Genomic DNA, 55,586 nt, shown 5'->3' on the forward strand with positions numbered 1-55,586 from the left:
TCCCGCCAGGACCGGGACGCCTCGGCCGCCCGCTGGAAGGCCGAACTCGACGGGTTCGACGAGCCGACCCTGGTGGCCGCGGACCTGGTGTCCACGGGGGAGGCGTCCTCCCTGGGCCGCGTCGAGGTACCGCTGTCCATCGACAAGGGACGCGAACTCGCCCGCCGCGCCGCCGAACTCGGCGTCACCCTGAACACGCTCCTGCAAGGAGCGTGGGCGATCCTGCTCACCAAGCTGACCGGCCGCCACGACGTGGTCTTCGGCGCCGCCGTCAACGGCCGCCCCGCGGATGTGAGCGGCTCGGACGAAATGGTCGGCCTGTTCATCAACACCCTGCCGACCAGGGCCCTGTGCCCGCCCGGCCACAGCCTGGGCGAGGTCATCACCGACCTGCAGAACCGGCAGATCACCCTCCTGGACCACCACTACTACGGCCTGGCCGACATCCAGCGCGGCGTCGGACTGCCCTCCCTCTTCGACACGATCGTCGTGTTCGAGAACTACCCCGTCGACCGTGAGGGCATCGTCGAGGCGAACACCTCGGCGGGCTTCACCATCGACGCCATCCGCCCCTTCGCCGGCTCGCACTACCCCCTCACCCTCAACTCCTCCGACCCCTACCTGCGGCTCTCCCTCGACTACCAGACCGACCTCTTCGACCGCGCCGCCGCCGAGACCGTCGCCGCCCGCCTGGTGCGGGTACTGGACCAGGTGCTCGCCGACCCGTCGGTGCCCGTCGGCGCCGTGGACGTGCTGGGAGAGGACGAACGGGACCAGCTGGTGCGCCGCGTCAACGACACCGCACACCCCCTCACCCCGGACACCCTGCCCGGCGCCTTCGAGGCACAGGTTCAGCGGGACCCGGAGCGGGTCGCGCTGATCGCCGAGAACGAGACGCTCACCTACGGGGAGTTCAACCGGCGGGCGAACCGGCTGGCGCACTGGCTGATCGAGCAGGGCGCAGGACCCGAACAGCTGATCGCGGTGAAGATCCCCCGCTCGGTGGACCTGATGGTGGCGATCTACGCCGTCGTCAAGGCCGGCGCCGCCTACGTGCCGGTCGACACCGAACTGCCCGAGGACCGGGTGCGGCACGTACTGGAGCGGGCGAACCCGCTGCTGGTCCTGGACGCCGCCCTGCCCGACGTGTCCGGCCACCCGCACACCGACCCCGAGCGGGACCTGTCCCCGGACAACGCCGCCTACGTCATCTTCACCTCCGGCTCCACCGGCGGCCCCAAGGGCGTACCGGTGGCCCACCGGTCGATCATGAACCGGCTGAAGTGGGGCCTGGCCCACTTCGACGTCACGGGCGAGGACCGGATGCTGCTGAGCACGACGGCGAGCTTCGACGTGTCGGTACCGGAACTGTTCGCACCACTGCAGGTCGGCGCGGCCGTGGTCATCGCCCGCCCCGACGGACGCCGGGACCCCGCCTACCTGACGGAACTGATCCGGCGGGAGAAGGTGACCGGCGCGGACTTCGTGCCCTCCCTGCTGGAGGCGTTCGTCGCCGAACCCTCCGCCCGCCAGTGCACCAGCCTGCGCTGGATCGAGGTCGCCGGCGAGGCGTTCCCCGCCGCGCTGGCCAACAAGTTCACCGACCTGCTGCCCGGCTGCACCGCCAACAACGTCTACGGGCCCACCGAGGCATCGGTGGAGGTCACCGCCTGGCAGCACCTCCCCGGCGCCGGCCGGGTACCGATCGGCACCCCCATCTGGAACACCCAGGTCTACGTCCTGGACGCCGCCCTGCGCCCCGTCGCCCCCGGCGTCACCGGCGAGCTGTACCTGGCCGGCGTCCAGCTGGCCCGCGGCTACCTCGGACAGACGGCGCTGACCGCGAACCGGTTCGTCGCCTGCCCCTTCGGCGAGCCGGGAAGCCGGATGTACCGCACCGGCGACGTCGTGCGCTGGACCAAGGACGGCCAGGTCGAGTACATCGGCCGCTCCGACTTCCAAGTCAAGATCCGCGGATTCCGCATCGAACTCGGCGAGATCGAGAACGTCCTGAGCAGCCACCCCGACGTCGAGAGCGCGGTCGCCGTGGTGCGCGAGGACCACGCCGACGACCAGCGGCTGGTCGCCTACGTGGTGCCCCGAGGCGCCGCGGACCCCGCCTCGCTGGACCTCACCGCCCTGACCGGCCTGGCCCGCGAGCACCTGCCCGAGTACATGGTCCCCTCGGCCGTCGTGCCGCTCGACCGGTTCCCCCAGACACCCAGCGGGAAGCTCGACCGGGGCGCACTGCCCGCCCCCGACCGCGCCCGGGCCGCGTCCGGACGCGGTCCGCGCAACCACAACGAAGAAGTCCTGTGCCGGCTGTTCGCCGAACTGCTCGGGGTGGAGGAGATCGGCATCGACGCCGACTTCTTCGACAACGGCGGGCATTCGCTGCTGGCCACCCGGCTGATCGGCCGTATCCGCAACGAGCTCAAGGTCGACGTGAAGGTCACCACCGTGTTCCGCAGTCCGACCGTCGCCGAACTGGCGGGCCGGCTCGAGAAGTCCGCCAGGTCGAACCGCCTCCAGCTGCGCCAGATGAACGTTTAGGAGTTGCACGATGATCCCGTTGTCCTTCGCTCAGCGCCGGCTGTGGTTCCTGCACCGTCTGGAAGGGCCGTCCGCGACCTACAACATTCCCTTCGTGCTGCGTCTGGACGGCCCGCTGGACACCGCGGCCCTGGCCGCGGCGGTGACCGACGTCGTCACCCGGCACGAGAGCCTGCGCACCCTGCTCGTCGAGAACGCGGACGGCACCCCCGAGCAGCGGGTGCTGTCCCCGCAGGACGCCGACCTGCCGTTCCGCGTCGTCGACGTCACCGCGGACGCGGTCGAGGACACACTGCGCGAGGTGACGTGCGCCGGGTTCGAGCTGGACAGCGACCTGCCCCTGCGCACCACCGTCCTGCGCATCTCGCCGCAGGAGCACGTACTGGTGTTCGTCTTCCACCACGTCGCCGCGGACGGGGCGTCGATGGCACCGTTCATGCGGGACCTGCTGTCGGCGTACACCGCACGCCGGCAGGGCCGGGCACCCGACTGGACCCCGCTGCCGGTGCAGTACAAGGACTACACGGTGTGGCAGCGGCGGATGCTCGGCGAGGACGACGACCCGGACAGCGTCGCCGCCGAGCAACTGGAGTACTGGCGCAAGGAACTGGCCGGAGTACCGCAGCCGGTGCAGCTGCCGCTGGACAGGCCGCGGCCGACCTCGGCCGGCCACCGCGGCGGCCACGTCGACTTCGACCTGGACGCCGACCTCGTCGCCGGCATCGGGAAACTGGCCGCCGGCCACGGCGCCACGCCGCCCATGGTCGCCCAGGCCGTCCTCGCGGTGCTCCTGCACCACCTCGGCGCCGGCAACGACCTGACCATCGGCAGCCCCATCGAGGGCCGCCCCGACGAACAGCTCGAAGACCTCATCGGGTTCTTCGCCAACACCTGGGTGCTGCGCGTCGACCTGTCCCACAACCCCTCCTTCGGCGACCTGCTGGAACAGGTACGAGACCGCGCGCTTGCCGCCTACGACAACCAGGACGTGCCCTTCGAGCACCTGGTGGAGCTGCTCAACCCGGACCGCACCACCGCCTACCAGCCGCTGTTCCAGGTGATGCTGGCCTGGCAGTTCGCCTGGTCGCAGATCGAGGTCCCGGGGCTGCAGGTCACCCCCGTCCCGGCGGGCACCGACACCGCGAAGTTCGACCTGTTCTTCAACATCGTCCCCAGCCCCTCGGGACGCGGCTACGGACGCCTGGAATACGCGACGGAACTCTTCGACCACACCACCGCCCAGAGCCTGGTCGAGCGCTACGTGCGGGTGCTGCGCCAGGTCGTCGCCGACCCCGCGAGGCGGCTGGGCGCCGTGGACGTGCTCACCGGCGCCGAACACACCTGGCTGACCGCACTGAACGAGACGGCCGCACCGGTGCCGGCCGCGACCGTACCGGAGCTGGTCACCGCCCAGGCGGCACAGACACCCGGCGCGACCGCCGTGGTGTGCGGGCAGACCTCACTGCTGTACGGGGAGCTGGAGGTCCGCGCGGGCCGGCTGGCCGCCGCCCTGCGCGAACGCGGAGTCGGCCCGGACACCCTGGTCGCCGTGGCCCTGCCACGCTCCACCGACCTGGTGGTCGCCCTCCTCGCCGTGCTCAAGGCCGGCGGCGCCTACCTGCCCATCGACCCCGACTACCCCTCCGCCCGCGTCAGCCTCCTCCTCGACGCGGCCGGCCCCGCCCTGGTCCTGACCGACCGGGCCACGGCGCAGACACTGGGGGAGTGCGCCCCGCCGGTACTGCACCTCGACGGCCCGGACCTGGACCTGGACCTGGACGGCCCCGTCGTCGAACCCGGCGAACCGGGGACCGGGCCGCAGAACCTGGCCTACGTGATGTTCACCTCCGGCTCCACCGGCACCCCCAAGGGCGTCGCCCTCACCCACGCCGGCGTCGTCAACGGCATACAGGACCTGCGCCGGCGCACCCACGTCGAGGCGGGATCCCGGATGCTCGCTGCGACCTCGGTGAACTTCGACGTCTCCGTCTTCGAGATCTTCACCGCGCTGACCACGAGAGCGAGCGTCGAGATCGTCCGGGACGTCCTGGAACTCGGCGAACGCGACAGCTGGTCGGGCACCACCATAAGCGCCGTGCCCGCGGTGTTCTCCGCCCTGCTGGAACAGCTCGCCACCGACGCCGCCCCCGGCCTGCGACTGGACGTGGACACCGTCGTCCTGGCCGGCGAAGCGCTCTCCTTCGACCTCGTCCGCAAGATCCACGACGCGCTGCCCGGCACCCGCGTCATCAACGCCTACGGACAGACCGAAAGCTTCTACACCTCCACATTCACCGTCGCACAGCAGCCGGACGCAACCGGCGCCGTACCGATCGGCGAACCACTGGCCAACATGCGCGCCCACGTCCTTGGACCCGAACTGACCCCGCTCCCGCAGGGCGTGGTCGGAGAGCTGTACGTCGCCGGCCCCGTCGCCCGCGGCTACCACCGCAACAGCGCCGCCACCGCGGAGCGGTTCGTACCCTGCCCGTTCGGCCCGGCCGGTGCGCGGATGTACCGCACCGGCGACCTGGCCCGCTGGGACGAGGACGGCCGACTGCGCTACGCGGGACGCGCCGACAGCCAGGTCAAGGTCAACGGCATCCGCGTCGAACCCACCGAGATCGAGACGGTCCTGGCCCAGCACCCCGCCGTCAGCCGGGCCGTGGTCACCGTCCGCGAGGACCACACCGGCACCCCACGCCTCGTCGGCTACGTGGCGCAGGCCGGCCCCGCCACCCCGCACGGCGACGTCGACATGAACGCCGCCGTATCCGTGGCGGACCTGCGCAGATTCGCCTCCCGGCGGCTGCCGGACTACATGGTGCCCGCCCACCTGGTGGTGCTGGACCGGCTGCCGCTGACCGCGAACGGGAAACTGGACCGGGCCGCACTGCCCGCACCGCAGTTCACCGGCACCCGCTACCGGGCGCCGGGCAGCGCCGCGGAACGCGTGCTGGCCGAGGTGTACGCCGATGTCCTCGGCAGCGGACAGGTCGGCATCGACGACGACTTCTTCACCAGCGGCGGGGACAGCATCCGCTCCATCCAGGTGGTGGCCCGCGCCAAGGCACGCGGCGTGCAGGTCAGCACACGGGAAGTGTTCGAACACCGCACGGTGGCCCGGCTCGCGGAACTGGTGAAGGGCCGGGCCGGTCAGGAGCGGGTCACGCTGGCCGAACTGCCGGGCGGCGGCACCGGCTGGGCTCCGCTGCCCCCCACGGCCGCGCACGTCCTGGAACTGGGCGGAGGGATCGGCCGGTTCTGCATGTCGGCGCTGCTCACCCTGCCCGCCGGCATCGACCGGACGACACTGGTGGCCACCCTGCAAGAGGTGCTGGACCGCCACGACGTACTGCGCTCGCGCCTGGACCGGACCGGACCGGGCCTGCGGATTCAACCGGCCGGCAGCGTGCGGGCCGGTGCGCTGCTGCGCGAAACGGCATACGCGGACGCGGCCGTGCAGGGGGAACTCGACGCGGCCGCGGACCGGCTGGACCCGGACGCGGGAGTGATGGCGCAGTTCGTGTGGCTGACCTCCGGCACGAAGGCGGACCGGCTGCTGGTCGTGCTGCACCACCTGGTCGTCGACGGGGTGTCCTGGCGGATCCTGCTCCCCGACCTGGTGGCCGCCTGGCGGCGGGCACGCGGCACCGACACCGCCCCGCCACCCGCCACCGGCACCTCGCTGCGCCGCTGGACACACGCCCTGGCCGAGGACGCCGCCCGTCCCGAGCGGGTGGCGGAGCTCTCCGTGTGGCAGGACATCCTGCACGCGGACGAACCGGTCCTGGGCGCACGCGAGCTGGATCCGGCCCGCGACATCACCGCCACCGCGGACACCGTCCGCGTCCAGGTCCCCGCCGACGTCACCCGCGCCCTGCTGGACACGGTGCCCGCACTCTTCCGCGGCGGCGTCGACGACGGCCTGCTGGCCGCGCTGGCCCTCGCACTGACCCGCTGGCGCCACACCCGCGGCCAGGCCGCCACCTCCACCCTGGTGCGCCTGGAAGGCCACGGCCGGCAGGAGCACCTGGTGCCCGGCGCGGACCTGTCCAGCACCCTCGGCTGGTTCACCGCCATGTACCCGGTACGCCTGGACACCGCCGGCATCGACCTCGCGGACGCCTTCGCCGGCGGCCCGGCCGCCGGACAGGCACTCAAGGCCGTCAAGGAACAACTGCGCGCGGTACCCGACAACGGGATGGGCTACGGCCCGCTGCGCCACCTCAACCCCGCGACCGCGCCCGTGCTGGCGGGGCTGCGCCGGCCGCAGATCGGCTTCAACTACCTCGGCAAGGCATCCGGCGCCGACCTGCCCGAGGACCTGCGCGGCCTGGGCTGGGCGCCGGACACCACCCACACCGACCTGATCGCGGCGCCGGACGCGGACATGCCGGTGCTGTCCGCACTGGAGATCAACGCGGTGGCCACCGACACCGGCAACGGTGACGAACTGAGCGCCTACTTCGGCTTTCCCACCGGTGTCCTCTCCCGCCAGGACGTCCAGGAACTGGCCGAGCTGTGGATCCGGGCGCTGACCGCCCTGGCCCACCACGCCACCACCCCGGACGCCGGCGGCCTCACCCCCAGCGACGCACCCCTGGTCACCGTCGGCCAGCGGGAGATCGACACCTGGGAGCAGCGCTTCGGCAAGCTCGCCACCATCTGGCCCGCCACCCCGGCACAGTCCGGGATCCTCTTCCAGGCCAAGCTGGCCGGCGCCCACTTCGACCCCTACCACATCCAGCTCGTGTTCCACCTCTCCGGCCGCGTCGACCCCGAGCGCATGCACCGGGCAGGACAGGCACTCCTGGACCGCTACCCCGCCCTGCGCGCCGCGTTCGTCGACCGCGCCGACGGCGAACTCGTCCAGGTGATCCCGGAGTCGGTGACCCTGCCCTGGCAGCACCTCGACCTGAGCACGGCCGGCCAGGAGGAGGCCACCGAGACCTTCGAACGGTTCCTCCAGGAGGACCGGACCGCCTACTTCGACGCGGACCACCCGCCCCTGATCCGGCTGGCCCTGGCCGTCCTTGACCCCGACCGGCCCGAACTCGTCCTCACCGCCCACCACGCCCTGTACGACGGCTGGTCCACCCCCCTGCTCATGCAGGACCTGCTGCTGCTCTACGCCTGCGACGGCGACCCCACCCAGCTGCCCGCCCCCCGCGACTACGGCGACTTCCTGTCCTGGCTCACCCGCCAGGACCAGGACGAGGCCGCCCGCGCGTGGGCGGCCGAACTCGAAGGATTCGAGGAGCCGACGCTGCTCGTTCCCGACTCCGCGAGCGCGGAGGACGGCGACCGCGGCCAGCTCGACGTCGACCTGGAGCCGGAGGAGGCACGCGAACTCGTCCAGCGGGCCGCCGCACTGGGCATCACCGTCAACACCCTGGTCCAGGGCGCCTGGGCGCTGCTGCTCGGCCAGCTCACCGGCCGCCAGGACGTGGTCTTCGGCGCGACCGTCTCCGGGCGCCCGCCCGCGGTCGCGGACGTCGAGTCCATGGTCGGGATGTTCATCAACACCGTTCCCGTACGGGTCGCCCACACGCCCGCAGACACCGTCGGCGAGGTCCTGGGCGGGCTCCAGCGCCGGCAGGCCGACCTGGTGGAGCACCACTACTACGGGCTCCCCGAGATCCAGCAGGCCGCCGGCGTACGGTCCCTGTTCGACACCCTGGTCGTCTTCGAGTCGTACCCCGTCGACCGGGAAGGCCTCGGCGCCGCCAGCGACGCCGCGGACGGCATCACCTTCACGGGCCTGCGCCCCTTCGCCGGCAACCACTACGCGCTGTGCCTGACGGCGGCCGCCGACTCCCACCTCCAGCTCGTCATCCAGTACGCGCCGGCCGTCTTCGACCGGGACACGGTGCGGATGTACGCGCAGCGGCTGGTGCGCTTCCTGCGGCAGCTGGCCTCCGACCCCGGGCTGAAGATCGCGCAGATCCAGTCCCTGGAGCCCGCCGAACGCGAGCGGATGCTGGCCCGGCTCAACGACCGGCCCGTCCCCGCCTCGCACGACACGCTCACCGAGCGGGTCGAGGCACAGGTGGCCCGGACCCCGGACGCGGTCGCCGTCATCGCCGGCAACCAGTCGCTCACCTACGCCGAACTGGACGCCCGCGCCGAGGATCTCGCCACCGAGCTGGCCGGCCGCGGAGTGGGCCCGGAGAGCGTGGTGAACGTGGTCCTGCCGCGCACGGCCGACGTGGTCGTGGCCCTGCTGGCCGTACTCAAGGCCGGCGGCGCCTATCTGCCCGTCGACCCCGCCTACGCCGCCGCCCGCCTCCCGCACGTCCTGCCCACCGCCCGCCCGCACCTGATCCTCACGGACACCGCCACCCGGGAACTCGTCCCCGCCACCGACATCCCCGTCCTGGTCCTGGACGACGCCGGCCTGCGGGCCCCGGCCGCCGGGCCGGCACCACGGCCCAAGGCCGGCCCCGACAACCTGGCCTACGTCATCTACACCTCCGGCTCCACCGGCGTGCCCAAGGGTGTCGGCGTCACCCAGAGCACGGTCGTCAACGCCGTGGACGCCCTCATCGCCCACGCCGGAGCCCAGGCCGGCCGGCGCGTCCTGGTCGCCGCCTCCTTCGGCTTCGACGTCGCCACCTTCGAGACGTTCGCCGCGCTCACCACCGGCGGCACCGCCGAGATCGTGCGCGACGTACTGGAACTGGCCGAACGCGACAGCTGGGACGCCGACGTCATCTGCTCGGTGCCCTCCGCCTTCGCCGAACTCGTCGACCAGCTCGACGGCCGCATCGACCCCACCGCCCTGAACATCTCCGGGGAGGTCCTGACCCCGGTCCTGGCCGAGCGGGTGCGCACCCGCTGGCCCAAGGCACGCATCATCAACAGCTACGGACCCAGCGAGACCTTCTACGCCACCGGCCACACCCTGGACCCCGGCGAGCCGTACACCGCGGGTGTGCCCATCGGCCGCCCCTTCCCCGGCGTGCGGGCCTACGTACTGAACCCCGGCCTCGCCCTGCTGCCCCCCAACACACCGGGCGAGCTCTACCTGGCCGGCGCCGGACGCGGCTACCACCGCCAGAGCGCCCTGACCGCCGACCGCTTCGTCCCCGACCCCTACGGGCCCCCCGGCTCGCGCATGTACCGCACCGGCGACCTCGCCAGCGTCACCCCCGACGGCGAACTGCAGCACCTGGGCCGCATCGACACCCAGGTCAAGATCCGCGGCTACCGCGTCGAACCCGCCGAGGTCGAGGCCGCCCTGACGGCCCATCCGCACATCGCCCAGGTCGCCGTCGTGACCCAGAAACCCGGCGACACCACCCCCTACCTCGCCGCCTACCTGGTTCCCGCCGACGGCGCGGGCGTCCCGGACCCGGCCGAACTGCAGGACCACCTGGCCGGCCGGCTGCCCGAATACATGGTCCCGGCCGTCTACGTGCCACTGGAGAGGCTGCCGCTGTCACCCAACGGCAAGCTCGACCTCAAGGCCCTGCCCGCCCCCGACCTCACCTCCGCCACACCCTTCCGGGCTCCCGGCACCGCCCGCGAGAAGGACCTGGCCAAGCTGTTCGCGGACGTACTGGGCCTGGAGAAGGTCGGCATCGACGACGGCTTCTTCGAACTCGGCGGGCACTCCCTGCTCGCCACCCGCCTGATCACCCGCGCCCGTGCCGAGATCGGGATGGAGATACCCATCCGCAAGATCTTCGACCTGCCGACGGTGGCCGCACTCGCCGCATGGTCGCAGGAGTCGGCCGTTCCGCTTCGCCCCGCTCTCCGCAGGATGATCGTAGAGGAGCAAAACCAGTGATTCCGCTTTCGTTCGCCCAGCGCCGTATGTGGCTCACACAGCAACTGGAGGGCGGCGCGGAGACCTACAACATCTCCCCGGCGTTCCGGCTGACGGGCCCCCTGGACGAAGCCGCCCTCATCGCGGCGGTCCGCGACGTGGTCGCCCGGCACGAGCCTCTGCGCACCACCTACGTGACGGACGACAACGACGAACCCCACCAGCGGATCCTGCCGGCCACCCAGGCACCGGTGCAGATCCCGGTCGTCGAGGTGGCACCCGACGCCCTGGACGCGGCGGTCGAGGAGTTCATCGCCCACCGCTTCGACCTGATGGCCGACATCCCCTTCCGGGTACGCCTGTTCCGCTGCGCACCCCAGGAACACGTCCTGGTCCTGCTCATCCACCACATCGCCTCGGACGGCGTCTCGGGCGGCCCGCTGGCCCGCGACCTGACCACCGCCTACACCGCACGCCTGGACGGCCGGGCCCCGCAGTTCCAACCGCTGCCCGTGACGTACAAGGACTACGCGCTGTGGCAGCGCGAACTGCTCGGCGACGTGACCGACCCGGGCAGCCTCGCCGCGGCCCAGGCCGAGTACTGGCGCAAGGAACTGGCCGGGGTGCCGCAGCCGCTGAGCCTGCCGCTGGACCGCCCGCGCCCCGCCACCCGCAACTCCCAGGGCGACTCACTCGGCATCGAGGTCGACGCCCAAGTGGCCACCGGCCTGCAGAAACTCGCCGACGAGCGCGGCATGACCATGTCGATGGTCGTGCAGGCCGCGCTGGGCGTACTGCTCAGCAAACTGGGCGGCGGCCACGACGTCACGATCGGCAACCCGATCGCCGGACGCACCGACGAGGCACTGGCCGACCTGGTCGGCCTCTTCGTCAACACCCAGGTCCTGCGCATCGACCTCACCGGCAACCCCTCCTTCGTCGACCTGCTCCCGCAGGTACGGGACAAGGCACTGGCCGCCTACGAGCACCAGGACGTGCCGTTCGAGACCCTCGTCGAACTGATCAACCCCGACCGCTCCACCTCCTACCAGCCGCTGTTCCAGGTCATGTTCGCCTGGCAGAGCTTCGAGAAGGCCGACTTCGAACTGCCCGGCCTCACCGTGCAGTTCGAGCAGTACCTCACGCAGACCTCCCTGGCCGACCTGTTCTTCAGCCTCGCCGTGACCGGCTCCGGAACCCTGCGCGGCGACCTCATGTACGCCACCCAGCTCTTCGACCGGGACACCGCCGAGGAGATCGCCGCCCGCTTCACCCGCGTCCTTGAGCAGGTGGCCGCCGCCCCGCACGCCCCCCTCAGCACCATCGAGGTACTGGGACCCGACGAGCGGGACTGGCTGGTGCGCCGGGTCAACGACACCGCACACCCGGTGGCCGCAAGCACCCTGCCCGACGCCTTCGAAGCACAGGTTCAGCGGGACCCGGAGCGGGTCGCGGTGATCGCCGAGAACGAGACGCTCACCTACGGGGAGTTCAACCGGCGGGCGAACCGGCTGGCGCACTGGCTGATCGAGCAGGGCGCAGGACCCGAACAGCTGATCGCGGTGAAGATCCCCCGCTCGGTGGACCTGATGGTGGCCGTGTACGCCGTCGTCAAGGCCGGCGCCGCCTACGTCCCGCTGGACACCGAACTGCCCAAGGACCGGGTACGGCACGTACTGGCGGGAGCGAAACCCCTGCTGCTCCTCGACGAGGCGCTCCCCGACGTGTCCGGCTACCCGCACACCGACCCCGAGCGGGACCTGTCCCCGGACAACGCCGCCTACGTCATCTTCACCTCCGGCTCCACCGGCGGCCCCAAGGGCGTACCGGTGGCCCACCGGTCGATCATGAACCGGATCCTGTGGGGACTGGACCACTTCGACGTCACCGTCGAGGACCGGATGCTGGTGAGCACCTCCGCCAGCTTCGACGCCTCGGTGCCGGAGATGTTCTCCAACCTGCAGATGGGCGCCGGCGTCGTGGTGGCCAGTGCGGAAGGCCGCCGCGACCCGGCATACCTGGCCGAACTGATCCAGCGCGAACAGGTGACCGGCGCGTTCTTCGTGCCCTCGCTGCTGTCCGCGTTCGTCACCGAACCCGCCGCCGCCCGCTGCACCAGCCTGCGCTGGATCGAGGTGGCGGCCGAGGCGTTCCCCGCCGCACTGGCCAACCGGTTCACCGACCTGCTGCCCGGCTGCTCCGCCAACAACCTGTACGGGCCCACCGAGGCGACCGTCGAGGTCACCGGATGGCAGCACATCCCCGGCGCGGACCGGGTACCGATCGGCGCGCCGATCTGGAACAACCAGGTCTACGTCCTGGACGCGGCCCTGCGCCCGGTCGCACCCGGCGTCGCCGGCGAGCTGTACCTGGCCGGCGCCTGCCTGGCACGCGGCTACCTGGGACAGACGGGGCTGACGTCGGAACGGTTCGTGGCCTGCCCCTTCGGCCCGGCGGGCGCACGCATGTACCGCACCGGGGACCTGGTGCGCTGGAACAAGGACGGCCAGGTCGAGTACATCGGCCGCACCGACTCCCAGGTCAAGGTCCGCGGGTTCCGCATCGAACTCGGCGAGATCGAGCACGCGCTGACCGGGCACCCCTCGGTGTCCCAGGCCGCCGTCGTGGTCCGCGAGGACCAAAAGGGCGACCAGCGCCTGGTGGCCTACATCGAGCCCGACCCCGACGCCGCCGTGGCCGACGTCACCGCCCAGATCGAGGAATGGCGCCACGTCCACGACGACAGCTACGCCGAGGCCGCCGACGAGGCGTGGGGCGAGGACTTCCAGCAGTGGACGTCCGTCTACGACGGCGAGCCGGTCCCCCTGGACCAGCTGCGGCAGTGGCAGGACGCGGCAGCGGCACAGGTCCTGCGGTTCGCGCCGCGCCGCGTGCTGGAGATCGGCGTGGGCTCCGGCCTGCTCCTCGCCAAGGTCGTCGACCAGGTCGAGGAGTACTGGGGCACCGACCTGTCCGCCACCGCCGTGGACCGCCTCCAAGACCAGGCCGAGCAGGCCGGACACGGGGACCGGGTCCGGCTCAGCACCCAGGCCGCCCACGACCTGTCAGGACTGCCGCAGGGCGCCTTCGACACCGTCGTACTCAACTCGGTGGTCCAGTACTTCCCCAGCGTGGATTACCTGGACCAGGTACTGCGGCAGGCCCTGGACCTCCTCGCCCCCGGCGGCCGGCTGATCCTCGGCGACATCCGCAACGCCGCGACCCTGCGGATCCTTTCGACCGCGCAGGCCCAGGCGGCCCAGCCCTACGCCTCCCACGAGGAGATCCGCGCGGCGGTGGAGCAGGCGCTGCTCGCCGAGCGGGAACTGCTGGTCGCCCCCGAGTGGTTCGCCCAGTGGGCGTCCGAGCACCGGGCCGGGGCCGACATCCGGCTCAAGGCCGGGCAGGCGCACAACGCGCTGACCCGCCACCGCTACGAGGTCGTCCTGCACAAGGAGCCGGCCGGCCTCCTGGACCTGACCGGCGTGCCGTCGCTGGCGTGGGGACAGGAGGTGTCCGACCTGGCCGCCCTGAACGGGCGGGTGACACGCGCGGGCGGCCCGCTGCGGGTGAGCGGGATACCCAACGCACGGCTGGCCAAGGAGAGCGCCGCGGCGCTGTTCGCCGGGGTGCTGAAGACGGACACCCCCTCCGGCAGGCCCGTCGACCCCCAGGACGTCGCCGCATGGGCACGGCGCCAGGGCCTGGAAGCGGTCCTCACCTGGTCGGGCGAAACGGTCCACAGCTTCGACGCCGTCCTCGTGCCCGAGCGGCGCACCGTCTGCGGCGCCTTCGTGCCCAGCCCTGTCGCCGGACGGATCAAGGCGAACGCCCCCGCCCTGGCCAAGGCGATCGGCCCGCTGGTGGCCGAACTGCCCGAATACCTGCGCGGGCGACTTCCCGACTACATGGTCCCGGCCGCGGTGGTGCCGCTCTCGCAGCTTCCGCTGAACCCGGCCGGCAAGATCGACCGGGGCGCGCTGCCGGCCGAGCACACCACCACCGTGAGCAGCGGAGAACCACGCAACTCCCACGAGGAGAAGCTGTGCTCCTTCTTCAGCGACCTGCTCGGCCTGGAGCGGGTCGGCATCAACGACGACTTCTTCGCCCTGGGCGGGCACTCCCTGCTGGCCACCCGCCTCAGCGCCCGCATCCGCAAGCAGTTCGGCGCCGACATGCCCCTGCGGACCATCATCCAGTACCCCACGGTCGCCGAACTCGCCGCACTGCTGCTCATCGGCAGCATCCCCGGCGACCACGCCGACTCCTTCGGGGTGGTGCTGCCGCTGAACCGCGACCCCGGCACGGGCAAACCGCCGGTGTGGTTCGTCCACGGAGGCGGCGGCCTCGGCTGGGCGTTCTTCACCTTCGCGCCCCACGTGCCCGACCGCCCGTCCTACGCCCTGCAGTCCCGCGGCTCCAACGGCGTCGACCCGATGGCGGACTCGGTGCAGGAGATGGTCGACGACTACCTCGCCCAGATCCTCAAGATCCAGCCGGAAGGGCCCTACAACCTGGTCGGCTGGTCCTACGGCGGGCCGATCGCCCACGCCCTCGCGGTGGCCCTGGACCGGCTCGGCCACCAGGTCGACCTCGTGGCCGTCCTGGACACCCAGCCCGCGACCGGCGCCGCCGACAACGGGTTCCAGCAGGTGTCCGACCGGGGCCAGGACCTGTACCGGGCCGACATCGAGGAAGTCTTCGGCCAGTTCATGAACACCGGCAACATGGACAACTTCCTGGACACCATGTCCAAGGTCGGAGCCAACAACCTGCAGAAGATGGGCGGCTTCGTCTCACCGGTCTACGGCGGCGACGTGCTGTACTTCAACGCGACGCTGGACAAGGTCGACGGGCTCTCCTCGTACGGGCCCGAATGGCGGCCCTACGTCCTCGGCTCCTACGAGGAGTACGACGTGGAGGCCACCCACCACGACCTGCACATGCCCAAGCCGGCCGGCCAGATCATGAAGGTCATCGCCCGCAAACTGGCCGCGGCCTCGTGAAAGACCTCTCAAACCGATTCGTGAACCGACGCATGGATGATTGGGGTTGGTCGGGGTGACAGAACCCGGCACGTTTGCGGAACACGGCGAGGGCACCACACTGCTGTGCGTGCCCTTCGCCGGAGCAGGACCTTCGTTCTTCCACCCGTGGCGGCAACTGGCCGCCGGCCGCTGGCGCGTGAGCGCGGTCGAACTGCCCGGCCGCGAACGCCGGCTCCTTGAGACGCCGTACCGCAACGTCGTCGAGGCGGCCAAGAACGAGGTCGACGACATCGTCGCGGACCTGGGCGCCGGAGCACGGACCGTGCTGTTCGGGCACAGCCTGGGCGCGGTGCTCGCCTACGAACTGGCGCATCTGCTGAGCACGCGCGGCGTGCACGTCGAGCGGCTGGTCGTCAGCGGTTCGCCGGGGCCGTGGACCCAGCGCGAGCGGCGGGCCGCGGGACTCCCGGACGAGGAGTTCCTCGCCAGGGTCGAGGAGTTCGCGGGCTTCCGGCACGAAGCCCTCGACCACCCGGAGATGCGTGAGCTGATCCTGCCCGTCCTGCAGGCCGACTGCGAGATGCACGAGGACTACGTCCCGAGCACCGACGTCCCGCTGGCGGTGCCGATCTGCTCGCTGCGCGGCGACAGCGACGGCCTGGTCACCGCGCAGGAGGCGCAGCAGTGGCAGGCGGCGACCACGGCCGGCTTCAGCTATGTGGAGTTCCCCGGCGACCACATGTACCTGGTCGACCTCGGCCGTGAGGTGCTGGACGTCATCGAGGCGCAGTCCGCCCGCGGCTGACGCATGCCGTGCGCCGGGCCGAAACAGCCCGGCGCGGCGAAGGGCGCCCGCCCCGGCGGGCGCCCTTCGCCGCGTGCGCGGGCCGGACGCGTCCGCGCGTCGTCGAGGGGAACTCGAGCGCCGGGTCACGGCCGTGGCGGGTCCGTGTCAGGACCGCCGGGGACGGTGGGGACATGAAGAGTTCCGCGATTGCAGTTTCCGGGCTACGCAAGGCATACGGCGACAAGGTCGTGCTCGACGGCATCGACCTCGAAGTCGCCGCGGGATCGGTCTTCTCCCTCCTCGGCCCGAACGGGGCCGGCAAGACGACCACGGTGAACGTCCTGACGACCCTGCTGACGGCCGACGCCGGCACGGTGCACGTCGCCGGGCACGACGTGGCGAGCGCGACCAAGGAGGTGCGCGCGGCCATCGGCGTGACCGGCCAGTTCGCCGCGGTGGACGACCTGCTCTCGGGCCGGGAGAACCTGCAGCTGATGGCGGACCTGAAGCGCGTGCGCTCCGGGGACCAGGTCGTCGCACGGCTGCTGGAGCGCTTCGACCTGGGCGAGTCGGCGGACAAGATGGCGTCGACCTACTCCGGCGGCATGCGCCGCAAGCTGGACCTGGCGATGACGCTGGTCGGCAACCCGCAGATCATCTTCCTGGACGAGCCGACGACGGGCCTGGACCCGCGCAGCCGGCGCACCATGTGGGCGATCGTCCGCGAGCTCGTCGCCGACGGCACCACCATCTTCCTCACCACCCAGTACCTCGAGGAAGCCGACCAGCTCGCCGACCGGATCGCCGTGCTCAACCAGGGCCACTTGGTCGCCCAGGGCACGGCCGAGGAGCTCAAGCGCCAGATCCCCGGCACCCACGTCAAACTCCGCTTCGCCCACACCTTCGACCTCGACGGGGCGGCACGGGTCTTCCCCGACTCCACGCGCAACGACGAGGAGCTGACCCTGCGGGTACCCAGCGACGGCGAGTCGAGGTCGCTGCGGGCCCTGCTGGACCGGCTCGACGAACATGCCCTCAACGCCCAGGAATTCTCCGTGCACACACCAGACCTCGACGACGTCTTCCTCGCCCTGACCGAGCACACGACCAAGGACAAGGAGGCGATCGTCCGATGAGTACCGCCTCGACCGCGTTTGCCGACTCGGCGATCATGCTGCGCCGCAACGTCAAGCACACCCTGCGGAACCCGACCACGGTCTTCAACGCGGTCCTGTTCCCGATCGTCATCATGCTGATGTTCGTCAAGGTGTTCGGCGGCGCCTTCAGCGTCGGTGAGAACTACATCGACTACGCGACGCCGGGCCTGCTCGTGATGGCCGTCAGCTACGGCCTGGGCGCCACCGCGACGGCCGTGAACGACGACATGACCAAGGGCATCATCAACCGGTTCAAGACCATGGACGTCTCCCGCGGAGCCATGCTGACCGGGCACGTCGTCGTCACCACCGTGCGCTGCCTGGTGGCCTGCGCGGCCATCATCGCCGTGGCCTTCGCGATGGGCTTCGACCCGGCCGCCAGCGCCCTGGACTGGCTCGGTGTGCTGGCCCTCTTCGTCCTGCTCGCCGTCGGGGCCAGCTGGCTCACCGTCGCCATGGGCCTGGCCGCCAAGACCACGGAGTCGGCCGGCCTTGCCACCGTACCGCTGATCATGCTGCCCTTCCTGAGCAGCGCGTTCGTGCCGGCGGACACGATGGGCGCCGGCGTGCGGCAGTTCGCGGAGTACCAGCCCTTCACCCCGATCATCGAAACGCTGCGCGGGCTGCTGGCGGGCAACCCCTCCAGCGGCGACGCGATCGCGGCCGTCGCCTGGTGCCTGGCCTTCGCCGTCATCGGATACGTGTGGGCGCTCTCCACGTTCAAGAAGCGAGCGTGAGCGGGGCCGGCTCCGGCCGGCCGATCCCCGCAGACCGCCCCGGTGACCGCGTGTCGCCGGGGCGGCGTCATGCGCGCGGCCCGACGCGTGAGGCGGCCCCCGAACGTGCTGCGTTCGGGGGCCGCCTCACGGGTGTGCGGGCCGGACCGGTCACCCGATCCGGGGCGCCAGCACCTGGCCGCGGCCGCCCGCGGCCACAGCGGCGCCGACGAGCCGCTTGCCGCGCTGGTCCTCAACGAGCTCACCCAGCCGCTCGACACCCAAAGTGATCTGGTCGGCGGTGAGCACGCTGAAGGAGAGCCGGGCCTGGTGGAACCCGCCGGTGCCCCCGTAGAAGTGATGCATGGGGGTCCACAGGACACCGAATTTGGAGGCCGAGTACTCGAGCATGTCGTCGTCCGCCAGGAAAGGCAGCGTGACGACGACGAACATTCCGCCCTGCGGCGTGTTCCACGTGACGTCCTGCGCCATTTCGTGCCGCGGCCCGAAGACCGACTCCAATCCCTCCAGCACGGCCGCCAGATTCCGGCGGTAGACCCCGGCCTCGCGAGCGGTGGCCCGCTTGAGACTGCACCCGTTCTCGAGGAGATATCCACCGATGACCGCCTGGGCGACGGTCGACGTGTTCAGCGTCACCATGCTCTTCAGCTTCGCGAGGTGGTCCGCGAGAAGCACCGGGTCCTCGGCACACACCCCGGACGACGTCACGGGCTGGTCCGCGATGATGTACCCCACGCGGGCCCCGGCGAACGCGGACTTCGCGAACGATCCGAGATGAATCACCTGGTGGTGCTCGTCCAGGGACTTCAGCATCGGCAGCGGTGAATTCCCGGAAGAGAAAAGGGAGTAGGGATTGTCCTCGATGACGAGAATTCCCTCCCGCCGCGCCAGCTCCAGCAGCGCCCCGCGGTCCGCCAGCGACATGCTCGCACCACTGGGATTGGCGAAGTCCGGGACGACGTAACAGGCGCGCGGGCGAAGCCCCTCACGCCGCGCCGCCCCGATCTGCCGCTCCAGGTCCTCCAGATCGATGCCGCCCTCGCCCTCCCGGACCGGACGCAGGGGCGCGCCGGCCACCCGGGCCGCGCCGATGAAGCCGACGTAGTTGGGTGTCGCGGCCAGGATGACGTCGCGGGTGTCGCGGACGAGGGCCCGCAGCACGAGCACCATCGCCTCCTGGCAGCCGGTGGTCACCACGATGCTCTCCGGGTTCACCGTCAGCCCCTCGTCGGCCTCCAGCTGGCGCGCTATCAGCCCGTGGATGAACCCTTTCGTGCGGCCGTACTGGAAGAACGTGCGCCGCACCTGCTCCGCGGGAAGGCCTATCTCGTCCTCGAGGTAATTCCTGAACGTCGTGAGGTGACGTGATAGGTTCTCGACGTCGTAAAAGCCTTCGAACGGGCGGCCCGCGGAGAACGAGACCGCGTCCGGATACCTTCCCGCGAGCTCGTTGAGCAGCGTCATGGAAGTGAGTGCGGGGTCGTCGACTGACTCGTGCAAGTCGGAGATGCTCAGCCGATTCGGCCCAGGGTGCATGGACATAGTCACGTCATCCTCATCCGCCGGACAGCTCAATTCTGAACTGAATTCGGCCATGTAGGGCAGTGCTCTGCACGGGATTTCGTGATGTCACGGCCCGTGCAGAAGCAGATCGGAGTCAGACGGCATTGATGGCCGCGATGAACAGTGCCCGGAACCGGCGCTTGACTGCTGCCTAGTCGGGGCCCTCAATAATATATGGCCTTGTCTCCGCGGCGTGAAGAGCGCGGCAGCTCGCGGGAGTTGGGAATCCAGTGCGAGCCACGGGCCCGCGTGCACCGGGCAGCCGTCCCGTCGGCAGGACATCCGGAAAAGGGTGAACGGGCCGTACGGGGCGCCGCGTTCGGGCCGGAAAAGCGCCAGAAGGAAGCGGGAACCCCGGCGAGGAGCCCGAAGGCCTTCGGGACGTTGACACCCTCATGCCCGGCGGACAGAGTGTGGGACTGTCGGCGGACGGAACACGGGACCGCCGGGGAACGGCGAGAAGCCCCCGAGCGGGCTGCTGCGACCGGCCGGCGTGATCCGGCAGAGCGCACCACCGCGGGACGCGAGCGCCGGTCCACAGGGCGCAGACGAGCCACCGCACACCGCGTCCGCCGGGCACGGGACCGGCTTGGCTCTGTGCCCGGCCACCAGCATGTGCGCACCGGGACGGTGCCGCGCCGGCACTTCGTCCCGAGCACCTCCACCCCGTCCTGTCCGCGGCTGAACTCCAGGAGCCGGCGGACGGCAGGCCGTGGCGGCGCCACGACCTCGTTCCGCGCGGCAAGCGGTACCCCGACACCTGACAAGGAGTTGACTCATGACCACACTCAGCGAGGGCGTTCTGGAGAAGGCTGCGGCGGAATACGCCGAGCAGGGCTTCTCCATCATCCGCAACGTCGTGCCACAGGACCTCCTGGAGGAGGTCCACGCCCACGTTGACTGGCTCACCCGCAAGTATCCGGATCTGCGGCCCGAGCACTTCCACCACCCGCTGATCCGCAACGACGCCTTCTGGGCACGTCTGGTCTCCGACCCCCGGCTGGTGGACATAGCGGAGTTCTTCCTCGGCCCGGACCTGGCGTGCTTCACCGCCCACTACATCTGCAAGCCCCCCTACGACGGGCAGCCCGTGCTCTGGCACCAGGACGGCGCGTACTGGACGCTGAGTCCCATGGAGGCGCTGACGGTGTGGCTGGCCGTCGACGAGAGCACCACGGAGAACGGCTGCCTGCGGATGATCCCCGGCAGTCACGAACTGCCGCTGCACAAGCCCTCGTCCCGCACGGACACGGACAACATGCTCTTCTCCGCCTCCGACGAGGACCTGGTCCAGGAGTGGGTGGAAAAGCGCGGGGTCGTGGACATCGAGCTCCAGCCGGGCGACGTCTCGATCCACCACCCCCACCTGCTGCACTACTCGGAGGCCAACACCTCCGCCAAGCGCCGCTGCGGCCTCGACATGGGCTACATCTCGACGGCCACCCGGATCCACAGCAACGGCATCTACCTCGACCCGCTGCTCGTCCGCGGCACCGACACCACCGGCCTCAACAGCTACCGCCCCTTCCCCGACGTCCAGGAGGGCGAGACGATCCCCTTCGCCGGGCAGGACGGCTGGAGCGACAAGATCGCCGCGCTCAACGCGGCGCTGCCGCCGAGCTCGCGGCAGCTTCCCGACGAGAGCCCCATCGAGACGACTCGGCACATGATCGAGCGGCTGCGCGAAGGCACCGCCAAGGGCTGATGGCGACCACGCCGGCCCAGGGGCCCGCCGCCTGCCCGCGGCGGGCCCCTGGGCCGGCGTTCGCGGCCCCGGCCGGCCCCGCCCCCGGCGCACACGGCGCCCGGCGCGGGCTGCCGGCACAGCCGCGTGTCCGCTCACCAGGACCGGCCGCCCGCGGTCCCCGGCCCGGACACCACCGCGCACCCCCGGCCACCGGGAAGACCCGGTCCGGGCACAACTGCGAGCCCCCGCCCGGGTGTTGTCACCTGGCGGGGGCTGTCGTGCGGGGGAGGGGGACTGGGCGGGCTGTCGTGCGGGGGTGTGGGGGGTGTGGGGGAGGGGCGGGCGAAGCTGCGGCTCCGGGCTCCGCGCGCGCGGCCCGTGACGAGTGCCGACGGCGGGCACGGCTCGTGCCAATTGCCGACGGCGGCCTCGGCGGCGGGCGGTGCGGGCGCCGGCCGCGCACACCGTCCGCACCGAGCGGGCCGGCGCTCCGGACCTCCCGGCGGAACACGGGCGGGCCCTTTCCCCGGGGCGGGAGCGGAGCCGGCGACCCCGGGCCGCCGGAACACCCGGCCGGCCCGCCGGGGAAGAGAGGCCGCAGGACTGCCACACCCGGCCGGCAGGACTGCCGCACCCGGCCGGATCGCAGGACCTTGTACGGGCCCGCGGCCCCGCCGCCGGCCGCGGCCTCTCACCAGACGAACGCCTCGCCGTCACCGCGCTTCTCGACGCAGTACGTGCGAAAGGCCTGGGCCTTCGCGACCATGTCCTCGTCCCCGGTACGCCGGGCGGCCTCCACGTACCAGTCGAACGCCGCGGTGGCGTGCGCCTGCCGCTCGAAGTGCAGCTCGGCGAACCGGCGGAAGCCCGCCCGCATGGTCTGCGGGGTCAGGTTCTGCCCGGAGCCGAGGAGTTCCTCGATCTCGGCTGCGGTCGGCTCGGGCCGCTCGATGATGCGGACCGGCTCGGTGGCGGGGACGGCACCGCGGATCTCGATGGGCTCCTCGGCGTCCGCGAAGTCGAGACAGACCGAGAGCCGGGCGGCCTTGGACGTGCTGCGCGCGGAGTGGGGGTCGGTGGAGTGGATCTTCCACACCTCACCGCGGCGGATGTGGTAGACGGTGTCGTTCTCGGAATGGAGGGATTCCTCGCTGGTGCGCAACGGGATCTGCACCCGGGTACCCGGCTCGGCCCACTCGAGGAAGTCCACGTGCGGGGCGATGATCCCGTCACGCAGACTGAAGATGCGCACCCACTGCAACCGGTCCAGGGGGAAATGCGAACTCACCATGGACATGATGCCCGGCAGCTGCTTTCCCAGCTCGGTGAGGGACAGGCTGCCCTCGTGCGGGCGGAACGCGGTGTCGGAATCGGCGCCGGTGCCGTTGGCCAGCACATGGGACGACCAGGACCCGAAGGTGAAGGTGTCGTATTCGCCCCCGTACTCGTGGCCGTCCACGACGGACAGTTCGGAATCCAGGTCGTACGAGTCGATGGGTAGCACCGCAAGCCGCTGCGACTTCAGCAAGGAAATCCCCTCCACACGCGATTGTTTGATGAACCCGGAAACTGCTGGGGGTTCCTCCCGGCCGTCACCATAATTCTCCGGGCAAGACCATGGCAATGAAATGAGCGCTCACGCGCTCGTGCGGCCGGAAACCCTCCCGCCTCCACCCCGCTCGCGTATTTCCGGTCCAGGCTCGCCGGGAGGTCCGCCGGTGCCGGCGAAGGCGTCCCGCACCGCCCCGCCGCCCCGGGACCGGCCGCTGCGCACCACCCGTCCCCCGGCCCGGACAGCACCGCACGGGGTCGTGACTGTCCTGTCGGCGGGACAACCGGCGCCCGGCAGGACGTCCGCGCCGTCATTGCTTGCATGGGTTTCCCCGGCCATCTACGTTGGCGTCGCGATGGCCTTCCGGTGACGTATCGAAATACGTGATCAAATTCCACCGGGCGTTCCTTTCCGAGACGGCTTTCACCCCGGGACCGAGAGCACCGCGACACGATCCGGCCGCCGCACGGCAGACACCGCCCCGCACAAAGGGGTGCACGTCAGCCATTTCAAGGATTCTCATCGACGCGACAGCGGAAAGAACCCCGGTGGCCGTGCGGGCGGTGACGGTCCGGGGCCGGGACCGACCGGAAATGGCGTGGGCGGGCATTCCCGTTCGACAGAGCAAGGGAAAGGCTGGCAATGGAATCGTCGCCGCAGGTGATCCACCAGCGAGGTGGACAGGACGAGACAGCACAACGACAGGCCGCGCCCCCGGGTGCGCCGGCACCCCTCGTACAGGAGATCTCGGCGCTGTGGGGGGAATACCTCGGCGACCGTGAAGTCGGACCGGACGACGACTTCTTCGCGCTCGGCGGGAACTCGCTGACCGGCATCAAAATCATCGACCGGGTGGCGCAGGACTACGGCGTCCAGCTGTCCGTACGCGACTTCTACCTGGCGCAGACCCCCGCCCGGGTCACCGAGCTGATCGAACAGGGGAGGGCGGCGGCGTGAGGCTGACGCCGGGCCCCGCGCGCGACGTCGACCTCGACGCCGTCGACCTGTTCGACCTGGACCTGTACAGCTCGGGCGATCCGCACCCGGTCTGGGACGTGATGCGCGAGAGGGCGCCGCTGCACCACCAGGTCCTGGCCGACGGACGGGAATTCTGGTCGGTGACCCGTCACGAGGACGTCTGCCGGGTGCTCGGCGACCACCGGGAGTTCACCTCCGAACGCGGCACGGTGCCCACCCACCTCGGGCAGGACGACGTCGCGGCCGGCGTGCTGCTGACCTCCACCGACCCGCCCCGGCACACCGAGGTCCGCAGGCCGCTGGGCTCCAGGCTCACCGCCCGGGCGGTCAGGTCGTGGGAGGACTCGATCCGCCGCTCGGTCGTGCGCTTCCTCCAGCCGGCCCTCGACGGAGACGTCTTCGACCTGGCCGAACAGGCGCTGCTCCTGCCGGCGATCGTCACCGGCCCGCTCCTTGGGATCCCGGAGAAGGACTGGGCAGAGCTCGTCCAGCTGACCGCGATGGTGACCGCCCCCTCGGACCCGCACTTCCAGCAGGGCAGCGAAGCCGCCACGCTGGCCATCTCCCACCACGAGCTCGTCACCTACGTCAAGGACTGGGTCAAGGAGCGGCGGGCCACGGGCCAGGAGGACGAGAGCCTGCTCAGCCACCTCATGAGCGTGCGCCCCGGCGGCGCACCGCTGAGCGACGAGGAGATCGCCCTCGACGGCTACAGCATTCTCCTGGGCGCCAACGTGACCACCCCGCACACCGTCTCGGGCACGGTGCAGGCGCTCATCGAGCGGCCCGAGCAGTTCGAGAAGGCGCAGGCCGACCCCTCGCTCATCCCGAACCTGGTCGAGGAAGGGCTGCGCTGGACGTCGGGCGCGTGCAACTTCATGCGGTACGCCGTCGACGACATCCACATCGGCGGCGGCACCATCCCCGCCCGCGGGGCGGTCGTCGCGTGGATCGGATCGGCCAACCGGGACGCCGCCCAGTTCCCCGACCCGCACCAGTTCGACATCACCCGCGGCAACGCCAAACGCCACGTCGCGTTCGGGTTCGGGCCGCACTTCTGCATCGGCGCCCCGCTGGCCCGGCTGACACTGCGCATCTTCTTCGAGGAACTCCTTGAGCGGTTCGGCTCCATCGAACTGGCCGGCGAACCGCAGCACCTGCGGTCGTACTTCATCGCCGGGATGACCCACCTCCCCATCACCGCGCAGAAACGGCAGACGCCATGACAACCGGCTCCGCCCCCACCCTGTCGCCGTATCTCGTCAGGCCGCCGTCCGCGGGCCACCTGGCCCGGATCTTCTGCTTCCCCTTCTCCGGATCCGGGGCGTCGGCCTTCAGCGCCTGGCCCGCCGCGCTGGATGACATCGAGGTCTGCCCGGTGCAGTTCCCCGGCCGCGAGAACCGGCTCGGCCACCCCCACTACGGCACCTACGAGGACCTCGCCGCCGACCTGGTGGAACACCTGGCGCCGCTCCTCGACCGGCCGTTCGCGTTCTTCGCGCACTGCGCCGGCGCGCTGCCCGCCTACGAGAGCGTGCTCAGGCTCGCCGAACTGGGCCTGCCCACCCCCGACTGCCTGTTCGTGTCGGGCCAGCCGGCCCCGCACGACGCGGCCGGCGACCCGATGCTCGCCATGTCGGAGGCCGAACTGCGCGCCGAGGTCGAGTCGTTCATCCGCGGCCGGGGCATCGAACCGCGGCCGGACATGGTCGCGCTCGGCCTCATGGTGCTGCTGCGCGACCACGCCGCCGCGAGTGCCTACCGGCGCCAGGAGCCCGTCCCGGTGCCCTGCCCCGTCGTCGTCGTGCACTGGCGCGACGACGCGGACGTGAGCCTGGGCGGCCTGCAGGGATGGCGCCGGTACGCGGACTCGGTCGAGTTCCGCGTGGTCGACGGCGGCCACTACGACTTCATGGACGCACCGGACGAGCTGCGGAAACTGCTGACCCGTTGGCTGTGAGCGCGGCCGGCCCGGCCAGGGCCGTACACCGAGGGAACCGGAAGGAATACGTATGAGTGGCGCAGCCACCGGTATTGCCGTCATCGGGATGTCGTGCCGCTTTCCCGGTGTGCACGGCCCCGCCGAGTTCTGGCGCCTGCTGCTCCAGGGGAAGTCCACCGTCGGGACGTTCCCCGAGCAGCGGGCCGCCGACGCGCACTCCCGCCACACCCTGCACCCCGACGCCGACACCCTGAACACGGGCTCGTTCCTCGACTCCGTCGACGGGTTCGACGCCGACTTCTTCCACACCCCGCCGGCGGAGGCCACCGCCATGGACCCCGTGCAGCGGCTGGGTCTGGAACTGGCCTGGGAGGCCGTCGAGGACGCCCGCATCCCGGCGAGCGTCCTCGCGGGCCGCGAGATCGACGTCGTGGTCGGCGCCGCGCCCTCCGGCTACGACCTGCTGCGCAGACTGTCGGGCAGCGACCGGGACGACCACTACGCCGCGCTCGGCTCCAGCGGAGCGCTGATCGCCAACCGGATCTCGAACCTGTTCGACGTGCGCGGCATGAGCCTGTGCGCGGACTCGGGCCAGTCCTCCTCCCTCGTGTCGCTGGCGCTGACGTGCGAGCGGATACGTGCCGGCGCGGTCGACATGGCGATCGCGGGCGGCGTGCACCTGATCACCGACCCCGAAGCGGGCGCCGGCCTGGCCAACCTGGGAGCCCTGTCACCCGACGGCAACTGCTTCCCCTTCGACGCGCGGGCCAACGGCTTCGTCCGCGGCGAGGGCGGCGCGTTCGTCGTGCTCAAGCGCCTCGACGAGGCCGTCGCCGACGGCGACCACATCTACGCCGTGGTGCGCGGCTGGGGCGTCAACAGCGCCGGCGCCACCTCCCGCATGCCGGACCCGAGCCCCGCCGGGCAGGCGGCAGCCGTACGGTCCGCCCTGCGGCGCGCGGACGTCGAGTTCAGCGGCGTCGACTACGTCGAGACGCACGGCACCGGCACCCGCCTCGGCGATCCCGCCGAGGCGTGCGGACTGCGCGAGGTGCTCCGGGAGAGCGGCCGCAGCAGCCCCCTGGTGCTGGGCGCGGTGAAGGCGAACGTCGGACACCTGGAGCCCGCCGCGGGAATCGTCGGCTTCGTGAAGGCGGCGCTGTGCGTGGACCGCGGCCTGCTGGTCGCCCATCCCGACTTCCGCTCGGCGAACCCCGCCATCCCCGCCTTCGAGCAGGACTTCGAAGTGCTGTCGGCCGCCCGCCCCTGGCCGGGCACACCGGACCGGCCCCGGCGCGCCGGCGTGTCATCGATCGGGATGGGCGGCACCAACGCCCACGTGATCCTCGAACAGGCCCCCCACGCCCACCCCGGACTCCCGGCGCCGGACGAGGACCTGCACGCCGGGGACACCCGCACGCCGGTGCCGTGGGTGCTGTCGGCGCGCTCGGAGCAGGCCCTGCGCGAACAGGCGGCCCGGCTGCGGGACCTGGTGAGCGCCGACGCCTCGCTGACGGCGGCCGACGTGGGGCATTCCCTGGTCCGCACCCGCACCTCGTTCGCGCACCGTGCGGTCGTCCTGGCGGCCGGCCGTCAGGAGGCGCTGGCCGGCCTCGGCCTGCTGGCCGCCGGCGACAGCGCGGCGCGCGCGGTACGCGGGACGGCCACCGGGCCGGCGGGCCCGCTCGTCTTCGTCTTCCCCGGCCAGGGATCGCAGTGGCTGGGCATGGGACGGCAGCTGTACCAGCAGTCCGAGGTCTTCGCGCACGCCATCGACGAGTGCGCGCGCGCCCTGGCGCCGTGGCTGGACTGGTCGCTGGTGGACCTGGTGACCGGCGCGCCGTCGGCGCCGTCGCTGGAACGCGGGGACGCCGTGGTCCAGCCCGCGCTGTTCGCGATGATGGTGTCCCTGGCCCGCCTGTGGCGGTCGCTGGGCGTGGTCCCCGACGCGGTGGTGGGGCACTCGCAGGGCGAGATCGCCGCGGCGTGCGTGTCCGGCGCCCTCGGCCTCAAGGACGCGGCGCGCATCGTCGCCCTGCGCAGCCGGGCCCTGACCGCCCTGGCCGGCCAGGGCGGGATGAACGCGGTGGCCGCGCCGTTGGCCTGGGTCCAGGACCGGCTCGGCCCGTGGTCCGGGCGGCTGTCCGTGGCCGCGGTCAACGGGCCGGCCTCCGTGGTGGTCTCCGGGGACCTGACGGCACTGGAGGAGTTCGCCGCGATGGCGGACGGGGACGGGGTGCGGGTACGCCGCGTCAGGATCGAGTACGCCTCCCACTCCCACCAGGTCGAACGCATCCGCGACCGGGTGCTGGAGGCCGCCGCGGGTGTCACACCCAAGGAGACAGCGGTGGAGTTCCACTCCACGGTCACCGCGGGACTGCTCGACACCCGCGCCCTCGACGCCTCCTACTGGTACGACAACCTGCGCTCCACGGTACGTTTCGGCGAGGTCGTGGAGAACCTGATGCGTACCCGCGGCGGCGTGTTCGTCGAGGTCAGCCCGCACCCGGTGCTCCAGGTCGCGATGGCGGAGACCGCCGACACGCTGACCGGCCCGCCCCCGGTGGTGGGCACCTTGAGCAGGCACGACGGGAGCCTCGGCAAGGTCCTGGCCTCGCTGGCCGAGCTGTACGTACGCGGGGTGCCGGTGGACTTCGGGCCGGTGTTCGCCGCCGGCCGGCCGCGCCGCGTCGGTCTGCCGACCTACCCCTTCCAGCGGCAGCGGTACTGGCTGACAGCGCCCGCCGCCACCACCGCTCCCGGCGCGCAGGCGGACGTGAGCGGCGCAGCGGCGGACCTGGACTCGCCGTCGGCGGTCCTCACGCTCGTGAGTACCGAGACGGCCGCGCTGCTGGGAGCCAGGGGCGCCGCGGTGACGGGACCCGACGTCCAGGCACGGTCGGCCGACACCTTCAAGGCGCTGGGCTTCGACTCCTCGATGGCGGTGGAGCTGCGCAACCGGCTCAACGCGGTGACCGGGATCCGGCTGCCGGCCACCGTCGCGTTCACCTACCCCACCCCGCACCGGCTCGCCCAGCGCCTCTTCTCCCTCCTCGGACCGAAGGTGCCCGACACCCCACAACCCCCACAACCCGTGGAGGAGCCGAGCCCGCAGGACACCAGCGACGACGATCTCTACGCCCTGATCGACCGCGGATACGTGTAGCCCCAGCCGTTTTTCAAGCAGAAGTTGAGGGAGGACCCGGTGGAGGAAGTCGACAAGCTCCGCTCCTACTTGCGACGTGCCGTCGGTGACGCGCAGGAACTGCGCGAGCGGGTGCGCGAGCTGGAGGAGTCCGCGCGCGAGCCCATCGCCGTCGTGGGTGTGGGGTGTCGCTTCCCCGGTGGGGTGACGTCCCCCGAAGGACTGTGGCACGTCGTGTCCGAGGGGGTGGACGCGATGGGCGACTTCCCGCTGGACCGCGGATGGGACGTGGAGGCGCTGTACGACCCGGACCCCGAGGCGCACGGAAAGACGTACACCCGCACCGGCGGGTTCCTGCCCGACCTCGCGGAGTTCGACGCGCCGTTCTTCGGCATCAGCCCGCGCGAGGCGCTGGCGATGGACCCGCAGCAGCGGCTGATGCTGGAAACCACGTGGGAGGCGCTGGAGCGGGCGGGGATCGACCCGGCCGCCCTGCGGGGCTCCCCGACGGGGGTGTTCACCGGGCTCTACAACGTCGACTACGGGCCGCGGATGGGCGGCGGCGCGGGCGGCGAGGTGGAGGGCTTCTCCCTCACCGGCACCTACCTCAGCGTGGCCTCGGGCCGGGTGGCGTACGTGCTGGGACTGGAGGGCCCGGCGGTGTCGACCGACACCGCGTGCTCGGCCTCGCTGGTGGCCGTCCACCAGGCCGTGCGCTCCCTGCGGTCGGGGGAGTGCACGCTGGCGCTGGCCGGCGGTGTGTCGACACTGCCGACGCCGGGGATGTTCGTGGAACTCGCCCGGCAGCGGGGCCTGTCGGCCGACGGCCGGTGCAAGGCGTTCGCGGACGCCGCCGACGGCACCGGCTTCTCCGAGGGCGCGGGCGTACTGGTCCTGGAGCGGCTCTCCGACGCACAGCGCAACGGCCGCAGGATCTGGGCCGTCATCCGCGGCTCGGCGATCAACCAGGACGGCGCCTCCAACGGGCTGACCGCCCCCAACCCCCTGGCGCAGCAGCGGGTCGTACGCGCCGCCCTGGCCGACGCCGGGCTGCGCGTCAGCGACGTGGACGCGGTGGAGGCGCACGGGACCGGCACCCGGCTGGGCGACCCCATGGAGGCCGAGGCCCTGCTGGCCACCTACGGGCAGGACCGCGAGCCCGGCAGCCCGCTGTGGCTGGGCTCGCTGAAGTCGAACATCGGCCACACCCAGGCCGCCGCCGGCGTCGGCGGCATCATCAAGATGGTCATGGCGATGCGGCACGGCGTGCTGCCCAGGACCCTGCACGTGGACCGCCCCTCCACCCACGTCGACTGGTCGGCCGGAGCGGTGGAACTGCTCACCGAGGCCCGCGCCTGGACCACGGCGCAGGGCCGGCCCCGCCGGGCGGGCGTGTCGTCCTTCGGGATCAGCGGCACCAACGCGCACCTGATCCTGGAACAGGCCCCCCGGACCCCGGAAACCGCCGAGACCCCCGAGACCCCCCAAATTCTCGAAACTGCCCAGACCCCGGAAACCGCCGGGATCTCCGGAACCGCCGAGGCCTCCGGAGCCCGTGAGGGCGCGAAGAGCTCTGGGACTCCCGCAGCCGTTGGGGTCCCGGCCGGCGGGTCGGTGCCGTGGGTGCTGTCGGCGCGCTCGGAGCAGGCCCTGCGCGAACAGGCCTTTCGGCTGCGGGAGTTCGTGGCCGCCGACGAGAGCCTGACGCCCGCCGACGTGGGACGCGCGCTGGTGACCACCCGCTCCCTGTTCGAGCACCGCCAGGTGGTGCTCGGCGCCGACCGGGAATCCCTGCTCACCGCCCTGGCCGCCGCCGCCGCGGGCCAGGAGCCCGGCCCCGCCGGCCCGGTGTCCGCGGTGGCGAAACCGGTGGGCAAGACCGTGTTCGTCTTCCCCGGCCAGGGGGCGCAGTGGGCCGCCATGGGCCGGGAACTGTGGGAGACCTCCCCGGTCTTCGCCGAGGAACTGCGCGCCTGCGCGCAGGCACTCCAGCCGTGGGTGTCCTGGCCGCTGATCGACACCGTCTGCGGAGGACCGCGGGCGGCGGACCTGGAGGACATCGACGTCGTCCAGCCGGTGCTGTTCGCGGTGATGGTGTCCCTGGCACGGGTGTGGCGTTCCCTGGGGGTGACACCGGATGCGGTGATCGGCCACTCCCAGGGCGAGATCGCCGCCGCCTACGTCGCGGGCGCCCTGACCCTGCAGGACGCGGCGAAGATCGTCGCCCTGCGGTCCCGGCTGCTGGCCACGGTCACCGGGCAGGGCAGCATGGCCGGGATCCTGCTGCCCGCCCAGCGCGTCCAGGACCTGCTGAAGGGACGCGAGTCCCGGATCGGGATCGCCGCGGTCAACGGACCGAACTCCACGACCGTCTCGGGGGAGAGCGGCGCGGTCGAGGAACTGGTCGCCATCTGCCAGGCCCAGGGCGCCCGCGCCCGCCTGATCAAGTCCAGCGTGCCCGGCCACTCCCCGCTGATGGACCGCTTCGACGGCCGCCTCCAGGCGGAACTCGGCCGCATCACCCCCCGCCCCTCACCGGTGGCGATCCACTCGACGGTGACCGGCGAACCGATCGACCCCCTGGACCTCGACGCGGCCTACTGGTACCGCAACCTGCGCGAACCGGTCCAGTTCGCGGCCGCCATGGGCAACCTGGTCGCCCAGGAACCCGACAGCGCCGTCATCGAACTCAGCCCGCACCCGCTGCTGGTGATGACCATCCAGGAGATGTTCGACACCACCCCCGGCGCCACCGGCTTCGCGGTGGGCTCGCTGCGCCGCGACGAGGGCGGCTTCGCCCGGCTCCACCGGTCGGCCGCCGAGGCCTTCGTGGCGGGCGCCGCGGTGTCGTGGCAGGCGGCGTTCGAGAGCGCGGACGGCCGGTGGGCCGAGCTGCCCACCTACGCCTTCCAGCGGCAGCGCTACTGGCTGAACACCCCCACCGAGACCACCACCGCGAGCACATCGGACCACCCGCTGCTCGACGCCGTCATCGAACTGCCCGACGACGGCGGGCACCGCGGAGTCGTGGGCAGCGGCCGGCTGTCGCTGGAGCGCCACCCCTGGCTCGCCGACCACACCGTCCACGGCGCCGCCCTGGTGCCCGCAACAGTGCTCGCGGAGCTGGCGGCGTGGGCCGCGCGCAAGGCGGGCTGCGACGTCGTCGGCGAACTCACCCTGGAAACACCCCTGGTGCTGTCCCGCACGGCCGAGCGCGAGATCCGCGTCGTCGTCGACGGCACACGCGAACTCAGCGTGCACTCCCGGGCGAAGGAGGAGGACCGGTGGACGCGCAACGCCACCGGAACCGCCACAACCGGGCCCGCGCCGGCCCACCAGGCCGACGGACTCACCGCGTGGCCGCCCCCGGGCGCGGTGAGCGTGCCCTTCGGGGACGAGCACACCCGCCCCGCCGCCCCCGGGCACCTGCCGCACGCCCTGCGGCAGGTGTGGCGCAAGGGCGAGACCCTGTTCGCCGAGGTCGAACTGCCCGCATCCGACACCGCCCACCACAGCCGCTTCACCCTCCACCCGGCGCTGCTCCAGGCCGCGCTGCTCCCGGTCGGCCTGGGACACTTCGTCGACACCTCCCGGCCCGAGGGCTGGCTGCCCTCCCGCTGCACGGGCCTGCGCATCGGCCCCGCCCAGGCGACCGCGCTGCGCGTGCGGCTGGCCCCGGCGGGCGAGAACACCCTGTCGGTGACCCTCGCGGACCAGAACGGAAACCCCGTCGCCGCCATCGCCTCACTGACCCTGGAACCCGTGGACGTCGCCCGGCTGACCGAGCTGAGCTTCGACCACCAGGACTCGCTGTTCCAGGTGGACTGGGAACCCCTCCCGCTCCCACCCGGCCGGGCCACGGGCCGCTACGCACTGATCGCACCCGGCGCGCACGCCGTGCCCCCGGCACCGGGACAGGCCTCCTACGCCGACTTCGAGGAACTCGCCGCCCGCGGTGACGACATACCCTCCCTCGTCATCGCGTGCGTCGAACCCGCGGACGGCGCCGACACCCCCGCCGCCGTCGAGCACACCCTCCACCGGGTGCTGCGCTGGACGCAGGGCTTCCTCGGCGACGCGCGGTTCTCCGCCGCCCGCCTGGTCCTGGTGACCCGGGACGCGTTCCACGACGAGCAGGTCACCCGCACCGATCCCGCGGCGGCCGCCCTGTGGGGATTCGTGCGCGCCGCGCAGAGCGAGAACCCGGGCCGCTTCACCCTCGTGGACACCGACGGCCGGCCCGACTCGTGGGCCCTGGTGCCGGCGGCGGCCGGAACCGGCGAAGCCCAGCTCAAGATCCGCTCCGGCATGGTGAGCACCCCCCGCCTGACCCACCTGCCCGGCCGGGGCACACCCGGCCGGACACCGGGAACCTCCGCACTGGGGACCGGCTCGGTACTGATCACCGGCGGCACCAGCGGCCTGGGCGCCCTCCTGGCCCGCCACCTCGTCCACCGGCACGCGGTACGCCGGCTGGTGCTGACCAGCAGGCGCGGAGCAGCCGCCCCGGCCGCTACCGCCCTGCGCGAGGAACTGACCGGAGCCGGCGCCCACGTCGACATCGTCGCCTGCGACGTCACCGACCGCGACGCGCTCGCCGCACTGATCGCCGCGGTGCCCGCCGAACACCCGCTGACCGCGGTGATCCACTGCGCCGGCACCCTGGACGACGGCATCGTCCAGGCCCTGACCGAGGAACGCGTGAACGCGGTCCTCGCCCCCAAGGTGCGCGGCGCATGGCACCTGCACGAGCTGACCGCCCACCTCAACCTGTCCGCGTTCGTGCTGTTCTCCTCGATCGCCGGCGTCCTGGGCACGGCCGGCCAGGCCAACTACGCGGCCGCCAACGCCTTCCTCGACGACCTGGCGCACACCCGCCGGTCCCAGGGACTGCCGGCCGGCGCGCTGTGCTTCGGCTTCTGGGCGGAACGCAGCGAGATGAGCGCCGGCCTCAGCGACGCGGACGTCGCACGCATGCAACGCCAGGGCGTACAGCCCCTGTCGACGCCGGAAGGACTCGCGCTGTTCGACGCGGCGCTCGCCGCCGACGCGCCGGTACTGGTGCCCGTACGGCTGAACCTCGCCGCACTGCACACACCCGACCCCGCCCGGCCCACCTCCCCGCTGCTGCGCACCCTGGCCGGGACACCCGCCTCACCCGGCGGCCCGGCGGACGGGGAGCCGGCCGGCCCCGCCCTCGCCCAGCAGCTGAAGTCGCTGCCGCCCGAGGAGGCCGAGACGGCGCTGCTCGATGCCGTACGCACCCAGACCGCGCTCGTCCTCGGTCACTCCGACACCGGACGGGTCGGCCCCGCCGAGACGTTCAAGAAACTCGGGATCGACTCGCTGACGGCACTGGAACTGCGGAACAAACTGGCGGCGGTGACCGGCCTGAAACTGCCCGCCACCCTCGTCTTCGACCACCCCAACCCGGCCGCCCTCGCCCGGTTCCTCCAGCAGAGCGCCACCCCCGACACCGCCGCCGGGCCGCAGTCCCCGGCCCGTCACCTGGTCAAGGAGATCGAAGGCCTGGGCGCCCGGCTCGAGGACGCGTTCGACGCCCTCGCACAGGAGGACCGGACCACCATCTCCACTCTGCTCGGCGAACTGCAGGGCCGAGTCCGTTCGATGACGGGCGCCGGATCACCGGTCGGCATCGTCGACCGGATCAGTTCGGCCTCGGCGGGAGAACTCCTCTCGCTGCTCGACAAAGAACTCGGCTAGGGGAGAGCGATGACCAACGACAACAACGCCGAGGTCCTCGACTACCTCAGGCGGACCTCGATCGAACTGCTCGAGACACGCAAGCGCCTGCAGGAGGTCACCGACGCCGCAGCCGAACCCGTCGCGATCGTCGGTGTCGCCTGCCGCTACCCCGGCGGGGCGACCTCCCCGGAGGAACTGTGGGAGCTGGTGCGCACCGGCGCGGACGTCGTGTCCGACTTCCCCGACGACCGCCACTGGGACCTGGAGAACCTGTACCACCCCGACCCCGACCACCCCGGCACCTGCTACACCCGCTCCGGCGGATTCCTCTACGACGCCGGTGACTTCGACGCCGACTTCTTCGGGATCAGCCCCCGCGAGGCGCTGTCCGCCGACCCGCAGCAGCGGCTGCTGCTGGAAACCTCGTGGGAGTCGGTGGAACGGGCCGGCATCGACCCCGAGACGCTGCGCGGCAGCGACACCGGCGTGTTCGCCGGCCTCGCCTACTTCGGATACGGCAACCACTTCGAGACCCCCGAGGCCATCGCCGGCTACGGACAGGTCGGCTCCCTGCTGAGCGTGGCCTCGGGCCGGGTGGCGTACACGCTGGGCCTTCAGGGCCCCGCGGTGTCGACCGAGACCGCCTGCTCCTCGTCGCTGGTGGCGGTGCACCAGGCGGTGCAGTCGCTGCGGCAGGGCGAATGCGGCCTGGCCCTGGCCGGCGGTGTCACCGTCGTGGGGATGCCGCAGGTGTTCCGGGAGATGTCACGCCAGCGGGGCCTGGCACAGGACGGCCGGTGCAAGGCGTTCGCGGACGCCGCCGACGGCACCGGCTTCTCCGAGGGCGCGGGCGTACTGGTCCTGGAGCGGCTCTCCGACGCACAGCGCAACGGCCGCAGGATCTGGGCCGTCATCCGCGGCTCGGCGATCAACCAGGACGGCGCCTCCAACGGACTGACCGCCCCCAGCGGCCCCGCCCAGCAGCGCGTCATCAAGTCGGCGCTGGCCAACGCCCGGCTGCAGGCGAGCGAGGTGGACGTGGTGGAGGCACACGGCACCGGCACGACGCTCGGCGACCCCATCGAGGCCGGCGCCCTGCTGGCCACCTACGGGCAGGACCGGGACGAGGCCGGCCCGCTGTGGCTGGGCTCGCTGAAGTCGAACATCGGCCACACCCAGGCCGCCGCCGGCGTCGGCGGCATCATCAAGATGGTCATGGCGATGCAGCACGGCACGCTGCCCAGGACCCTGCACGTGGACCGCCCCTCCACCCACGTCGACTGGTCGGCCGGAGCGGTGGAACTGCTCACCGAGGCCCGCGCCTGGACCACCACGCAGGGCCGGCCCCGCCGCGCCGGCGTGTCCGCGTTCGGAGTCAGCGGCACCAACGCACACGTCATCCTGGAAGAGGCCCCGCCGCAGGAACAACCACAGCAGGACGCCCCGCACCCGGACGTCACCGCCGGCCCGGTGCCGTGGGCGGTCTCGGCCAAGAACACCAGAGCCCTGCAACAGCAGGCGGCCGCCCTGCACGACTTCCTCGCCGCCGACGCCGACCTGGACCTCGCCGACGCCGGCTGGTCCCTGGTCTCCAGCCGCACCCCCTTCGAGCACCGCGCGGTGGTCCTGGGACACGACCGGGACGAACTGCTGAACGCCCTCAAAGCGCTGCGCGACGGCGCGGAGTCCACCGACGTCGTCCGCGGCGTCACCGCACAGCACGGCGGCACCGTCTTCATGTTCCCGGGCCAGGGCTCACCCTGGGCCGGCGCGGCACGCCTGCTGTACGACACCTTCCCCGTCTTCGCCCGGAGCCTGGACGAGATCTGCGCACACTTCGACACGCACCTGCCCTTCGCCCTCAAACCGGTACTCCTCGCCGACGACCCCGCCGAACGCGAGCGCACGGACATCGCCCAGCCGGCCCTGTTCACCCTCCAGGTCAGCCTCTACCGGCTCCTGGAGCAGTACTGCCCGCGCCCGGATCACCTGATCGGCCACTCCGTCGGCGAGATCGCCGCCGCCCACGTCTGCGGCGCCCTCGCCCTGGACACCGCGACCCGGCTGGTGGCCGCCCGCGGACGCATCATGCGCACGGTCACCGAGCACGGCGCCATGCTGGCCGTACGCGCCTCAGACGCCGAGGTGAGCGCCCTGCTCCCGGCCTACGAGCGGGTCGGCATCGCCGCCGTCAACGGTCCGGACTCGGTGGTCGTCTCCGGCCTGCGCGACCAGGTCCACGCCCTGCGCAACCGGCTCCTGGCCGACGGCAGATCCGCGAAACTCCTCCCCGTCGACCACGCGTTCCACTCCCCGCTCATGGACCCGGTCCTGGCCGAGTTCGCGACGGCGCTCGGCACGCTGCCCGCCGGCGAGATGAACGTGCCCCTCGTCTCGACCCGGCTCGGACGCAACGCCACGCTCCAGGAGCTGACCTCCGCCGAGTACTGGGTCCGCCACGTCCGGGAACCCGTCCGCTTCCACGACGCGGTGCAGTGCGCCCGCACCGCAGGCGCGAGCGTCTTCCTCGAGGTGGGGCCGGGAGCCACCCTCACCGGCATCACCCAGGAGGCCTTCGCCGGCGCGGGCATCGACGACACGCTGGTCCTGTCGGCGTCACGGCGCGACCGCCAGGGACCGCGCGCCCTGCTCACCGCACTGGCCGCCCTGCACGTCACCGGCACCAGCGTGAACTGGGACGCCCTGTTCGGCACCCGCCGCAAGGCCGACCTGCCCACCTACGCCTTCCAGCGGCAGCGCTACTGGCTGGACTTCCGGGCCGGCGGCACGCCGGCGGACGTCACCTCCGCCGGCCTGTCCGCCCTCCAGCACCCGCTGCTCGGCGCCGCCATGGACCACCCCGGCACCGACGAGGCGGTCTTCACCGGCCTGTGGTCCCTGCGGACCCACGGCTGGCTGGCCGATCACACCGTGTTCGGCGTGGCCGTCGTACCGGCCACGGCCTACCTGGACCTGGCGCTGACGGTCGGCGACCACGTCGGGTGCGCCGCCGTGGAGGAACTCACCCTCGAAGTCCCCCTGATCCTTCCCCCCGCCGGCGACATGCAGATACGCATCGTCGCCGGCACGGCCGACGACACCGGACGCCGCACCCTGGACGTGTACGCAAGGCCCGGCGACGACGGCCCCGCGGGCGGCTGGACACGGCACGCGCGGGGGAACCTGGCACCGGGCACACCACGCCCGGACGGCCCCGCCCCCCAGACACCCCCGCTCACCGTGTGGCCGCCGGCCGGAGCCCGCCGGCTGGACGCCGGCGGACTCTACGACACCTTCGCCGACGCGGGCTTCGACTACGGCCCGGCCTTCCGCGGGCTGCGCGAGGTCTGGCAGCAGGGCGAGGACCTCTTCGCCCTCGCCACGCTGCCCGACACCGCCGCGAGCCAGGCAGGCGGCGCCTTCGCCCTGCACCCCGCACTGCTGGACACCGTCCTGCACGCGGTGGTCGCCGGCGGCGTCATCGAGGTGACGGGCGAGCAGGGCTGGATGCCCTTCTCCTGGTCCGGCGTGGAACTGCACCGGCCGTGCGGCGCGAGCGTACGGGTACGCCTCACCCCGGCCGGCGAAGGCGTCGTGTCCGTGACGGTCGCCGACGAGCACGGCCACGAACTCGCCCGCATCCAGGCGCTCACGTTCCGCCCGGCGAACGCCGAACAGGTCCGCGCCGCACACGGCGCCCCGCAGTCGCTGTACGAACTGCAGTGGCGCCCGCCCGCCCCCGGCACGCACACAACCCGCCGCGGCTCCTGGGCCGTCCTCGGCACGCCCGGCGGCCCGGCCTCCCGCCTCCTCGACGCGGCCGGCGCCGACACCGCGCTCCACCCCCGCCTGGACGACATCCCGCCCGGGCAGGCGCCCGCACACCTCGTCCTGTACCTGGACGACACCACCACCGCCGCCGGCCCCGATCCGCTCCGCACGGTCGCCGACACCGACAAGCACGTCCTGGAGACGCTCCAGCGCATGCTCACCGAGGAACCCCTGGCCCACACCACGCTGGTGGTGCTCACCCGCCGGGCCCTTGGCACCGGCACCCACGACAGCGTCCAGAACCTGCCCGGCGCGTCCGTGTGGGGCCTGGTCCGCTCCGCGCAGACCGAGCACCCCGGCAGGTTCAAGCTGGTGGACATCGACGACGAGAAGTCGTCCTGGGCCCGGCTCGCGGACACGTTCACCCTGGCGGAGGACCAGCTGGCGCTGCGCGCCGGCGCCCTGCTCGTCCCCCGCCTCGCCGCGGCCGCGCCCGCGGACCGCCGCCTCGACGCGCCGCCGGCCGGACACCGCCTGGGCCTTCCCACCAAGGGAACGCTGGAGAACCTGACCTGGGTCCCGTGCCCCGAGGTGGACGCACCCCTGACAGCCGGTCAGGTCCGCATCGCCGTCCAGGCCGCGGGCCTCAACTTCCGCGACGTCACCATCGCGCTGGGACTGGTGGACCGCACGGCCATCGACGCCGGAGTCGGCAGCGAGGGCGCCGGAGTCGTCCTCGACGTGGCGGACGACGTGACCCGCCTGGCACCCGGCGACCGGGTCACCGGCATCTTCACCGGCGCCTTCGGCCCCACCGCCGTCGCGGACCACCGCACCCTCGTGCCCGTCCCCGACGGCTGGAACTACGCCCAGGCGGCGTCCATGCCGTGCACCTTCCTCACCGCCTACTACGCGCTCTTCCACGCCACGAAGCTCCGCCGGGGGCAGCGCATCCTCATCCACGCCGCGGCAGGCGGCGTCGGGATGGCCGCCGTCCAGCTGGCCCAGCACCTCGGCGCCGAGATCTACGCCACCGCCAGCCCCGCCAAATGGCCCGCCCTGCGCGCCCTGGGACTGGACGACGACCACCTGGCCTCCTCACGCGACCTGGACTTCGTCGACAAGTTCCACCGCACCTCCGGCGGCCGCGGGGTGGATGTCGTCCTCAACTCGCTCGCCCACACCTTCGTCGACGCCTCGCTGAGGCTGCTCCCCGAGGGCGGCCACTTCCTGGAGATGGGCAAGACCGACATCCGCGACCCCCGCCAGGTGGCAGCCGACCACCCCCAAGTCCACTACCGGGCCTTCGACCTCTACGAGGCGGGACCGGACGCGATCCACGACATGTTCCAGGCCGTCATGGAACTGTTCGCCGACGGCCGGGTACGGCTGAACCCGATCTCCCTGCGCGACATCCGCGACGCGCGCCACACCTTCCGCGAGATGAGCCAGGGCCGCCACACCGGAAAGCTGGTCCTCGACATGGGCGCTGGCTTCGGCGGCGGCACCGTGCTGGTCACCGGCGGAACCGGGGGAGTGGGCTCACTCGTGGCCCGCCACCTCGTCACCCGGCACGGCGTACGCAGCCTGCTGCTGGCCAGCCGCAGCGCAACGGCCGCCGACGGGGTGCCCGAGCTGGTCGCGGACCTCGAGAACGCGGGCGCCGCGGTACGCGTCGTCGCCTGCGACGTCGCCGACCGCGCCGCCGTGGCCGGCCTGCTCGCCACCGATCTGCCCGGCCGCTACCCGCTGACCGCCGTCGTGCACGCCGCGGGTGTCCTCGCCGACGGCACCGTCGAATCGCTGACCGCCGACAGCATCGACCACGTACTGCGCGCCAAGGCCGGCGGCGCACTCCACCTGCACGAACTCACCCAACAGCACACCCTGTCGGCGTTCATCCAGTTCTCCGCCCTGGCAGGCACCCTCGGCAATGCGGGACAGGCCAACTACGCCGCCGCGAACGCCTTCCTGGACGGCCTGGCGGCCCGGCGCAGCGCCGCCGGCCTGCCCGCCACCTCACTGTGCTGGGGCTGGTGGGAACAGAGCAGTGGCATGACCGGCGACCTGGACGAGGCCGACCTGGCCCGCCTGCGGCGCACCGGCATCGCCGCGATGGCGACCGGCGAGGCACTGGCCCTGTTCGACGCGGCGTGCGCGAGCGGCAAACCGGTCCTCGTCCCGGCCCGCCTGGACCTCGCCGCGCTGCGCGAACGGAGCAGCGAGGAGCTGCCCCCGCTCCTGCGCGACCTCGTCGACGCCGGCCGGCCCCGCCGCACCCGGGCCGCCGCGGCCGGCGGCGGCACCTCGCCCGCACTGTCCGCGAAGCTGGCCACGCTGCCCGCCGACGAGGCCCGGGCAGCCGTCCTGGACTGGGTCCGCGAGCAGGTCGCCGTCGTCCTTGGACACTCCTCCGGCGCGGGGGTCGACGTCGACCAGGCGTTCACCCCGCTGGGCATTGACTCGCTGACCGCGGTCGAACTGTGCAACCGGCTGGCCGCCGCGACCGGACTGCGCCTGCCCTCCACCCTCGTCTTCAGCTACCCCACCCCGCGCGAGCTGAGCGAACACATCTGCGGCCTGCTGCGCCCGCCCGCCGACGACCACCCCGCCGGGGCCGCCGAGAGCGCCGAGGACATCGCGGTCCGCGAAGTACTGCGGAGCGTTTCGATCGAGCGCCTGCGCGACGCGGGCGTCCTGGAGCTGGTCCTTGCGTGCGCCCAGGAACCCGCGCCGGGCGGCGACGCACCGGCGCAGGCCGGCGCGGACGAACTGTCGGACCTGGATCTGGAAGCACTGGTCGACCTGGCTCTGGATGAGAAGAGGTAACGGACATGACCAACTCCGCGGAACATGCGGCGGACGGCGCGGACCGGGTCCAGCGGGCGCTGCGCACCCTGCTGGAGGAACGCGACCGCCTCCGCCAGGAGAACGACGCCCTGAAAGCCGGCCGCGGCGAGCCGGTCGCCGTGGTGGCCATGGCCTGCCGCTACCCGGGAGGCGTCTCGACCCCCGAGGAACTGTGGGACGTGGTCCGCGAGGGCCGCGACGTCGTCGGTGACTTCCCGCAGGACCGCGGATGGCGGGACGTGTACGACCCCGACCCGGATGCCGCGGGCAGCGCCTACACGCGCCAGGGAGGGTTCCTGGCCGACGTGGCCGGCTTCGACGCGGAGTTCTTCGGCATCAGCCCGCGTGAGGCACTGGCGGTCGACCCGCACCACCGCCTGCTGCTGGAGACGTCGTGGGAGGTCTTCGAGCGGGCCGGCATCGTCCCCGCCGACGTGCGCGGCGAAGAGGTCGGCGTCTTCTCCGGGGTGAGCTCCTCCGAGTACGGATGGCGCTTCCTCGAAGGCGGCCGGCAGGACCTGGAGGGCTACCTGCTGTACGGCAGCGCGCTGAGCGTCGCCTCCGGGCGGGTGGCGTACGAACTGGGCCTGACCGGACCGGCGGTGTCGGTGGACACCGCCTGCTCGTCGTCGCTGGTGGCCCTGCACATGGCGGTGCAGTCGCTGCGCTCGGGGGAGTGCTCGCTCGCCCTGGCGGGCGGGGCGCTGGTGATGGCGACGCCCGCGATGTTCGTGGAGTTCTCCCGGCAGGGCGCGCTGTCGCCCGACGGCCGGTGCAAGGCCTTCGCGGACGGAGCCGACGGGACCGGCTGGGCCGAGGGGGCGGGGGTGCTGCTCCTGGAGCGGCTGTCCGACGCACGGCGCAACGGCCACCCGGTCCTGGCCGTCGTCCGCGGGTCCGCGGTCAACCAGGACGGGGCCTCCAACGGGCTCACCGCCCCCAACGGCCGCGCCCAGGAGAAGGTCATCCGCAAGGCGCTGGCGAACGCGGGCGTCACGGCCCGCGAGGTGGACCTGGTCGAGGCCCACGGCACCGGAACGGTACTGGGCGACCCCATCGAGGCAGCCGCGCTGCTGGCCACCTACGGGCAGGACCGGGACAGCGGCAGCCCGCTGTGGCTGGGATCGCTGAAGTCGAACATGGGCCACGCCCAGGCCGCCGCCGGAGTCGGCGGCGTCATCAAGACCGTGCTGGCCATGCGCCACGGACACCTGCCCAAGACCCTGCACGTGGGCAAGCCCTCGCATCACGTGGACTGGTCCTCGGGCGCGGTCGAGGTCCTGGCGCAGGGACGTGAGTGGAAGCGGGGCGCCGACCCGCGGCGGGCCGGCGTGTCCTCCTTCGGGGTCAGCGGCACCAACGCGCACGTGATCCTGGAAGAGGCCCCGCCGCAGGAACAGCGCCAGGACACCGCGGGCGCGGGTGTCGTCGGCGGGCTGGTGCCGTGGGTGGTGTCGGCCAAGAGCGCCAGAGCCCTGGAACAGCAGGCGGGCAAGCTGCGGGATCTCCTGGCCGCCGACGCGGACCTGGACCTCGCCGACGCCGGCTGGTCGCTGGTCTCCAGCCGCAGCCGGTTCCAGCACCGCGCGGTGGTCCTGGGCCGCGACCGGGACGAACTGGCGGCCGCACTGGCGTCGTTGAGCCAGGGCAGGGAATCGGCCACGGTAATCCGCGGCACTGCCCGGGACCTCAAAGGCGTCGCCTTCGTCTTCCCGGGCCAGGGCTCCCAGTGGGTCGGCATGGGCCGCGAACTGTACGACGCCTTCCCCGTCTTCGCGCGGAGCCTTCAGGCGTGCTCGGCCGCCCTGGCCGAGTGGGTCGACTGGTCGCTGCTCGACGTGGTGCGCGGCGTGCCGGGCGCACCCACCCTGGACCGGGTGGACGTGGTGCAGCCGGCACTGTTCTCGGTGATGGTGTCCATGGCCGCCCTGTGGCGGTCCTTCGGTGTGGAGCCGGCCGCGGTGGTGGGCCACAGCCAGGGCGAGATAGCCGCCGCCCACGTGTGCGGTGCGCTGTCCCTGCGGGACGCCACCCGCGTCGTGGCACTGCGCAGCAAGGCCCTGGTCGGCCTGATCGGGCACGGCGGGATGGCGTCGGTCGCGGAGTCCGAGCAGGTGGTGCAGGAGCGGCTGGCTCCGTGGAACGGCCGGGTGAGCGTCGCCGTCGTCAACGGACCCCGCTCGGTGGTGGTGTCCGGGGAACCGGACGCCCTCGACGAGTTCGTCGAGAAGATGAAGGCCGACGGCGCCCAGGCCCGGCGGATATCCGTCGACTACGCCTCCCACTCCCACCACGTGACCCGGGTCCGCGACGACGTGCTCGCCTCACTGTCCGGCCTGAGCCCCACCTCGTCGAAGCTGCCCTTCTACTCGACCCTGTACGGCGAGATCACCGACACCGCGGAGCTGAACGCCGACTACTGGTACAACAACCTGCGCGAGAAGGTCCGCTTCGAGTCGTCCGTGCGCCGGCTGGCCGAGGACGGCTTCGGGGTGTTCGTCGAGATGAGCCCGCACCCCGTGCTGACCGTCCCGGTGCAGGAGATCGTCGAGGACGTGGACGACGCGCTGGTCCTGTCGTCCTCGCGGCGCGGCCGGGGCGAGGTGGAGGCCGTGCTCGGTTCGCTGGCCGCACTCCACACCCGCGGCGGACCCGTGGACTTCGGCACCCTGTTCACCACACGCCGGCGGGTGGATCTGCCGACCTACGCGTTCGCCCGGCAGCGGTACTGGCTCAACTCCTCGCCCACCGCAACCGGCCCGGCACACATGCCCCCGTCCCAGCCGGCCCCCGGCGAGGAGAGCCGCCTTTCGCTGTCGGAGCAGATCTGCGCCCTTCCCCCGGACGACGCGCAGGCACTGGTCCTGGACCACGTCCTGGAAAGGGTCGCCGTCGTCCTCGGGCATTCCTCGAACGAGACCGTAGGACCGGACGACGAATTCATGAAACTCGGATTCGACTCGATGCTGTCGTCGGAGCTGAGCAAACGCCTCACCGCCTCCACCGGACGCAAACTGAAGCCGAACGTGGTGCTGCGGCACCCCTCACCACGCCTGATCGCCGGGCACATCGTGTCCCTGATGGCCACCGGCGACACCCGCTGAACGTGGTGAACCCACCGTGCCCGGCACGCGGTTCACCCCGCACCAAGTGTCCCGCCGGCGGGACACCGCAAGCGCGACGGCGGCGTGTCCCGCCGGGAACCGAGTTGTCTTGAACGGCTGAGTCACCCCCCTGACGATGGGGGCGAGCTGTGAATTCCTCCGGAGTCCGGACCTTCCTTGTCGAGTTCTACCGAGTTTTGCCGAGGGGTTGATCTGTGTGCGTTCGTTCGGTGCGTCGTCTGCGCATAAAGGCATGTGGCGAGCGCAGGAAATGGCTCCCGACACGCCGAACCATGCGCTGACCATGTGGGATGTGGACGGTGAACTGGACGCGGCGGTCATCGAGGCCGCGTTCCTGCACGTGATGGCCGAGGCGGAGGTGCTGCGCGTCAACTTCACCGACGACGGCGCCGGACTGCGCCTCATCCCCCGGGACCTGGGGGACTGGCGGCCCTTCTCCCTCGACCTGAGCGGTGAGGCCGACCCCGAACAGGCCGCGCGCGAGGCCATGGCCGACCTGGTGCGCCAACCCTTCGACCTGGCACGGGACCTGCTGTTCCGGCTCGGCGTGGTCAAACTCGCCGAAACCCGCTCGCTCCTGGTGATCGCCTACCACCACCTCATCTCCGACGGGTTCGGCGCGGGCGGCCTGCTCTCCAAGCGCCTCGCCGAGGTGTACACGGCGCTGGCGCGCGGCGAGGCGGTACCGCAGCTGCCGCACCCGTGGGACACCGCCTCGTTCGCGACCGAGGCGACGGAGTACCTCGACTCCCCGAAGTTCACCGAGGACACACAGTTCTGGCGCGAGTACCTGACGGACGCGCCCCCACCCGCACAGGTTCCGCGCGTCGCCCTGTCCGACGCGCAGCGCTCGGCCCTGTCCGAACCGTTGAGCAGCGCCGACCGCTGGTCGGAGGTCGCCGAGACCATCGGCATGGTCAGCCGGACCCTGTCCGTACCCCGCGCCGAGGCCGACGCGTGGGCCAAGGCCGCCCAAGCCATGGGCCTGTGGACGTCGCAGATGCTGACCGCGGCCGCCGGCGTGTTCCTGCGCCACCGCTGCGACCGCCCGGAGTTCCTCATCTCACTGGCCGTGGGCAACCGGGTCGGCGTGGCGAGCCGCACGCCCGGCCTGGCCGTCAACGTGGTGCCCGTACGGGTGGCCGTCGACCTGCACGCCACCTTCGCCGAGACCGCCGACGCCCTCGTCGAGGAGACGTACGAGATCTCCGGCCACACCGCCTGCCACTACTCCGACATCCAGCGCGCGAGCGGAACCGTCCTGAGCGGCCGCGGCAGCTACGGCGCCGTCGTGAACGTCGTCGAGTTCGTCGAGCAGCTGCACTTCGGCGACAGCCCGGCCCGCTACCGCGGCGCGACGACCGGGACCTTCGAGGAACTGTCGATCGGCGTCTACACCGACGGCAGCCCCGACAGCGACCTCTTCATCCGCCTCGACGCCCCGGCACGCCTGTACCACCGCGCGGAACTGCGCCACATGGGCGAGGAACTGATCGCCTTCATCCGCGCCGCGGTGGCCGCCGGCGAGCAGCCGGTCGGCGCGCTGGACGTGGTGAGCGGCACCGAGCGCGAACAGGTGCTGAGCGCACCCCCCGGCACGGACACCCCCGCCCCGGGAACGACGGTGCCCGAGCTGTTCGCCCGCCAGGCCGCACAGCACCCCGACGCCCCCGCACTGGTGTCCGGGGACACCACGCTCACCTACCGGGAACTGGACGAACGCTCCAGCCGCCTGGCCCGGGCACTGCACGGGCACGTGGGACCCGAGACGGTCGTCGCGGTGGCGATGCCCCGCTCGGCGGACCTGGCCGTCGCCCTGCTGGGCGTGGTCAAGGCGGGCGGCGCCTACCTGCCGCTCGACCCGGCGGCCCCCGCGGAGCACCTCCAGACACACATCGGCCGGACCTCGGCACGCGCCCTGCTCACCGACACCGCGAACGCCGGACAGCTCTCCTGCCTGGACGTCCCGGTGCTCACGGCCGACGACCTCGCCTGGAGCAGCACCAGCGACGACGCCACCGCGCCGCCCGCCGTGCGCCCGGCACACCAGGACAGCCTGCTCGCGGTGCTGCCCGCCTCCCGGACCGGCACCGGCGACGACACCGTCGCGCTGACGCACCGCAACATGGAACGGTTCGTCCTGGACCACCACTGGCACACAGCCGGCCAGGCCACCGTGCTGTGGCACACACCGCACACCTGCGACGCACTCGCCCTCGAACTGTGGGTGCCCCTGCTCAACGGCGGCCGGGTGGTCCTGGCTCCCCCCGGCACCCTCGACACCGACACCCTGATCGAGGCACGCGCCGCCCACGACATCACCACGCTGTGGCTGCCCGCGGCCCGGTTCTCCGCGATCGCCGCCCAGCGCCCCGAACTGCTGGCCGGCCTGCGCGAGGTGTGGACCGGCGGCGACCGCGTCCCGGCGGCCGCGCTGCGCCGCGTCCAGAAGGCCTGCCCCGAACTGACGATCGTCCACGGCCACGGCCTGACGGAATCGACCGTGTTCGCCGCCTGCCACCGCCTGGCCGCCGGCGAACCGGTACGCCACGCCGGCACGGCCGGCCGGCCCATGGACCACACCGCCCTGTACGTCCTCGGCCCGGGCCTTGCACCGGTCCCCGTCGGCGTGACCGGAGAGCTGTACGTGGCCGGCCCCGGCGTGGCCCGCGGATACCCCGGGCGGCCCGCACCGACCGCGGAGCACTTCGTGCCCTGCCCGTTCGGCCCGCCCGGAGAGCGCATGCACCGGACCGGGGACCTGGTGCGCTGGGGCACCGGCGGCCGCCTGGAGTACGTGGCCCGGGCCGGTGAACAGGCCGACGTCCGCGGCGTCCGCGTCGAGCTGCCCGAGGTCGAAGAGGTGCTGTGCGAGCACACCGCCCTCGCGCACGCCGTCGTCGCCGTCCGCAAGGACGGCACCGGGCAGCAGCGCCTGGCCGCCTACGTCGTCCCGGCCGGCGGGAGCGGAGTCTCGGCCGACGAGCTGCGCCGCTTCGCCGCGGGCTGGCTGCCGGAGTCGCTGGTGCCGTCGGTGTTCACGGTGCTGGACCGCCTGCCGGTGACGGCCGACGGAAGAGTGGACCGGGCGGCACTTCCCGAACCCGCGTCCGACGAGGGCACCTACCGGGCACCGCGCAACGACACCGAGCGGGTGCTGGCCGCGGCGTTCGCCGACGTGCTCGAGCTGGACCGGGTGGGCATCGACGAGGACTTCTTCGACCTCGGCGGCAACTCGCTGCGGGCGATCCGGCTGGTCGGCCTGATCCGGGCGGAGCTGAAGCAGGAGGTGTCCATCCGCCGGCTGTTCGCCGCACGCACCGTCATCGGCCTGTCGGACATGTGGAAGGACCTCGGCCAGTCCAGCAGGCCGAGCCTGCGTCGGCGCACGAAGGAAGGCGCCGTCCTGTGAGCACCGCCCGGCCGCCCTCTGGCGACGGAGAAAGGGAATCATGGATTCTTTGACAGAAGCCCTGCTGTCCGGGGCCGGCCCGCAGGAGATCGCGCGACACGAACTCCCCCCCTCCTACGAGGCCGCCCACCTGCTGGCCCGCGACGTCGGCATGTTCGACGGCGTGCAGGACAAGGACGTCCGCAAGTCGCTGCACGTCGGCCGGGTCCCGATGCCGGACATCGCGCCGGACGAGGTGGTCGTCGCCGTCATGGCGAGCTCCATCAACTACAACACCGTCTGGTCGGCGACGTTCGCGCCGGTGCCCACCTTCGAGTTCCTCAAGCGCCAGGCCCGCCAGGGCGGCTACGCGGCCCGCCACGACCAGCCGCATCACGTGCTGGGCTCGGACGCGGCCGGCATCGTCGTACGCACCGGGGCGGGAGTGCGGCACTGGAAGACCGGCGACCACGTGGTCGCCAGCTGCGTCCAGGTCGACGAGCAGGAACCGGCGACCCACGCCGACGCGATGCTCGGCACGGGCCAGCGGATCTGGGGTTACGAGACCAACTTCGGCGGCCTCGCCCACTACGCGGTGGTGCGCGCGAGCCAGCTGCTGCCCAAACCCGCCCACCTCACGTGGGAGGAGTCGGCGGGGGTCCTGCTGACCGCCACGACGTCGTACCGGATGCTGGTCGGCGCCAACGGCGCACGGATCAAACAGGGCGACATCGTCCTCATCTGGGGTGCCACCGGCGGCCTCGGCGCCTTCGCGGTGCAGATGGTGAAGAACGCCGGCGGGATCGCCGTCGGCGTGGTCAGCTCCGAACGCAAGGCGAAGGCGCTGCGCCGCCTCGGCTGCGACGTGGTGATCGACCGCAACGACATCGGCATGGGCGGGGACAGCGCGCCCACCCCGGAGCGGACCATCGAACTCGGCAAACGGCTCGGCCGGGAGATCCGGCGCCACGTCGGCGAGGACCCGCACGTCGTGTTCGACCACGTCGGGCGGGCCACGTTCGGGATCTCGGTGTTCGTCGTGCGCAAGGGCGGAACGGTCGTCACCTGCGGATCGAGCACCGGCTACGACCACCACTTCGACAACCGCTACCTGTGGATGAACCTCAAGCGCATCATCGGCAGCCACGCCGCCAACCTCCAGGAGCAGGCGGAGTGCAACCGCCTCGTCCGCCTCGGGCACCTTTCCCCCGTCCTGTCCGAGGTGTTCACGCTCAAGGACGTCGGCGAGGCCGCACGGCTGGTCCAGCTGAACCGGCACACCGGAAAGGTCGGCGTGCTCTGCCTCGCCCCCGAGGAAGGACTCGGCGTCACCGACCCCGCACTGCGAAAGAAGATCGGGCCCGCGCGCCTGAACCCACTGCGCGCACCCGCCGCGCCCGCCGTCGCAGAGGTGTCCTGACATGGGGATCGGCATACTGTCCACCGGCTCCTACCTGCCCAAGCACGAGGTGGGCAACGAGGAGATCGCCGAACGCGTCGGCGTCACCGCGGAATGGATCGAACGCAAGACCCAGATCCGCTCCCGCCGCTACGCCGCCCCGCACGAGGCGACGTCCGACCTGGCGGTCAAGGCCGCCGAACGGGCGCTGGAGCAGGCCGGACTGACCGCGCAGCAGATCGACTACATCATCGTCTCGACCTCCACCGGCGACTTCCCCCAGCCCCCCACCTCCTACCTGGTGCAGCACGGCCTGGGCGCCTACGGCGCGGCCTGCTTCGACGTCAACGTCGTGTGCAGCGGCTTCGTCTACGCCCTGTCACTGGCCCACAGCCTGGTGAGCGTGAACCCCGACGCCCGGGTCCTGGTGATCGGCGCGGACGTGTACTCGCGCATCCTGGACTTCACCGACCGCAGGACGGCGATCCTGTTCGCCGACGGAGCCGGTGCGGCCGTCGTCGGCGCGGTGCCACAGCCCTACGGGATCATCGCCTGCGACCTGTCCAGCCGCGGCGACGCCCACCACCTGATCCGGGTCGAGGCCGGCGGCAGCCGCACGCCCGCGTCGGCGACCACCGTCGCCGAAGGCGGCCACTACTTCAGGATGGACGGCCGCGGGGTACGCGACTTCGTCGCCGAACACGTACCGCCCGCGCTCCTCCAACTGGCCCGCCGGGCCGGCGTGGACATCGGAGCGGTCGACCACTTCGTCCCGCACCAGGCCAACGGCGTGATGCTCGGCGAGGTCGTCGAACGCGCGGGCCTGCAGGCCGCACACACCCACCGCACCCTGATCAGGTACGGCAACGTCGGCAGCGCCTCGGTGCCGGTCGCACTCGACGAGGCCCACCGCACCGGCGCGCTGGCACCGGGGGAGCTGGTGCTGCTCGCCGGGTTCGGCGGCGGCATGTCCATCGGAGCATCACTACTGACCTGGGGGGCCCACACATGACCACGTCCACACACAGCGCCGCTGCCGGCATCGACCGGGTCGGTGTCGCCGGCAGCGGCATCATGGGCACCGGCATCGCCGAACTGTGCGCCAGAGCCGGACTGAACGTGAAGGTCGCGGTGTTCTCCGAGGCATCCCTCATGACGGCACCGCAGCGGCTGACCGCCTCCCTCGACCGGGCCGTGACCAAGGGCAGACTCACCGCGCCCGAACGCGACGCGGCACGGGAGCGGGTGACCTTCACCCGCGACCTCGCCGACCTCGCGGACCGCCACCTGGTGATCGAGGCGGTCAAGGAGGACGAGCAGCTCAAGCTGGACCTGTTCGCCACCCTCGACAAGATCGTCGAGGACCCGGACGCGATCCTGGCGACCAACACCTCCTCCATCCCCGTCGCCCGCCTCGCCGCCGCGACCCGCCGCCCGGGCCACGTCCTGGGCCTGCACTTCTTCAACCCGGTCCCGGTGCTGCCGCTCGTCGAGATCGTCGCCTCGGTACTGACGGACGAGACGGTCGCCACCCGCGCGCTGGCCTTCACCCGCGACGTCCTGGGCAAGAAACCGATCGCCTCACCCGACCGGGCCGGCTTCCTCGTCAACGCACTGCTCTTCCCCTACCTGCTGTCCGCCGTCCGCATGGTCGAGTCGGGCCTGGCCAGCGCCGAGACCCTCGACCAGGGCATGACCGCAGGCTGCGCCCATCCGATGGGCCCGCTGCGCCTGGCCGACCTCATCGGCCTGGACACCACCGTGGCCATCGCCCAGGCCATGTACGAGGAGTTCAAGGAACCGCTGTACGCCCCGCCGCCGCTGCTGCTGCGCATGGTCGAGAGCGGCCTGCTGGGCAAGAAGTCCGGCCGCGGCTTCTACCCCTACACCTGAGCCCCGGGCAGCGCCGCGGAGCACAACCGGCCGCCGCCGCCCCGACCCAGCAGCTACCCGGCCCCGGCCCCGGGGCGGGGACCGGGGCGCAAGAAGACCTCCGGTGCGGTGAAGGCGTCGGTCCTTCCCGCACCGGAGGTCTTCGTCCCGCTCACCGCCCGGCACCCGCCTGCCGCGGCAGGCTGTCGGCCGGTCAGGCGGCGGCGGCCTCGGTGAGCAGCCCCTCGGTGAGGGCCGCGGCGACCTGCCCGAGCTGGTCGAAGAGGTAGAAGTGGCCCCCGGGAAACACCTTCAGACCGAAGCCGCCGGTGGTGTGCCTCTCCCAGGTCCTGGCCTCCTGAGCCGTCACCATCGGGTCGCTGTCCCCGATCAGCGCGGTCACCGGAGCGGCGAGCGGCTCACCCGGCCGCCAGCTGTACGTGCCAAGGGCCCCGTAGTCGGCCCGCAGCGCCGGCAGCACCAGCTCCAGGACGTCGGGGTCCTCCAGCATGGACTGGTCGGTGCCGCCCAGCCTGCGCACGTCGGCCAGTACGTCGGCGTCGTCGTAGAGGTGGTAGGGGATGTGGCCGTGGGCGTCCGGCGCACCCCGGCCCGACACGAACAGCCGCTGCGGGCCCGGCAGTTGCTGCCGGGCGAGGAGACGGGCCGTCTCGAACGCGACGAGCGAGCCCATGCTGTGGCCGAACAGGGCGTAGGGCCGCCCGCGGTCCGCGGCCAGCTCGCGCGCCAGCTCCCGCGCCACCGCCTCGACGAGCGGCGCCAGGGCCGTGAACGGCTCCTCGCGGTAGCGGTCCTGGCGTCCCGGATACTGCACGGACACCACGTCGAAATGCGCGGGCAGCGCGTGCGCCAGATCCTTGAACGCCGTCGCGGAGCCCCCGGCGTGCGGGAAGCACACGAGCCGCGGCCCGTCTCCCGCGGCCGTGGTGAAGCGTCGGAACCACGTGCTGTTCACTGTCGATGTGTCCCTTCGTCTGGGGCGGAGCACCGGCTGCCGCATGACCTGCACCGGTGGGCCCGTTCGTCTCGTGTGCGGTGTCTCACCCCCGCAGGGCCGGCCCGAACCAGGTGGCGAGAGCGGTCCGCAGCGCGGAGGTGTCGGGCGCGCCGCCGCCGGCGGCCGCCCAGGCGACATGGCCGTCGGGCCGGATGAGCAGCGCGTCGGGAGCGGGCAGCTCGCCCACGGCCGGGACGGGCCAGTGCTCGTCCTCGCTGCGCGCCTCGACCAGGTCGACGCGGTCGGCCCAGCCCTTGACGGCCGCCGCCACCTCGGCGCTGCCCCGCAGGTCCAGCAGGACGGGGCGGGCGGCGTGCAGCAGCTCGTAGACCCGGTCGGCGCCGCCGGACGACGCCTTGAGATCGGCGTCCGGGACCCGGCGGCCCACCAGCGGGTGATCGCCGTCGGCCGGGTAGCGGATGTCCAGCGCCGTCAGCAGGTGGCGCAGGTACTGGTTGACGTCGTCGAAGACCATCAGCGAGCTGAACACCTCACGCAGCGCGTCCGTCTGGGGGCCGGGGCGCACCAGCGCCGACTGCGCCCGGGTGTTGTGCAGCACGCGCTCCCCGACGGGGTGGCGCTCCTCGTGGTAGGTGTCCAGCAGGTCCTCCGGCGCCTGGCCGCGCACCACCGAGGCGAGCTTCCAGCCGAGGTTGACCGCGTCCTGCACCCCCATGTTCAGCCCCTGCCCGCCGGCCGGGAAGTGGATGTGCGCCGCGTCGCCCGCGAGCAGCACCCGCCCCTGCCGGTACCGGGCGGCCTGCCGCGCCGCGTCGCTGAACCGGGAGACCCACCGGGGGCTGCGCATCCCGAAGTCGGTGCCCGCGACCCTGACCAGCGACTCCCGCAGCTGCTCGAACGTCACCGGCTCGTCGCGGCCCGCGACGCGGTCGAACTCGGAGGTGATCACCCGGAACCAGCCCGGCTCGAAGGCGATCGCCGAGTAGTCGCCGCCCGGCGTACGCCGTACCCAGACGTAGTCCTCGGGCAGGTCGGGCAGTTCGACGTCGCCGATCAGCGCGGTCATCGTCGCCTCGGTGCCGGGGAAGTCGATGCCCGCCAGCTTGCGTACCGTGCTGCGCCCGCCGTCGCAGCCCACGAGGTAGCGGCCGCGCAGCGTCGCGGGCGCCTCCCGCGGTGTGGTCAGCTCGGCCGTCACGCCGGTCTCGTCCTGGTGGATCCCGCTCACCTCGCACGACCTGCGCACCCGCACGCCGAGCCCGGTGGCCCATTCCTCCAGGAGCCGCTCGATGGCGGACTGAAGGATCATCAGCGGGTAGGGGTGCCGGGACTCGGACTCGTCGAAGTCGAGATACAGGCCGGAGAAGTGGCCCACCGGCTGCGGGGTGCCTTCCGCCAGGAAGCGGTCCAGGATTCCGCGCTGGTCCAGCACCTCCAGGGTGCGGGAGTGGATCCCGCCGGCCCGTGACTCGCCCGAGCGCTGCGCGAGCCGCTCGACCACCACCACGTCGGCGCCCGCCAGCCGCAGTTCGCAGGCGAGCATCAGGCCCGTGGGCCCGGCGCCCGCGATCACCACATCCGTGTCCATGCCGGCGTGTCCCACGTCGTCCCCCTCGGTTGCCGCGCCTGCCGCGTCGTCAGATCACCTCCACGTTCACGCACGTGGACCGGCAGTTCAAGACACCTCGATGCCGGAGGGGCCCGGCGGAGGCACCCTTGCCCTGTCCCGCCGGCGGGACAGGACCCCAGGCGGCGGGACACGCCCCCGGCCCCGCCGGAGGAACTCTCCGGCGGGGTCGGGGCAACAGGGCATCGGGCGGGGTACCCGGCCCGTTCGGTGACCCGGGGCTGTGTCGGCTGGTGGTGGGTCAGGCGGCGTCGAGGGCTTGGGTGATCTTGTGGGTCATGGCGGTCTGGGCGGGGGAGGGCTGGTTCTTGTGGGCCTGGGTGGAGGCGTCGACGGCGACCAGGACGGTGGCGCGGAAGTTGTCGGCTTCTTCGGGTGCCTGCTTCTTCAGCAGCTGTACGGCGGCGGTCAGGGCGGGCAGGACGCGGTCGGCGAGTTCGGCGGTGGACTTGCCGCCGAGGTTGCCCACCGAGGACTTCTTCTCCGACAGGACGTGGCCGACCAGGCCGGTGGCGGAGGTCAGGGCGATGCTGCCCTGGGTGGCGGCCTTGTGGGGGGAGTCCGCGCCGGCCGCGGCGGCCATCAGGGAGACGGCACCGTACGCGGCGGTCCGCAGGGTGGTCTTGTCCTGGTCGTTGAGGGTGACCGACATGGGGGGGCTCCTTCTAGGTCGTACGCCGCCGTGTCCGGCGCCGCTCCGATTTCGTGGCCCCATCATGGCACACAAGTGGCGCCACTGTGAAGCCGAATGTGGTGCCAATGCGTGTTAGTGATGCCGCACAAGGCAGGTGACAACCCACAAAACCGCAGTTCACGGGCTGGCTCCCACTGGCGCCAAGATGGATGCATCTCCTGGTGTCCGGTTGGCGCAGCGGCCACCCGGGGCGCACACCGGCCGGTCCGGCACCGCGCACGCAGGAGGCCCGCCGGCGCCCTCGGGGGATGGTGAGGGCACCAGCGGGCGTCTTCCGCGCTCCGCGAGGGTTCATGACCGACCGCATCGGAGCTCACGAACCGACAGTCGCGCCCCGCGCTCGGGACCCGCTCGCGCGGCGGTGGAGCCGCGCTCACCAGGCCGCCCCGGCGCCCGTCCCGCACTGCGGCACAGCGGTCGGACGGCGCCCGCCGCGACCGCGGACAGCCCGGATCTGCGCGGCGGTCATCCCCGCGGTGCGCACGGCGTACCGGCCGGGCGCGGATCCGGGCGCGTCACCCCTCTCCCGCCGGCAGGCGCGACAAGCCCCGCCGAAGCCCCCGGCGCAGAAGGTGCAGCCGGCGGCGGGAACGGCGCCGCACGAGCTGGGTGATCGGCGCGCAGGAGCGGGCGGCGGCCCGGTCCCCGGGGTACGGCCGGGCGGCGGTGCCCGGCGTCCCGGCCGCGCCGTAAAGGGCCGGGCCCCCACCCACGGGCACGTCGAGGACGGTGCCACCGCGGCCGGCACTCCTGTCGGCATACCCCTCGGCGACGGACTTCGGGGCGTACGGGCGAGGGGACATGGCTCTCCAGACGGTTACGGCCCAGGGCGGCGGAGGCGGGGGCGGGACCACCGGTGTCGCACGTCACCCTGGAAGACACCGAACGAGGTGCACTCGAACAACGGAGGAGCGCCGACGGACAAGCACGTCGCGGCAGTTGACCGCACCGGGGTGAGCGGCTAGGCACGCGGCCTCGCGCGCACGCGATCGCGCCCCGCCCCGCTGCACGGGACGCCGCCCGACCGCCTGCCGCGGCCTGCCCCCGGCTACCCGCGCGGCCCGTCCTCGACCGGGAAACGAGCGCCCGGGCGCATAGATGAAGGGTGGTGCCAGTCGTACCGGCAGAGCGAGATCCCCTACAGGAGCCGGATCAGCATGAGCAGCAGACCGAGCGAACGCACCGGGGAACCCACCGGCGAACTCGACGATTCCTTCCACGTCTTCGACACGACGCTGCGCGACGGCGCGCAGCGTGAGGGCATCAACCTCACGGTCGCGGACAAGCTGGCCATCGCACGGCACCTGGA

At 72.3% G+C, this 55,586-nt stretch carries 22 protein-coding genes and 1 pseudogene (1 of these 23 cut by a window edge); 18 read left to right on the forward strand and 5 right to left on the reverse strand.

Features of this window, described 5'->3' with window-relative positions; genetic code table 11:
* From ACFYP4_RS22985 to ACFYP4_RS23010, 6 genes are all read left to right on the forward strand, one after another.
* A protein-coding gene (locus ACFYP4_RS22985) for an amino acid adenylation domain-containing protein (protein WP_388787561.1) crosses the window boundary here: on the forward strand, positions 1-2,553 show its final stretch. The gene continues 5,211 nt to the left of window position 1, outside the view; only the last 2,553 of its 7,764 coding nucleotides appear in the window; its start codon lies beyond the left edge, outside the window; it ends in the stop codon at positions 2,551-2,553.
* Positions 2,554-2,563: 10 nt separating this feature from the next.
* Entirely contained in the window at positions 2,564-10,348 is a 7,785-nt protein-coding gene (locus ACFYP4_RS22990) for an amino acid adenylation domain-containing protein (RefSeq protein WP_388787564.1), read from the forward strand.
* A complete protein-coding gene (locus tag ACFYP4_RS22995; RefSeq protein WP_388787567.1) occupies positions 10,345-15,333 on the forward strand; it encodes an amino acid adenylation domain-containing protein in 4,989 nt (1,662 codons plus the stop codon). The genes ACFYP4_RS22990 and ACFYP4_RS22995 overlap by 4 nt, the downstream gene beginning before the upstream one ends.
* A 100-nt stretch (positions 15,334-15,433) precedes the next feature.
* Positions 15,434-16,120, forward strand: coding sequence for a thioesterase II family protein (locus ACFYP4_RS23000; protein ID WP_388787632.1), 687 nt, complete (start codon positions 15,434-15,436; stop codon positions 16,118-16,120).
* A 173-nt stretch (positions 16,121-16,293) separates the two neighbouring features.
* A complete protein-coding gene (locus ACFYP4_RS23005) occupies positions 16,294-17,238 on the forward strand; it encodes an ATP-binding cassette domain-containing protein (RefSeq protein WP_388787570.1) in 945 nt (314 codons plus the stop codon).
* On the forward strand, positions 17,235-17,996 hold the full coding sequence (locus ACFYP4_RS23010) for an ABC transporter permease (protein WP_358853644.1): 762 nt from the start codon (positions 17,235-17,237) through the stop codon (positions 17,994-17,996). Before ACFYP4_RS23005 ends, ACFYP4_RS23010 begins: the two co-directional genes overlap by 4 nt.
* 150 nt (positions 17,997-18,146) lie before the next feature.
* On the opposite strand, the gene ACFYP4_RS23015 is transcribed toward ACFYP4_RS23010, so the two are convergent.
* The gene (locus ACFYP4_RS23015) at positions 18,147-19,592 is read right to left on the reverse strand and encodes a PLP-dependent aminotransferase family protein (protein WP_358853468.1); all 1,446 of its coding nucleotides are present in this window, start codon (positions 19,590-19,592) and stop codon (positions 18,147-18,149) included.
* Between the two features lie 745 nt (positions 19,593-20,337).
* Here ACFYP4_RS23015 and ACFYP4_RS23020 point away from each other — a divergent pair.
* Positions 20,338-21,264 carry a phytanoyl-CoA dioxygenase family protein gene (locus tag ACFYP4_RS23020; RefSeq protein WP_358853467.1) on the forward strand — a complete coding sequence of 309 codons (927 nt, stop codon included), beginning with the start codon at positions 20,338-20,340 and terminating at the stop codon, positions 21,262-21,264.
* Between the two features lie 673 nt (positions 21,265-21,937).
* Here ACFYP4_RS23020 and ACFYP4_RS23025 read toward each other — a convergent pair.
* Positions 21,938-22,774 (reverse strand): putative nonproteinogenic amino acid hydroxylase, encoded by an 837-nt coding sequence (locus ACFYP4_RS23025; protein WP_388787575.1) that lies wholly within the window; start codon positions 22,772-22,774, stop codon positions 21,938-21,940.
* A gap of 666 nt (positions 22,775-23,440) precedes the next feature.
* Between ACFYP4_RS23025 and ACFYP4_RS23030 the strand changes: the two genes are divergently transcribed.
* The 11 genes and pseudogenes from ACFYP4_RS23030 to ACFYP4_RS23080 all read left to right on the forward strand — a co-directional run bounded on the left by ACFYP4_RS23030 (position 23,441) and on the right by ACFYP4_RS23080 (position 50,998).
* Positions 23,441-23,755 carry an acyl carrier protein gene (locus ACFYP4_RS23030; protein WP_358853465.1) on the forward strand — a complete coding sequence of 105 codons (315 nt, stop codon included), beginning with the start codon at positions 23,441-23,443 and terminating at the stop codon, positions 23,753-23,755.
* Complete coding sequence (locus ACFYP4_RS23035) at positions 23,752-25,002, forward strand: cytochrome P450 (RefSeq protein WP_388787579.1); 1,251 nt, start codon at positions 23,752-23,754, stop codon at positions 25,000-25,002. The genes ACFYP4_RS23030 and ACFYP4_RS23035 overlap by 4 nt, the downstream gene beginning before the upstream one ends.
* Positions 24,999-25,736 carry an alpha/beta fold hydrolase gene (locus ACFYP4_RS23040; RefSeq protein WP_358853463.1) on the forward strand — a complete coding sequence of 246 codons (738 nt, stop codon included), beginning with the start codon at positions 24,999-25,001 and terminating at the stop codon, positions 25,734-25,736. The genes ACFYP4_RS23035 and ACFYP4_RS23040 overlap by 4 nt, the downstream gene beginning before the upstream one ends.
* Before the next feature lie 52 nt (positions 25,737-25,788).
* Positions 25,789-28,884, forward strand: a complete 3,096-nt coding sequence (locus ACFYP4_RS23045; RefSeq protein ID WP_388787582.1) for a type I polyketide synthase — start codon at positions 25,789-25,791, stop codon at positions 28,882-28,884.
* An 81-nt stretch (positions 28,885-28,965) separates the two neighbouring features.
* Positions 28,966-34,587, forward strand: a pseudogene (locus tag ACFYP4_RS23050) (SDR family NAD(P)-dependent oxidoreductase); the annotation flags it as partial.
* Between the two features lie 66 nt (positions 34,588-34,653).
* Positions 34,654-41,169, forward strand: a complete 6,516-nt coding sequence (locus ACFYP4_RS23055; protein WP_388787635.1) for a type I polyketide synthase — start codon at positions 34,654-34,656, stop codon at positions 41,167-41,169.
* A gap of 5 nt (positions 41,170-41,174) precedes the next feature.
* A complete protein-coding gene (locus ACFYP4_RS23060) occupies positions 41,175-44,294 on the forward strand; it encodes an acyltransferase domain-containing protein (RefSeq protein ID WP_388787584.1) in 3,120 nt (1,039 codons plus the stop codon).
* A 136-nt stretch (positions 44,295-44,430) separates the two neighbouring features.
* Complete coding sequence (locus ACFYP4_RS23065; RefSeq protein ID WP_388787587.1) at positions 44,431-47,727, forward strand: AMP-binding protein; 3,297 nt, start codon at positions 44,431-44,433, stop codon at positions 47,725-47,727.
* Between the two features lie 40 nt (positions 47,728-47,767).
* Positions 47,768-49,126 (forward strand): crotonyl-CoA carboxylase/reductase, encoded by a 1,359-nt coding sequence (gene ccrA / locus ACFYP4_RS23070; protein WP_388787590.1) that lies wholly within the window; start codon positions 47,768-47,770, stop codon positions 49,124-49,126.
* Position 49,127: 1 nt separating this feature from the next.
* Positions 49,128-50,117 carry a ketoacyl-ACP synthase III gene (locus ACFYP4_RS23075; RefSeq protein WP_358853456.1) on the forward strand — a complete coding sequence of 330 codons (990 nt, stop codon included), beginning with the start codon at positions 49,128-49,130 and terminating at the stop codon, positions 50,115-50,117.
* On the forward strand, positions 50,114-50,998 hold the full coding sequence (locus ACFYP4_RS23080; RefSeq protein WP_358853455.1) for a 3-hydroxybutyryl-CoA dehydrogenase: 885 nt from the start codon (positions 50,114-50,116) through the stop codon (positions 50,996-50,998). The genes ACFYP4_RS23075 and ACFYP4_RS23080 overlap by 4 nt, the downstream gene beginning before the upstream one ends.
* Positions 50,999-51,191: 193 nt before the next feature.
* On the opposite strand, the gene ACFYP4_RS23085 is transcribed toward ACFYP4_RS23080, so the two are convergent.
* The 3 genes from ACFYP4_RS23085 to ACFYP4_RS23095 all read right to left on the reverse strand — a co-directional run bounded on the left by ACFYP4_RS23085 (position 51,192) and on the right by ACFYP4_RS23095 (position 54,235).
* A complete protein-coding gene (locus tag ACFYP4_RS23085) occupies positions 51,192-51,953 on the reverse strand; it encodes a thioesterase II family protein (protein ID WP_388787594.1) in 762 nt (253 codons plus the stop codon).
* Positions 51,954-52,038: 85 nt separating this feature from the next.
* Positions 52,039-53,544: an FAD-dependent monooxygenase gene (locus ACFYP4_RS23090; protein WP_358853453.1), complete on the reverse strand. Its 1,506-nt coding sequence runs from the start codon at positions 53,542-53,544 to the stop codon at positions 52,039-52,041.
* Between the two features lie 280 nt (positions 53,545-53,824).
* Entirely contained in the window at positions 53,825-54,235 is a 411-nt protein-coding gene (locus ACFYP4_RS23095) for a hypothetical protein (RefSeq protein ID WP_388787597.1), read from the reverse strand.
* Between the last annotated feature and the right edge of the window lie 1,351 nt (positions 54,236-55,586).

The sequence above is a fragment of the Streptomyces sp. NPDC005551 genome (genome assembly GCF_042871785.1).
Taxonomy (GTDB): Bacteria; Actinomycetota; Actinomycetes; order Streptomycetales; family Streptomycetaceae; genus Streptomyces.

Bases quoted from the DNA above. Each gene is read 5' to 3' on its own strand.
- ACFYP4_RS23045 (WP_388787582.1), top strand. From the start codon at position 25,789: ATGAGTGGCGCAGCCACCGGTATTGCCGTCATCGGGATGTCGTGCCGC.
- ACFYP4_RS23005 (WP_388787570.1), top strand. From the start codon at position 16,294: ATGAAGAGTTCCGCGATTGCAGTTTCCGGGCTACGCAAGGCATACGGC.
- ACFYP4_RS23020 (WP_358853467.1), top strand. From the start codon at position 20,338: ATGACCACACTCAGCGAGGGCGTTCTGGAGAAGGCTGCGGCGGAATAC.
- ccrA (WP_388787590.1), top strand. From the start codon at position 47,768: ATGGATTCTTTGACAGAAGCCCTGCTGTCCGGGGCCGGCCCGCAGGAG.
- ACFYP4_RS23040 (WP_358853463.1), top strand. From the start codon at position 24,999: ATGACAACCGGCTCCGCCCCCACCCTGTCGCCGTATCTCGTCAGGCCG.
- ACFYP4_RS23095 (WP_388787597.1), bottom strand. From the start codon at position 54,235: ATGTCGGTCACCCTCAACGACCAGGACAAGACCACCCTGCGGACCGCC.
- ACFYP4_RS23010 (WP_358853644.1), top strand. From the start codon at position 17,235: ATGAGTACCGCCTCGACCGCGTTTGCCGACTCGGCGATCATGCTGCGC.
- ACFYP4_RS23065 (WP_388787587.1), top strand. From the start codon at position 44,431: ATGGGGGCGAGCTGTGAATTCCTCCGGAGTCCGGACCTTCCTTGTCGA.
- ACFYP4_RS23075 (WP_358853456.1), top strand. From the start codon at position 49,128: ATGGGGATCGGCATACTGTCCACCGGCTCCTACCTGCCCAAGCACGAG.
- ACFYP4_RS23060 (WP_388787584.1), top strand. From the start codon at position 41,175: ATGACCAACTCCGCGGAACATGCGGCGGACGGCGCGGACCGGGTCCAG.
- ACFYP4_RS23090 (WP_358853453.1), bottom strand. From the start codon at position 53,544: ATGGACACGGATGTGGTGATCGCGGGCGCCGGGCCCACGGGCCTGATG.
- ACFYP4_RS23015 (WP_358853468.1), bottom strand. From the start codon at position 19,592: ATGGCCGAATTCAGTTCAGAATTGAGCTGTCCGGCGGATGAGGATGAC.
- ACFYP4_RS23080 (WP_358853455.1), top strand. From the start codon at position 50,114: ATGACCACGTCCACACACAGCGCCGCTGCCGGCATCGACCGGGTCGGT.
- ACFYP4_RS22990 (WP_388787564.1), top strand. From the start codon at position 2,564: ATGATCCCGTTGTCCTTCGCTCAGCGCCGGCTGTGGTTCCTGCACCGT.
- ACFYP4_RS23030 (WP_358853465.1), top strand. From the start codon at position 23,441: ATGGAATCGTCGCCGCAGGTGATCCACCAGCGAGGTGGACAGGACGAG.